The 57,671-nt window shown below is 36.3% G+C and carries 56 protein-coding genes, 5 tRNA genes, 3 rRNA genes and 1 riboswitch (2 of these 65 only partly in view); of the genes, 12 read left to right on the plus strand and 52 right to left on the minus strand.

Annotated elements, in window-relative coordinates:
• From def to UMR38_04025, 4 genes are all read left to right on the plus strand, one after another.
• A protein-coding gene (gene def / locus UMR38_04010; protein MEC9485025.1) for a peptide deformylase crosses the window boundary here: on the plus strand, window positions 1–380 show its 3' portion. It extends 226 nt beyond the left edge of the window; the window shows 380 of its 606 coding nt (coding positions 227–606); its start codon lies beyond the left edge, outside the window; its stop codon occupies window positions 378–380.
• On the plus strand, window positions 377–1,030 hold the full coding sequence (fsa, locus tag UMR38_04015) for a fructose-6-phosphate aldolase (GenBank protein ID MEC9485026.1): 654 nt from the start codon (window positions 377–379) through the stop codon (window positions 1,028–1,030). Before def ends, fsa begins: the two co-directional genes overlap by 4 nt.
• Before the next feature lie 130 nt (window positions 1,031–1,160).
• Complete coding sequence (locus UMR38_04020; GenBank protein ID MEC9485027.1) at window positions 1,161–1,808, plus strand: ECF transporter S component; 648 nt, start codon at window positions 1,161–1,163, stop codon at window positions 1,806–1,808.
• A gap of 147 nt (window positions 1,809–1,955) precedes the next feature.
• Window positions 1,956–3,569: an alpha-glucosidase gene (locus UMR38_04025; GenBank protein MEC9485028.1), complete on the plus strand. Its 1,614-nt coding sequence runs from the start codon at window positions 1,956–1,958 to the stop codon at window positions 3,567–3,569.
• 67 nt (window positions 3,570–3,636) lie between these two features.
• Here the strand turns inward: UMR38_04025 and UMR38_04030 are convergent, their stop codons facing one another.
• From UMR38_04030 to UMR38_04090, 13 genes are all read right to left on the minus strand, one after another.
• Window positions 3,637–6,291, minus strand: a complete 2,655-nt coding sequence (locus UMR38_04030; protein MEC9485029.1) for a calcium-translocating P-type ATPase, PMCA-type — start codon at window positions 6,289–6,291, stop codon at window positions 3,637–3,639.
• A gap of 126 nt (window positions 6,292–6,417) precedes the next feature.
• Complete coding sequence (locus UMR38_04035; GenBank protein ID MEC9485030.1) at window positions 6,418–7,137, minus strand: HAD family hydrolase; 720 nt, start codon at window positions 7,135–7,137, stop codon at window positions 6,418–6,420.
• Between the two features lie 82 nt (window positions 7,138–7,219).
• On the minus strand, window positions 7,220–8,233 hold the full coding sequence (locus UMR38_04040) for an endonuclease/exonuclease/phosphatase family protein (GenBank protein ID MEC9485031.1): 1,014 nt from the start codon (window positions 8,231–8,233) through the stop codon (window positions 7,220–7,222).
• Between the two features lie 90 nt (window positions 8,234–8,323).
• The gene (locus UMR38_04045) at window positions 8,324–8,641 is read right to left on the minus strand and encodes a nucleoside triphosphate pyrophosphohydrolase (GenBank protein MEC9485032.1); all 318 of its coding nucleotides are present in this window, start codon (window positions 8,639–8,641) and stop codon (window positions 8,324–8,326) included.
• Window positions 8,631–9,608, minus strand: coding sequence for a hypothetical protein (locus UMR38_04050; GenBank protein MEC9485033.1), 978 nt, complete (start codon window positions 9,606–9,608; stop codon window positions 8,631–8,633). Before UMR38_04050 ends, UMR38_04045 begins: the two co-directional genes overlap by 11 nt.
• A gap of 70 nt (window positions 9,609–9,678) precedes the next feature.
• The gene (locus UMR38_04055) at window positions 9,679–10,470 is read right to left on the minus strand and encodes a DUF4349 domain-containing protein (GenBank protein ID MEC9485034.1); all 792 of its coding nucleotides are present in this window, start codon (window positions 10,468–10,470) and stop codon (window positions 9,679–9,681) included.
• A complete protein-coding gene (locus UMR38_04060) occupies window positions 10,454–10,894 on the minus strand; it encodes a DUF4349 domain-containing protein (protein ID MEC9485035.1) in 441 nt (146 codons plus the stop codon). Before UMR38_04060 ends, UMR38_04055 begins: the two co-directional genes overlap by 17 nt.
• A gap of 106 nt (window positions 10,895–11,000) precedes the next feature.
• The gene (locus UMR38_04065) at window positions 11,001–12,185 is read right to left on the minus strand and encodes a glycine C-acetyltransferase (GenBank protein ID MEC9485036.1); all 1,185 of its coding nucleotides are present in this window, start codon (window positions 12,183–12,185) and stop codon (window positions 11,001–11,003) included.
• On the minus strand, window positions 12,185–13,246 hold the full coding sequence (gene tdh, locus UMR38_04070; GenBank protein ID MEC9485037.1) for an L-threonine 3-dehydrogenase: 1,062 nt from the start codon (window positions 13,244–13,246) through the stop codon (window positions 12,185–12,187). The genes UMR38_04065 and tdh overlap by 1 nt, the downstream gene beginning before the upstream one ends.
• A gap of 147 nt (window positions 13,247–13,393) precedes the next feature.
• On the minus strand, window positions 13,394–14,065 hold the full coding sequence (locus UMR38_04075) for a response regulator (protein ID MEC9485038.1): 672 nt from the start codon (window positions 14,063–14,065) through the stop codon (window positions 13,394–13,396).
• Window positions 14,062–15,633, minus strand: coding sequence for an ATP-binding protein (locus tag UMR38_04080; GenBank protein MEC9485039.1), 1,572 nt, complete (start codon window positions 15,631–15,633; stop codon window positions 14,062–14,064). The genes UMR38_04075 and UMR38_04080 overlap by 4 nt, the downstream gene beginning before the upstream one ends.
• Window positions 15,634–15,891: 258 nt before the next feature.
• Window positions 15,892–17,163, minus strand: coding sequence for a helix-turn-helix transcriptional regulator (locus UMR38_04085; protein MEC9485040.1), 1,272 nt, complete (start codon window positions 17,161–17,163; stop codon window positions 15,892–15,894).
• Window positions 17,164–17,228: 65 nt separating this feature from the next.
• A complete protein-coding gene (locus UMR38_04090) occupies window positions 17,229–18,395 on the minus strand; it encodes an amidohydrolase (GenBank protein MEC9485041.1) in 1,167 nt (388 codons plus the stop codon).
• A gap of 142 nt (window positions 18,396–18,537) precedes the next feature.
• Between UMR38_04090 and UMR38_04095 the strand changes: the two genes are divergently transcribed.
• On the plus strand, window positions 18,538–19,131 hold the full coding sequence (locus UMR38_04095) for an AAA family ATPase (GenBank protein MEC9485042.1): 594 nt from the start codon (window positions 18,538–18,540) through the stop codon (window positions 19,129–19,131).
• A gap of 48 nt (window positions 19,132–19,179) precedes the next feature.
• On the opposite strand, the gene UMR38_04100 is transcribed toward UMR38_04095, so the two are convergent.
• The 9 genes from UMR38_04100 to UMR38_04140 all read right to left on the minus strand — a co-directional run bounded on the left by UMR38_04100 (window position 19,180) and on the right by UMR38_04140 (window position 24,849).
• A complete protein-coding gene (locus UMR38_04100) occupies window positions 19,180–20,613 on the minus strand; it encodes a nicotinate phosphoribosyltransferase (protein MEC9485043.1) in 1,434 nt (477 codons plus the stop codon).
• Entirely contained in the window at window positions 20,610–21,137 is a 528-nt protein-coding gene (locus tag UMR38_04105; GenBank protein ID MEC9485044.1) for an isochorismatase family cysteine hydrolase, read from the minus strand. Before UMR38_04105 ends, UMR38_04100 begins: the two co-directional genes overlap by 4 nt.
• Window positions 21,138–21,207: 70 nt before the next feature.
• Entirely contained in the window at window positions 21,208–21,807 is a 600-nt protein-coding gene (locus UMR38_04110) for a superoxide dismutase (GenBank protein ID MEC9485045.1), read from the minus strand.
• A 119-nt stretch (window positions 21,808–21,926) separates the two neighbouring features.
• Window positions 21,927–22,490, minus strand: coding sequence for an NUDIX hydrolase (locus UMR38_04115; protein MEC9485046.1), 564 nt, complete (start codon window positions 22,488–22,490; stop codon window positions 21,927–21,929).
• Between the two features lie 85 nt (window positions 22,491–22,575).
• Window positions 22,576–22,652: transfer RNA gene (locus UMR38_04120), tRNA-Pro, on the minus strand.
• Between the two features lie 5 nt (window positions 22,653–22,657).
• A tRNA-Arg gene (locus tag UMR38_04125) sits at window positions 22,658–22,734 on the minus strand.
• Between the two features lie 6 nt (window positions 22,735–22,740).
• Window positions 22,741–22,816 (minus strand) — tRNA-Asp (locus tag UMR38_04130).
• 201 nt (window positions 22,817–23,017) lie between these two features.
• Window positions 23,018–24,355, minus strand: coding sequence for a solute carrier family 23 protein (locus UMR38_04135; GenBank protein MEC9485047.1), 1,338 nt, complete (start codon window positions 24,353–24,355; stop codon window positions 23,018–23,020).
• 209 nt (window positions 24,356–24,564) lie between these two features.
• The gene (locus tag UMR38_04140; protein MEC9485048.1) at window positions 24,565–24,849 is read right to left on the minus strand and encodes a desulfoferrodoxin family protein; all 285 of its coding nucleotides are present in this window, start codon (window positions 24,847–24,849) and stop codon (window positions 24,565–24,567) included.
• Between the two features lie 91 nt (window positions 24,850–24,940).
• Here UMR38_04140 and UMR38_04145 point away from each other — a divergent pair, with 91 nt between their 5' ends.
• Window positions 24,941–25,324, plus strand: a complete 384-nt coding sequence (locus tag UMR38_04145) for a RidA family protein (GenBank protein MEC9485049.1) — start codon at window positions 24,941–24,943, stop codon at window positions 25,322–25,324.
• A gap of 4 nt (window positions 25,325–25,328) precedes the next feature.
• On the opposite strand, the gene UMR38_04150 is transcribed toward UMR38_04145, so the two are convergent.
• On the minus strand, window positions 25,329–25,844 hold the full coding sequence (locus tag UMR38_04150; protein MEC9485050.1) for a hypothetical protein: 516 nt from the start codon (window positions 25,842–25,844) through the stop codon (window positions 25,329–25,331).
• 157 nt (window positions 25,845–26,001) lie between these two features.
• On the opposite strand from UMR38_04150, the gene UMR38_04155 reads away from it, so the two are divergent.
• From UMR38_04155 to UMR38_04180, 6 genes are read left to right on the plus strand one after another with little or no spacing between them, the layout of a single operon-like run.
• A complete protein-coding gene (locus UMR38_04155) occupies window positions 26,002–26,901 on the plus strand; it encodes an RnfABCDGE type electron transport complex subunit D (GenBank protein MEC9485051.1) in 900 nt (299 codons plus the stop codon).
• On the plus strand, window positions 26,898–27,476 hold the full coding sequence (locus tag UMR38_04160) for an FMN-binding protein (protein MEC9485052.1): 579 nt from the start codon (window positions 26,898–26,900) through the stop codon (window positions 27,474–27,476). The genes UMR38_04155 and UMR38_04160 overlap by 4 nt, the downstream gene beginning before the upstream one ends.
• A gap of 9 nt (window positions 27,477–27,485) precedes the next feature.
• Window positions 27,486–28,115, plus strand: coding sequence for an electron transport complex subunit RsxE (rsxE, locus tag UMR38_04165; protein MEC9485053.1), 630 nt, complete (start codon window positions 27,486–27,488; stop codon window positions 28,113–28,115).
• 15 nt (window positions 28,116–28,130) lie between these two features.
• Entirely contained in the window at window positions 28,131–28,712 is a 582-nt protein-coding gene (locus UMR38_04170; protein ID MEC9485054.1) for an Rnf-Nqr domain containing protein, read from the plus strand.
• A gap of 13 nt (window positions 28,713–28,725) precedes the next feature.
• Window positions 28,726–29,808: a 2Fe-2S iron-sulfur cluster binding domain-containing protein gene (locus UMR38_04175; protein ID MEC9485055.1), complete on the plus strand. Its 1,083-nt coding sequence runs from the start codon at window positions 28,726–28,728 to the stop codon at window positions 29,806–29,808.
• A 10-nt stretch (window positions 29,809–29,818) separates the two neighbouring features.
• Window positions 29,819–31,510: a M3 family oligoendopeptidase gene (locus UMR38_04180; protein MEC9485056.1), complete on the plus strand. Its 1,692-nt coding sequence runs from the start codon at window positions 29,819–29,821 to the stop codon at window positions 31,508–31,510.
• Window positions 31,511–31,525: 15 nt separating this feature from the next.
• On the opposite strand, the gene UMR38_04185 is transcribed toward UMR38_04180, so the two are convergent.
• The 29 genes from UMR38_04185 to UMR38_04325 all read right to left on the minus strand — a co-directional run.
• Window positions 31,526–32,182, minus strand: coding sequence for a ferric reductase-like transmembrane domain-containing protein (locus UMR38_04185; protein MEC9485057.1), 657 nt, complete (start codon window positions 32,180–32,182; stop codon window positions 31,526–31,528).
• Window positions 32,175–32,540 (minus strand): cytochrome b5 domain-containing protein, encoded by a 366-nt coding sequence (locus UMR38_04190; GenBank protein ID MEC9485058.1) that lies wholly within the window; start codon window positions 32,538–32,540, stop codon window positions 32,175–32,177. Before UMR38_04190 ends, UMR38_04185 begins: the two co-directional genes overlap by 8 nt.
• A 110-nt stretch (window positions 32,541–32,650) precedes the next feature.
• Window positions 32,651–32,727: transfer RNA gene (locus UMR38_04195), tRNA-Glu, on the minus strand.
• A 7-nt stretch (window positions 32,728–32,734) separates the two neighbouring features.
• Window positions 32,735–32,811: transfer RNA gene (locus UMR38_04200), tRNA-Asn, on the minus strand.
• A 15-nt stretch (window positions 32,812–32,826) separates the two neighbouring features.
• Window positions 32,827–32,934 (minus strand): 5S ribosomal RNA (rrf, locus tag UMR38_04205).
• A gap of 35 nt (window positions 32,935–32,969) precedes the next feature.
• Window positions 32,970–35,804 (minus strand): 23S ribosomal RNA (locus UMR38_04210).
• A 132-nt stretch (window positions 35,805–35,936) separates the two neighbouring features.
• Window positions 35,937–37,476, minus strand: a 16S ribosomal RNA gene (locus tag UMR38_04215).
• The 16S, 23S and 5S rRNA genes sit together here with 2 tRNA genes alongside, the layout of an rRNA operon.
• A gap of 584 nt (window positions 37,477–38,060) precedes the next feature.
• Window positions 38,061–39,317 (minus strand): proline--tRNA ligase, encoded by a 1,257-nt coding sequence (gene proS / locus UMR38_04220; GenBank protein ID MEC9485059.1) that lies wholly within the window; start codon window positions 39,315–39,317, stop codon window positions 38,061–38,063.
• Between the two features lie 14 nt (window positions 39,318–39,331).
• Window positions 39,332–40,894, minus strand: a complete 1,563-nt coding sequence (gene rseP, locus UMR38_04225) for an RIP metalloprotease RseP (protein ID MEC9485060.1) — start codon at window positions 40,892–40,894, stop codon at window positions 39,332–39,334.
• 11 nt (window positions 40,895–40,905) lie between these two features.
• Window positions 40,906–42,051: a 1-deoxy-D-xylulose-5-phosphate reductoisomerase gene (locus tag UMR38_04230; protein ID MEC9485061.1), complete on the minus strand. Its 1,146-nt coding sequence runs from the start codon at window positions 42,049–42,051 to the stop codon at window positions 40,906–40,908.
• Entirely contained in the window at window positions 42,051–42,854 is an 804-nt protein-coding gene (locus tag UMR38_04235; GenBank protein ID MEC9485062.1) for a phosphatidate cytidylyltransferase, read from the minus strand. Before UMR38_04235 ends, UMR38_04230 begins: the two co-directional genes overlap by 1 nt.
• Window position 42,855: 1 nt before the next feature.
• Entirely contained in the window at window positions 42,856–43,590 is a 735-nt protein-coding gene (locus tag UMR38_04240) for an isoprenyl transferase (protein MEC9485063.1), read from the minus strand.
• Between the two features lie 95 nt (window positions 43,591–43,685).
• Window positions 43,686–44,243 carry a ribosome recycling factor gene (frr, locus tag UMR38_04245; GenBank protein ID MEC9485064.1) on the minus strand — a complete coding sequence of 186 codons (558 nt, stop codon included), beginning with the start codon at window positions 44,241–44,243 and terminating at the stop codon, window positions 43,686–43,688.
• 10 nt (window positions 44,244–44,253) lie between these two features.
• A complete protein-coding gene (gene pyrH, locus UMR38_04250) occupies window positions 44,254–44,964 on the minus strand; it encodes a UMP kinase (GenBank protein ID MEC9485065.1) in 711 nt (236 codons plus the stop codon).
• A gap of 59 nt (window positions 44,965–45,023) precedes the next feature.
• Window positions 45,024–45,899 (minus strand): translation elongation factor Ts, encoded by an 876-nt coding sequence (gene tsf, locus UMR38_04255; protein ID MEC9485066.1) that lies wholly within the window; start codon window positions 45,897–45,899, stop codon window positions 45,024–45,026.
• Between the two features lie 109 nt (window positions 45,900–46,008).
• Complete coding sequence (rpsB, locus tag UMR38_04260; protein MEC9485067.1) at window positions 46,009–47,046, minus strand: 30S ribosomal protein S2; 1,038 nt, start codon at window positions 47,044–47,046, stop codon at window positions 46,009–46,011.
• A gap of 208 nt (window positions 47,047–47,254) precedes the next feature.
• Window positions 47,255–47,773 (minus strand): hypothetical protein, encoded by a 519-nt coding sequence (locus UMR38_04265; GenBank protein MEC9485068.1) that lies wholly within the window; start codon window positions 47,771–47,773, stop codon window positions 47,255–47,257.
• On the minus strand, window positions 47,773–48,195 hold the full coding sequence (locus UMR38_04270) for a hypothetical protein (GenBank protein ID MEC9485069.1): 423 nt from the start codon (window positions 48,193–48,195) through the stop codon (window positions 47,773–47,775). The genes UMR38_04265 and UMR38_04270 overlap by 1 nt, the downstream gene beginning before the upstream one ends.
• A 15-nt stretch (window positions 48,196–48,210) precedes the next feature.
• Window positions 48,211–49,548 (minus strand): hypothetical protein, encoded by a 1,338-nt coding sequence (locus UMR38_04275; protein MEC9485070.1) that lies wholly within the window; start codon window positions 49,546–49,548, stop codon window positions 48,211–48,213.
• Between the two features lie 108 nt (window positions 49,549–49,656).
• A riboswitch (cobalamin riboswitch) is annotated at window positions 49,657–49,836 on the minus strand.
• A gap of 82 nt (window positions 49,837–49,918) precedes the next feature.
• Window positions 49,919–50,362 (minus strand): dUTP diphosphatase, encoded by a 444-nt coding sequence (gene dut, locus UMR38_04280; protein ID MEC9485071.1) that lies wholly within the window; start codon window positions 50,360–50,362, stop codon window positions 49,919–49,921.
• Window positions 50,359–50,871 carry an NUDIX domain-containing protein gene (locus UMR38_04285; GenBank protein MEC9485072.1) on the minus strand — a complete coding sequence of 171 codons (513 nt, stop codon included), beginning with the start codon at window positions 50,869–50,871 and terminating at the stop codon, window positions 50,359–50,361. The genes dut and UMR38_04285 overlap by 4 nt, the downstream gene beginning before the upstream one ends.
• The gene (locus UMR38_04290) at window positions 50,868–51,584 is read right to left on the minus strand and encodes a class I SAM-dependent methyltransferase (protein MEC9485073.1); all 717 of its coding nucleotides are present in this window, start codon (window positions 51,582–51,584) and stop codon (window positions 50,868–50,870) included. The genes UMR38_04285 and UMR38_04290 overlap by 4 nt, the downstream gene beginning before the upstream one ends.
• Window positions 51,585–51,692: 108 nt before the next feature.
• Entirely contained in the window at window positions 51,693–52,121 is a 429-nt protein-coding gene (gene fabZ, locus UMR38_04295) for a 3-hydroxyacyl-ACP dehydratase FabZ (GenBank protein MEC9485074.1), read from the minus strand.
• A gap of 4 nt (window positions 52,122–52,125) precedes the next feature.
• Window positions 52,126–53,364 (minus strand): beta-ketoacyl-ACP synthase II, encoded by a 1,239-nt coding sequence (gene fabF, locus UMR38_04300; GenBank protein ID MEC9485075.1) that lies wholly within the window; start codon window positions 53,362–53,364, stop codon window positions 52,126–52,128.
• 2 nt (window positions 53,365–53,366) lie between these two features.
• Entirely contained in the window at window positions 53,367–54,455 is a 1,089-nt protein-coding gene (locus UMR38_04305) for a nitronate monooxygenase family protein (protein MEC9485076.1), read from the minus strand.
• Window positions 54,455–55,195, minus strand: coding sequence for a 3-oxoacyl-[acyl-carrier-protein] reductase (fabG, locus tag UMR38_04310; protein MEC9485077.1), 741 nt, complete (start codon window positions 55,193–55,195; stop codon window positions 54,455–54,457). Before fabG ends, UMR38_04305 begins: the two co-directional genes overlap by 1 nt.
• Window positions 55,185–56,093: an ACP S-malonyltransferase gene (locus UMR38_04315; protein MEC9485078.1), complete on the minus strand. Its 909-nt coding sequence runs from the start codon at window positions 56,091–56,093 to the stop codon at window positions 55,185–55,187. The genes fabG and UMR38_04315 overlap by 11 nt, the downstream gene beginning before the upstream one ends.
• Window positions 56,090–57,019, minus strand: a complete 930-nt coding sequence (locus UMR38_04320; protein ID MEC9485079.1) for a DUF561 domain-containing protein — start codon at window positions 57,017–57,019, stop codon at window positions 56,090–56,092. The genes UMR38_04315 and UMR38_04320 overlap by 4 nt, the downstream gene beginning before the upstream one ends.
• Window positions 57,020–57,028: 9 nt before the next feature.
• On the minus strand, window positions 57,029–57,671 hold the 3' portion of the coding sequence (locus UMR38_04325; protein ID MEC9485080.1) for a beta-ketoacyl-ACP synthase III. It continues 326 nt past the right edge of the window; the window shows 643 of its 969 coding nt (coding positions 327–969); the start codon falls outside the window, past its right edge; the stop codon is at window positions 57,029–57,031.

The raw sequence follows: 57,671 nt of genomic DNA on the forward strand, positions 1-57,671 counted from the left end.
TTACAACAGATGAAACAGGTGAGAAACTATATAAAATGATGTTGATTAACCCAAAAATCATTAGCCATTCTGTCAAAAAAACGTTCTTACCTGGTGGTGAAGGATGTTTGAGCATAGATCGCGAAGTTGAAGGGATTGTCCCTAGACATAAGAAAATACGCGTACGTGCCCATCAATATTTACCTGAGACAGACTCTGTTAGACAAATTGAATTTCGTGTCAGTGGGTATGTCGGTGTTGTAATACAACACGAAATTGATCATTTAGACGGTATCTTATTCCCATCTCGTACAACAGGTATGCAAACTGATTTAGAACCAATCGTGTTTCCTGAAACACAATCTGAAGATAGTAACGAAGAAAAAGAGGAGGAATTATGAAACTATTTATTGATTCAGCAAATGTAGAACACATTAAAGAATTAGCAGATTTAGGAATTATCGCAGGTGTCACAACAAACCCAACTTTAATTGCTAAAGAGGGGCGAGACTTTAATGAAGTGATTAAAGAAATTACATCAATTGTCGATGGACCAATTAGCGGTGAAGTGATTAGTGATGATGCCGAAGGTATGGTTGAAGAAGGAAAGAAAATTTCTAAGATTCATCCAAACATGGTTGTTAAAGTACCGCTCACAGAACAAGGGTTAAAAGCAACGAGAATGTTGACAGATTTAGGTATTAAAACGAATGTAACATTGGTGTTCAGTGCCAATCAAGCCTTAATGGCTGCTACTGCTGGTGCTACATATGTGTCACCGTTTGTTGGACGACTTACTGATACATTACATGACGGTATCGAAGTTGTAAGAGACATTAGAAACATTTTTGATATTTACGGATTTGACACACAGATCATTAGTGCCTCAATCAGAAACCCAAAACAACTTCAAGAAAGTGCTTTAGTCGGTGCACATATTGCAACTGTCCCATATGATACGCTTAAAAAATCAATTACACATCCTTTAACAGACAAAGGATTAGCAAGTTTTAAAGCAGATTGGGAAGCTGTATTTGGAGAAAAAGAATAATTAAAAAACATTAAGGTATGAAACATACAGTTTCATACCTTTTTAGTTGAATACCCTTAATAATGTGATATAATAAGAGTGTTTTCAAAATAACTTATGGGACCCTAAGTGGCCTAAAAAGGAGAAGATTATGCAAAACTTACGCGTTAAAGAAATTACTTTAACAGCTGTTTTAACAGCAATTATTATTGTACTCGGTGCTGTACCACAACTTGGCTTTATTCAAATAACGCCAATGGTTGGACTCACCATCATTCATATCCCTGTCTTCATTGGAGCCTATTTTGGTGGGCGCTACGTTGGAGGATTCTTGGGATTTGTCTTTGGCTTTACATCATTTTTAGTAGCATTAACACGCCCAAGTGCACCATTAGATCCTGTGTTTACGAATCCATTAGTGAGTATCTTGCCACGCTTTTTAGTTGGATTCTTCGCAATTGATGTCCTTCATTTCTTTCAAAAGCGATTCAAACAACAGTATCTTGCGGATGGGTTATACTTTGCCGTAATGACCATTCTACATTCAGTACTTGTGGTAACTCTATTATACATTGCGGGTGTTAACTATTGGTACTTAGATGTATACGGTATTGCTGAAGGGATTACAAGAGACTCAACTTTAGGTGCAATTGAGTTTGTCTCTAATTACTTCATCGGTGGTTCTATCTTCGGTTTCTTTGTAACAATCCTTATTGTTAACTCGTTACTTGAAATAGCCGCGTGTGTATTAGTAGGAACCCCAATTAGCAATCGCTTAAAAGTAGCTATTAAAGAATAAATAAATGAATCAAAAGTAGAACGTGTTTATAAAGCGTTCTACTTTTTTTCTTTCAGTGGATGGTACAAAGGATTTATTATTTACTTTACCTCTCTGCTAATATATAATAGTAATGAAAGGGTTTACACTGGTGACTGGGAGGTTATTATGGAAAAGCAATGGTGGCACAATAAAGTAGTATATCAAATATACCCTAAGAGTTTTAACGATACAACTGGAAATGGCATTGGTGATCTTGATGGAATTATTGAGAAACTAGAATATTTATGTTTTTTAGGAGTTGATATCCTATGGTTATCACCGGTTTACAAATCACCAATGAAGGACAATGGCTATGATATTTCACATTATCAAAAGATTGATCCTGTCTTTGGATCACTAGAAGATATGAAACGATTGATTAAAGAAGCCAAAAAGCATGATATTGATATTATTATGGATTTAGTGATTAATCATACTTCTGATCAACACCCATGGTTTTTAGATGCCAAAAAGGCTAAAAATAGTCAGTACCGAGATTATTATATTTGGCGAGATCACCCTACAGACATGGACAGTGTATTTGGCGGTAGTGCTTGGACATATGATGAAACAACTGATCAACATTATTTCCACTTATTCACAGAAGAGCAACCTGATTTAAATTGGGACAATAAAGCCATGCGTAAAGATATTTATAAGATGATTAATTGGTGGCTAGAAAAAGGAATTAAAGGCTTTCGCTTAGATGTGATTGAACTCATAGGTAAAGAGGTTGATAAAGGGATTACCAGCAATGGTCCTAAGCTCCATTCACGATTACAAAAATTAACTAAAAAAACCTTTGAACAGTACAATGCATTTACAGTTGGTGAAACATGGAGTGCATCGATTGACGATGCCTTATTATATACTGACCCGAAACGGCATGAACTATCAACCATATTTCAGTTTGAACATATTACATTGAATTGGGATAAGGCGTTTAACAAGTTCAAGACAACCCCACTTGATCGTAAAGCCTTAAAAGAGGTGCTTTATAAATGGCAAACATCCTTACCTGATAACGCTTGGAATAGTTTATTTTTTAATAATCACGACTTGGGTCGTGTAAACTCACGATGGGGCAATGATGGTATTTATAACGATAAATGCACTAAAGCGTTCGTAACAGTATTACATTTGATGAAAGGTATCCCATTCATCTATCAAGGAGAAGAAATTGGTATGACGAATGTTAAATACCAACATATAGATGACTATAATGATATTGAGATTCATAATCGTTATCATGAGTATGTCGTAGAACGCCAAGTCATGTCACAACATGATTTTATGTCTCAAGTATACTTAAACGGTCGTGATAACGCAAGAACACCAATGCAATGGAATAAATCAAATAACGGTGGTTTCTCTACTGGGACACCTTGGTTACGTCCTAACAGTAATTACTTGTTTATTAATGTAGATGATAATCTTAAAAATAAAGATAGTGTTTTTTACCATTATCAACACTTAATCAATTTACGTCATGGCAAATCTTACGGTAACACCATAGTGTATGGCGCCTTCATTCCACGTGACACCACCTATGATAACCTCTTCTTATTTGAACGTCACTATGAAGATAAACGCTTGTTAGTGGCTGTCAATTTAGGAGAATCATCTGTATCTTTTAAGTGGGATAAAAACGTTGATGATATTTTAATTAATACAGGCAAAATTGATTACTTTAAATCCGTTACATTAAATGCTTATGATTCACTCGTATTTAGTTACTAAACACCTTCTTAGAAGGTGTTTTTTTATATCAAAAAAACGACAACAAAAGTTGTCGTTTAATCGTTCACTATGAAGTTTTAAATACCTTCGCAATTTCGCCACCAAATAGTGGTAAGAATCCTAAACTAAAGGCTGTTAAGAATTGTTGCCACGATAATCCAACATCTGTATTGAATAAGTCATTGATACCAGGGATAAAAATAACTATTAACAATAACCCAAATCCAAATAGGGCTGAATAGTTAACATATTTATTATCAAATGGGTTCATACGGAAAATTGATACGCTTTCGCTTCGTGCTGAATAAGCACGGAATAGTTCTCCTGTAATAATTGTGATAAAGGCAAAGGTTTGACCCATGTAATCAGATCCACCAATAATATTATGCCCAATATAATATGAGATTAATACGGCAATCGTTAAGAAAACAGCTTGGAATCCAATCGCTACACCCATAATCTTATCAACGATAGATGCATTCGGATCAATAGGATCACGCTCCATAACACCAGGCTCTTCTTTTTCTAACCCTAAGGCAAAGGCTGGAAATGAGTCAGTAACTAAATTAATCCATAAAATTTGAATCGGCATTAATGGGCTTCCCCACCCAAGTAACATTGCGACTAAGATCAGTAAAACTTCTCCCACATTACAACTGACTAAGTACCCAACAAATTTACGTATATTGGTATAAATGATGCGTCCTTCTTTGACAGCATCAACAATGGTTGTAAAATTATCATCCATAAGAACCATATCTGATGCTTCTTTAGATACATCCGTTCCAGTAATTCCCATGGCAACACCGATATTGGCTTGTTTCAAAGCTGGTGCATCATTAACACCATCACCTGTCATACTTGAAATTTCACCTGCTTCTTGTAGTGCTTTTACAATCCGTACTTTATGATGTGGTGATACACGTGCAAAGACATTCGTGTCTTTTACTTTTTCAACTAGTGCTTCATCACTTAAATTATTAATTTCTGTACCATCTATAGCATGATTTTCATCTTCTATGATACCAAGTTCAATCCCAATTGCACTAGCCGTAATTTTATGATCACCTGTGATCATAACGACACGAATACCGGCTTTGTGACAAACAGCTATCGCATCTTTCACTTCTTCACGAGGTGGATCAATGATCCCGACTAATCCAACAAAAATAAGATTGTTCTCTTCATCTTTTAGATCATCATAAGTCTCTACTTCTTTGTAGGCAAATCCAAGAACGCGTAAAGCATTACGTGCCATCCCTTGATTTGCAAGTTTAACGACCTCTTTAAATTTATCATCGATTGGCTTTATGTCACCTTTATGATAATAGTGTGTACATACATCTAGCAACTCATCTGGGGCACCTTTGGTATATAACATTTGTTTATCATCAACTTGATGTAATGTCGACATGCGTTTACGATCACTATCAAATGGATACTCATCTAACCGTTTGTGTTGTTGTCTTAAATCTTTTGGTTTGTGTCCGCTTTTTCCTAACAAGGTAACTAATGCCAACTCCGTGGGATCCCCTATTAAGTTATCTTCTTCAATTTTGGCATCGTTACATAATCCACCAATTTCAATGAGTTTATCTAAGGCTTCACTCTCGCCGTTGATCTCTCCTTCAAATTCATATCCATTTCCTGTTACTTCATACATATTTTCATTATCAAATACACGTGTAACGACCATTTTATTTTGCGTAAGTGTACCCGTTTTATCACTCGAAATAACTGTGGTACTCCCAAGTGTTTCTACAGCATTAAGTTCTTTTACAATGGCATTCTTTTTCGCCATCTTACGCATACCTAAACTTAATACAACCGTTATGACTGTTGGGAGCCCTTCTGGTATAGCAGCAACAGCTAAGCTGACACTTACCATGAAGAGATCTAAAATTTCAAACTCGCTAAAGCCAATCGCGTTATAAATGATTCCGAGTAAGAAAATAATCACAACCACAATGATTGAAACAGTCCCAAGTAGTTTTCCAAGACGGTCAATTTTCTTCTGTAAAGGCGTCATTTCATCCTTTACTTCATTTAACAGGGTAGCTATTTTACCAATTTCAGTTTCCATTCCAATTGATGTAATAATACCGGTTGCGCGACCATAGGTAACAATTGTACTCATATATCCCATATTTTCACGATCGCCAATACCAGCATCATCATTACCAACAAACTCGCTATCTTTATTAACAGGAACACTTTCGCCTGTTAAGGCACTCTCATCCACTTTTAAGTTTGTTGTTTCAATAAATCTTATATCGGCGGGCATATAATCTCCTGCTTCAACCATGATGATATCGCCTACTGTTAACTCAGTAGAGGCGACTTCTTGTACTTGGCCATTTCGTAATACTTTTGCTTTTGGGGCACTCATATTTTTGAGTGCTTCAACAGCGTTATTCGCTTTTCTTTCTTGAAAAACACTTAATCCTGTATTTAAAATAACAATGGCGATTATAAAGAGTCCATCGGTTAAATGACCCCCTGCTATAATACTAACAATCGCCGCGGCAATTAAGAGTAAATTTAAAAAGTTCGTCAACTCTCCAATAATCATATGAAGTAAACTTTCTGATTGTTCTTCGATTAGTGAATTTTCTCCATACTGCTCTTTATTGTGTATAACTTGTGCATCAGACAACCCTTGTTCTGGGTTCACATCAAGTGTTTTTAAAATCTCATTTGCTTTTTTTGTATATGCTCTCATTATCTATCACCTATTCTCTATTATACCAGCACTGTTTTGGTGAAACAACTGTTTAAAACCATAATCTAATTTTTCACTAAGATTACGTTAAAAGCAAGCATTGAGATACTCACTTTTAGCTTAATATTATTGTGTAATCTTCGGTAAAGCTTTGACATAGGTTAAAAAGTCTTTATCCGATGTGTCAAAGTCTGCCTGATATTGTTTAATATCATCATTTAATGTGCATCCTTTTACAATATAGGTCTCAATCCCACACTCACTAGCGGCTAAGTCTTCTACATAATCATTACCAACCATAAGTACATCACTTGCTTCAAGTGATAAAGTATCTAATAGTTCTTGGTAAAAAAGTGGACTAGGTTTGCATTTAGTATTGCCTTCTAATGAGGTAATTAATGTAAAATCATCTTTGTTCAACCCGGCCCATTCAATTCGCTCTAAATTTGCTTGCATAGGAAATAAGGGATTCGTCGCTATAACAATCTCATACCCTTTATCTTTTAATATATTTATTGCCTCTTGCATAACAGCACTTTGTGTTGTTGCTTCTTTCACCGCTTTAAACTGTTCAGACACATAAAAGGTATTAAATCGCTCTTGATATGGCCCTATGTCACCATCAATAAACTGCCTAAAATAAGTCATAAAAACGTCTTCATTTGTTCTTTCAGAGTGATCTTTTACCATTGCCTCAGTTCCACCCATAACGGCTTTCTGAAGTGTTGTTGGGTCCATTAAATCATAAAAGTGTTTTGCTAATCCAGCAAAATACTTTTTCATGAACTGATTAAAATCCATTGGCAATAGTGTACCATCTAAATCGAAAAATATTGTTGTTTTCATCTTTTCCCCCTAGTTTCTACAAACTAAATTATATCAAATTTAAGGGTATATGTGAACAAAAAAATAATTCACGTATAGTGAATTATTTTTTGACTTTGCAGTATAAGGTTACTGGTTGATGATTGGAATGTTTAAATTCATAATCATGTGTTTTTATAGTCACATTGTAAAGATTTTTTGAGACGATAAACCCATCTGTAGTAAATTCTTCACTTACTCCTCTAATATATGGTTGTGTCATACTTCTTTTAGAGGGTCTTGTCTCATCATAATGAAGTGAGAATCCCTCAGGAATAATTGCTGTATTGAAGTCATTACCATCTGAATCTGTATCAGAATTGAGATCATAATAGAAATCCCCAGCAATAATAACGTAGTTTTTAAGTGAATCATATATCTCATCTGCATAGTCCAAAATGGATTGTAATTGTTGTCGTCTTAAATGATCATTTTGTGTGTAAGGCATTAAATGGACATTAATAATGATAAGGTCATGAGATAGTCCTTTAATACGATTAACTAACATCGCCTCTTTAGGATGTAATAAGCGCCTTGTTAACTTTACTTCGGTTTGTAATTGAATACGTTTAGAATCATCGATTTTATATTTACTCAATAATGCCAACCCACTATTAACATTTCCCATCGGATGCATCAATGGTAGTTGTACCCACTTAGCGACATAATTATAAGCAAAGAAGATATTATGCGAATTCAACTCTGACGCCATATGTTCAATTTGATTAATGTCAGATGTTCGTGTGCCGTGGCTATCTATTTCTTGTAAACAGAAAATATCTGAATCGATATCTTTTAAGATTGAGGTGATTGATATGAGATTGTCAAAGCGCTCTTCTCGCGTCCTTGCACCAGCAGTATGTCCACCATCAGTATAAAATTCTTGTGTGCGGTCACGTCCGCAAAAACCAACATTCAATGTTGTGATTGATAACGTATTTTCAACATCCTTTTTACGATTGTTTCTATACTTTCTTGCGTCTTCTTCAGATTCAGGTTTGTATTCTATTAAATACAAATATAATGGAATAATACTGATTAGCAAAAGTAAAATACCAATTCCATAAACAACTACCATACTCCCACCTCATCATCTTCTTATATCTATATTATACGGAATGATGCTAGGGTAAATATGAATAACTTATGAAAAATAGGGATTGCATCCCTATTTTACTTCTTTTAATAATATTCTATCTTCGAAAGCACCTTTATCAATGTTTTTTTGAATGCGCTTTTTATCTACCATTCGTTTATCGATGGCTTCTTGCATAAGGATTGTTTCAAGCACCTCATAAATATCGGCGAGTTCTTCAATCATTTCATCATGATTAGTTGCTTCTTTTAGCTCTTGAGTTTCTTCAATCAGTTTATCTTTTAAAGCTTCTTTATAAGCATCAAGTGATAAGATTTCAGATTCACATTCACGATGATCTTTACGAATAATCTGTGGTATTTTATCACGAACAAGTTTGTTATAGATCATAATATTCACCTACTAAATCATTATAATACCGTTCAAGCAAATCAAATGTGATAACATCCTCTAATTCAATTTTAGCTTGTAGTCGTGTATCCTTAAGTAAATCAAATAATTTTAGATTACGTTCTTTTAGTTTATCTATAATTTTGCGACTTGGCTTTTTATTTTCATATTGTTTGGCTTGTTTCTTCGTTGTTAGCACAATATTCCATAAAGGACAATCATATAAAAACCGATAGGGCAACACTGATAATGTATGTATTTCAGAAACTTGCATCATTTCTCCTGTGAAGAAGTCTTTGGCGCCTTCTAAATGATAGTATCTAAGTAATGTGTTACGCTCTTTATTTAAATTCCAATTATAAAGTTTATCATGCATAGAAGCTTCACATTTTTTTACAATGTTAGGTACTTTATTGTGTTTTTCAAGTACTGATACCCAACGATAATGGATGGTGTTGAGAAGGGTTTCTATATATCGTTTAATAATCTCTATTTGATTCCGTTCAAAAATAATAACTTTACGCCTTGTATCTAATTGATACAAGTCAACTTTATGTCGTTTCACACGTAAAAATTGATAAGCAAATCCTTTATTAGAAATCGTCATAAACTGCTTAATTAATTGTTCATAATCATGTGGATATTGTTTTAAATAGGAATCTACTTTATCATACCAAACCATATCGCTCTTTTGTCTATTATCATAATACTTTTCTTTAACCGCATCTACGCGGCGTGTGATTTTTTTGGGTACAAAATGATTCAACCTAAAATACATGTGTAAATTCCAGTAGTATTTCATCATTTTTTTTACAATATCATATTCATACAAAACAACGAGATTGTTTTGTATCTCATAACTTTCTTCCTTAACACATTCTATAATTGCTCTACCCCACGCTGCTTTATATGTGCTATCATCATCAATCTGATTCAAAACTTGTAACCAGTTTCCTAAATAACTCATATGTATCACACCCTTACTTTCATTATACATAATAATTACAATAAAAAAAGGCAATTGAATGCCTTTTTATCTATTTTTGGTTATTTTTATGTTGTTCGCGCTGGTCTTTAACTTTTTGTCTTATGTCTTCTCGTATGGCTTTTGTTTTTATACGATGGGGTTTAATCACAAATATATAGAGAGGGATAAAGACAACTCCGCCAATAACTGCATAAGGTAACAGCGCGGTTGCGACTAAGATTAATCCCTTTCCTAGGGTAATCATACTGTCTAATGAGGCATTAAATGTATTACGAACACGGGATCCAAATGTTGGTAATGTTTCTTCAATAATAATGTGTTCTTCTGACCTAACACTCTCTATTTCTAACGCACTCACTTCTAAACGGTACTCAGTCCCACTGGCCAAATCACCAATAACAAAACGTTCTGTACTTTCACCTAACGCATCGCGTTCATATTGTTGAATGATTTCACCGTTATCAATGACATTTAAATAAAGTGTTGTATCTCGTTCATTTTGATTATAAATATCTAGAACGATAGTATCTGTCGTTGAATTAACTACATTGATGTCTGGTCGCTCAGATTTTGGTAATAAAGACGCTAAGTTATAAATATAATCAATACTTAAGTTGATCGTTGAGTAATCTACAAGGGAATCATATGTTGCTAAGGTTTGGCCAATATCATTCAACTCAGCTTCAATATCAACTAGCTGTGCTTCTAGTGTTAAAATATCATCTAAGTCTGTCGCTTGTGCCATGAGTGCGACTAAACGATCATGTTGTGTTTCTAACGCTTCTTTTCTAGCTTCAAATGTTGAATAAGCATTTGTAATATCTTCACTGGTTTTTTTGATAACTTAATAGCTCACCACTTGTTTTCAAATCATTTACTAAGTCATCGAACTCAATTGATAATACGCGGATTACAACATCGACTTGTTTGTCTGTGATATTTTCCGCTTCAATATATGCGGTGTAGTCTGTCAATGTTGAAGTTACAGTCTCATAACTCGTCATTAAATCTTCTGTTAAAAGACTTATGTCTGCTTCATAAATTATTTTCCGATTTGGTAGAGTAGGCGTATCGGCCTGTAAGATTTCGCCGCCATTAGATAAATCAACATCTCCTTGATCATAGTCTGGTGTTTCTTGAGCTCCTTCATCATCAGCATTATAATAATCATCCGGAAGATAATTAGCTTCATCAGCACTTGAACAGGAACTTAAAGTTAATGCCGTTATGAAGATAAATATAATAGTTAGAAATCGTTTCATCATCCCATCTCCTTTTATTTATTATACCTTATAATTAGGGGTAAAACAAAAAAAATGTCAGTAACCTTGTTGTCATAATGGGTTACTAACATCTTTGTTTTAGATTATTTTATATTATTCCTAGTTCTTTTCCAACTTTTTCAAATTGTTTAACTGCAAAATCTAAGTTGGCTACTGTATGTGCCGCACTGATCATACAACGTAGCCGCCCTGTTCCTTTAGGAACTGTTGGAAAGACTATGCCTGATACATAAACACCAGCATCTAATAACGCTTTACTAAATGCCATAGTCTTAGCTTCATCACCGATGATAACAGGTGTGATAGGTGTTTCACTATGACCAGTATCAAACCCAAGTGTTGATAATTTATCTTTGAAGTAGCGTGCGTTATCCCATAATTTTGTAGTAAATTCATCACTTTCCATAAGCATTGAGACACTTTCTAGTGCAGCTGCGGTTGCGGCAGGAGGTAACGCTGTTGAAAACAATAGCGGTCTTGCCCGATGGCTTAACCATGTTTTCGTCTCTTTCTTACTTGCTACATAACCACCAACGACCCCAATCGCTTTTGATAAGGTACCAATAATAAAGTCAACACGTCCATGTAAGTCAAAATGATCTACAGTTCCCCGACCATTTTCACCTAAAACACCACTCCCATGTGCATCATCAACATAAGTTAATGCATCATATTTTTCAGCCAATGCGACTATCTCAGGTAATTTTGCTAAGTCGCCATCCATTGAAAAGACACCGTCTGTAATTATTAATACATGATTATAATCATCACGTTTTTCTTTTAAGATGCGTTCTAAGTCAGCCATATCACTATGTTTATAAATCGCTTTATCAGCTCGAGATAATCTAACACCATCAATAATAGACGCATGGTTAAGCTCGTCACTAATGATTAAGTCACCTTTGTTAACAATCGCTTGGATAACACCAATATTACAGTTTAATCCAGATTGAAAACACATTACTGCTTCTTCGTGTTTAAACGCTGCTAACTTTTTCTCTAATTCACCAATTAAATCATAGTTTCCCACAATGGTACGGACAGCCCCCGCACCTGCGCCATAAGCATTTACCGCATCAATTGCCGCTTGTTTTACGCGTGGATGATTCGCTAATCCAAGATAATTATTACTCGATAGATTGACAACTTTTTCACCATTTAAATTAATAACGTTATCACATGGTCCATAATTGATGGGCAGTTCTCGATAAACACCCTCATCTTTTAGCTCTTGGATTTTTTCTTTTAAGTATGTTAATTCATGATTTTTCATTAATGATTACCTACTTTCAATACAATTTTTCCACTATTACCACTTCCCATAATATCCATTGCTTTATGGATATCTTCTAGGTTCATTGTGTGCGTAATAATTTTATCTAAATCAAGTTTGTCTTGATCGATTAATTCTTTAACTTGATACCATGTCTCATAAATTTTGCGTCCTACAACCCCATAAATTTGAATACCTTTAAAGACAATATCTGTCGCAACATCAACATCAATATCTTTTGATGGGATTCCTAAAAGACTTAGTCCTCCGCCTGGTTTAAGGTATTTAAAGGCTTGTTCAATGGCTGATTTATTACCGCTAAATTCTCCAATCACATCTGCGCCATGACCACCCGTTTCTTCTAATACACGTTCGATAACATCTTCTTCTAGCGGATTAATAATCACATCTGCGCCAACTTCTTTTGCGAGATTAAGACGATAATTATTGACTTCAATCGCAATAATTTTACGTGCCTTTAATGCTTTAGCTACATTGACTCCCATAAGTCCAATTGGACCACATCCAACGACGACAACGTCTTTGCCTTCAATCGGAAAATGCGTCATTGTATGTACCGCATTCCCTAAAGGTTCTTGAACACTTAAGTGTAATGGATTAGCATCTTTACTATTCACAAAACAGTTCATTGCTGGGATACGAACATATTCTGCAAATGCGCCATCTGTGTCAACACCGATAATTTGTGTATTTTCACAAATATGGCCGTCACCGTTTTGACAAAACTCACACTGCCCACAAATGATATGCGTTTCTGCACTAACGATATCACCCACTTGAACACGCGTTACATCATGCCCAACTTTCACAATTTCACCAGAGAACTCATGTCCGGCTGTAAATGGTAATTGTAGTCTTTTTTTAGCCCAATCGTCATAATCATATATATGATAATCTGTACCACAGATACTTGCATAGTGAACTTTAATTAATACCTCATCAGGTTTCAAGTCACTTGGTACCGGTTTTTTTGTAATCGTTAATCCTGTTTCAGGGGTTTCTTTGACAACACAGGTCATTTCCTTTTTTATATCTGTCATGATATCGCTCCTCATCTAAATTTAAAAACGCTTACATCCAGTATCATTATAACATAATTTTTTTTTATGTATAGGTTATTATAGGGTTTTTTTACTTTTTTATCCTATCAAAAAAAAGTAACGAAAATCGTTACTTTTTAATCACTATTATTTGACAAGATATTTATATTTAGGACGACCTACTGTGCCGTAATCAATCCGTTTTTCAATGGCACTGTTTTCAGCTAAATAATCGAGATATTTCCGTAACGAAACTTTACTGAGATTCGTCGCATCACTAATGGTTTCAACATCAACGACTTGATTTTTAAACGCTTTTAGTGATTGCACAATATGGCTCAAGGTCTTTTCTTGCAGTCCTTTTGGCAATTCAGAATTGGTCGTAATGTTTAACATCTGATCGAGTTGCTTTTGAGATAACTCATTATTAGACTCAAACATTTTGTATTTAAGTTCACATTTTAAAACAGCTTGATTAAATCGTTCTTGTGTAAATGGTTTAACAAGATAATCAACAATTCCAAGATTTAAGAACTCACTAATTGTCTTATTATCATTAATCGCAGTAATAGGAATGACAGAGACATTACAGCCTTCTTCTCGTAACAATTTAAGCATTTCTAAACCACTAAGTTTCGGCATGTGCACATCTAATATCACGAGATCAATCTTATCTTCATTGAGTTTAATAAACTCAAAGGCATCAAGCCCATTATCAATAATTTTAATGATCTCAAAGTTTTTGAGTTCATCTAAATAATGTTTATGAATATGAGCCACCATTGGATCATCTTCAACAATTAAGATATTCATTTTCATAATTTCACCTTCATTAGTTTGACTTCCATTTTGGTTTCATCATCGGTACTTTCAACAGTCTTTTCACCATCGTGCAAGCGAATGACTTCTTGTACCAATGCGAGACCAGTACCTCTAGAATCGCCTTTTTTCGACGTAACACCTCGTTCAAAGATACGGTCTTTCAGTATTGGATCGATGCCTCCAGCTTGATCAATGACAGATATGAGTAGCTGTTCTTCGTCTTCGATGATATCCACTACTATCCGCTTACCAACTTTATTAGAATTTTGATAGGCATCGTAGGAATTATCAATTAAGTTTCCTAAAACAAGAATTATATCATCTGATGTAATAGGTGTGTGTTCTTTACCTAAAAATGAATCACTTGTTAGTAATAATTGAACATTATCTTCTGTACACTGAATTTCTTTACCGATAAATAAAGCAAGAACACGGTCATCTTTAATTCGAGAGGAATAATAATCACTTGCTAGGTTGGTTTTATACACATTTTCTGTAATATAGTTTTGCGCTTTATCGTAGTCCTGCATTTTGATTAAGCCTAAAATAACATGTAATTTATTTTGAAACTCATGTTTTTGACTTCGCAAAGCACTAGCTATTTGACGGTATCCCTTAATTTGGTTGATCATCGTATCGACTTCTAAATAAGACCGAAAAATTACAGTTGCGCCAATAACCTGGGAGCCTTGAAATAGGGTATACACATTCATGATTAATTTGTGTTGCTGAATCTTAATGTACTCATCTTCAACATGTGAGCGATTCAGAATAATGTCTTTTAAATGGACATACGGAAATACCTCTTTAATATCTTTTCCAATATCGTCCTTACATAATGAAAACATATGCATAGCCATTGGGTTGATTGTGGTAATGTGACAGTTCTTATCAACGGTTATAACAGCCTGTTCAAGTTGATCAATCAATGATTTATTTTCAGAATATAGTAAGGCGATTTCATTTGGTTGGTATCCGAGCAATCGTCCTTGGTATTTTTTTGAAAAATACCACAATCCACTCCAAGTAACTAATAGTCCAATAACAAATATAATTAAAATACGTTCTACCTGGTTGACTTTCTGATTCCAAAGATCATCCGCGCTGACCCCTATACTCATAATTCCAACAATTGTATCATTATTATAAATCGGGACAAAGGATTGCAAGTCACCTTTTACAAATAAAGGACTCTCGCATAATACAATGTCACCACCATAAGCGTTAACGGCATCGTCACATTCTAACATTTTACCGATTTGAGAAGAATCTGAGTGACCAACAATTTTTTGATTATTGTTGTAAATTGAAAAGTAAGACAGTTGATTTGATACTTGAAACAACGGATAAAGATACTGTTCTAAGTCCATCTCATTGTTAATTAAACCATCGATTACATCATCATCTTTTGCATAAATTTTCGCAACAGTTTCAACATGACTTTCAGTGCTATCATGGACATACTGAAATTCTGTTGCAATAAAGACAAATGCAATGATTGTATAGACACCGGACAAAACAAGTCCGATAAACAACAATAATTTTGATGTTTGATTCAGTTTCATAACGGTCACCTACTTCTTATTACAATTTTAATCGTTCGTAATAAGAAAAGCAAGTAATCAAAAAAATAACAGGAATATTCCTGTTATTTCCTTGGATTAGTTTGGGCCCTAACCCTAAGCTATTAACTTTCCTTATATCCCATCTCTAATCCGCCCTTATCATACACAATTATATCTTACTAGAAATTTCTAAATAAGACAAGCAAAAAATGTCAGTTTACATCTATTCTAATATCTGTTTTAAGTGCATATTTTACGCTATTCGGAAAGTATGCCAATGCCATATCTTCGAATTTTATAAGCTTTTTCGCAGTAGATAAAGGCATTTTTATATTGTCTTTTTTCACTATAATATTGAATTAAAAGTTCACTTACAAGCTCGATTGTTTCTTGTTGTTCACCTTTAATAGCAATATTTAAGAGTTCTTCTAACTGTTTTGCATATTCTTTACTAGTTTGATCGCCTTTTATAAACATCCGATACATGATCGATGTAATTAAGCGGGTTCTATATGAATGCTTATAGTCTGGATGTTTTTGTATTTCTTGATATAAGGTTTTAACCTTTTCCTTTTCACCTAATTTACCATAAATATGAAAGGCGGAATAATAATAATATAGTCCTCTTTTATCTATTTGTTCAATAAAAAAACGCGCTGACTCTAAATCATTACTTCGATGGTACATCTCTGCGGTATATAAATTACATTTACTCAATAGCCCGGGGACATCAAATTGGCTACAAAACTTTCTAACTTGGTCATATATTGCTTTTGCTTTATTAAAACGACGGACTAAACTAAAGGCCTTACCTTGGGTTAATCTTACTTCCATAGCCCACTTATAGTTCATATCCTTTTCTAATTGTAGTATGGTTTTTCTGCCAATTTCTATTGCGTCCATATACATATATCTATGAACATAAGTATAGGTTAAAAATGCATTAATGAATGGGGTAATTTTGTGGTCGCCTAGTTTACGAGCTTTCAATAGGTATTCAGTAGCTTGCTTGAAACGCCGAGTATTGATATAGTTCATTCCCTTAATGAACTGCCACATTTGTTTTTGTTCGTTTGTTAAATACTCATAAATCGTTTCTAAGGTTTTTAGTTGTGCATCATAATTAATCGTAGGGTTACTAGGCAAGACTAAATATAAGTATTTAACAAGGATATAGTCAATTAATAATGGAGAGTTTTCATATTTGTTTTCATGTTTGAATAATACATTAGCTATGTTTTCAGCTTCATCGAACTCGTAATTAAACAAGTGGTTTTTCAGTTTGTTGCTTAACTGATAAAAATCATCTTCTAATACATCACTATCGTAAAAGTCGATATTGAGTACATCAAAAATATCTCTTAAGGTATCTTTGTTGGGTATGACTTTACCTGTCTCAATTGTTGATATGAGTGTATGTGACATATTAGACAACTTTGCTAGTTGCCGGAGTGACAAACCTTTTTGATTACGATTATAGCGAATGAGTACACCTAACAACTTTAACCCATTGGTTGTGTTATGAGCCATGAAAATCACCTCGTTTACAGTATATCATACTTTTATATAAAAATCATATCTGATATCTTTGTAAACTATGATAATGTATGTACTACCTCACCGTTGATAATGACTGTTTGGGCTCTAGTCATAATGTCAAATAATGGTCCATTCCATATAACGATATCCGCATCTTTACCTTCTTCAAGCGATCCTACTCGGTCATCAATTCCATTGACTTTAGCAGCAGTGATTGTGAGAGCTTTTAGTGCTTGATCTTCTGATAATCCCTCTTTTATAAATAAGGCTGCTTGTACAAGGGTTGTATCTAATGTAATCACTGGATGATCTGTCATGATCGCAAATGGTATATCATGATCTTCTAAAACTTTAGCAGATGTGAATGATTTGTTTACCAACTCATATTTAGAGGCCATACCAAGTGTTGGTCCAATAATTAATGGGACACCCGATTCTTTTACTTGTTCTGGAATCAAATAGGCTTCTGTCGCATGATCAATTGTTGCATTTAAGTTAAATTCTTTTATGATTCTTATTGCTGTCATGATATCGTCTGCTCTATGGGCATGGATTTTGACTAACATTCCATCAAAAAGACGCATAAGTGAATGTAATTTCATATCAAATGCTGGTTTATCTGCACCGTCTTCACCGGCTTCATAGGCTTTTATCTTATCATAGTATTCTTTAGCTTTAAAAAGCCATTCACGCATCAATGCAGCGCTTGCCATACGTGTGGATGGATTCTTTTTATCACTACCATAAACACGTTTTGGATTTTCACCAAGTGCCATTTTCATGCACGTTTCTTCTTTGATAATCATTTCATCTACCGTTTCACCATATGTTTTAATCGCCGCAAAAGTTCCACCAATGATATTTGCACTTCCCGGCCCAGTATTAACGGTTGTAATACCTGATTTATAGGTGTAATTAAAAGCCATATCCTTCACATATACACTATCAATACCTCGTAATTCAGGATAAATTGGTCCGCTGATTTCATTTGTATCGTTTCCTTCAAAACGAATACCTTCTTCCATAATCCCAATGTGACAATGCGGATCAACAAGTCCAGCAGTGACGAATTTCCCTTTCGCGTCGATTATCTTTGCATTTGGATAATCATTGGGATCTAGTTTACCAACTTTTTTAATTTTATCGTCCTCTACCAAGATAGATCCATTATGGATATCATTCCCAACAACACGTTTAATGTGTGCATTTGTAACTAATAACATTATATCTCTCCTTTTAATATGTATTATCTTCATTATAACATTACTTTTTGATTCATGCACTCCTATTTTTATTATTCGTTTTCTTGGCTATACATTTTACTCGAATTACTGTATAATGTGACTATATGTTTGAGGTGATTACATGTTGATACTAATAGGAGCAAGTGCTAGTGGAAAAAGCAACATTGCCAAATTACTAATTAAAGATTATCATTTTGAAAAAGTTGTCACAACAACAACAAGAAACAAGCGACCGGGTGAAATTAATCATATTGATTATCACTTCACGACAAAAAAGCGTTTCTTAAAAAAGAAAGCCAAGGGTCAGTTCTTAGAGACTGTCACATATGACCAAGAGTATTATGGCACACCTAAAGATGAAGCGGGTCTTAACAAAGTATTAATAGTAGACCCTGCGGGCGCTAATAGTATCTATTATCACCATATTGAACATGTTGTATTTTTCTTTTTAACCGCACGTGAAGAAGTCCGTAAGGAACGGATGTTAGATCGGGGCGATACCCTAATACAAATCATTGATCGCTTAGAAAAAGATCACGCCCATTTTAAAAAAGATCATTTGGTGCATATCGACTATATTGTTGATACAAGTGATGATAGTTTAGAAGAACTGACGTATAAAATAGCTATGCTTTATCATAATCATATACATAACGATAATCAAATGAGTATTTACGATGTATTTCGTAACGATGAAAGAGATAAAATAAAATAAAACAAAGCGAAGAGGAGTAATCTTTGCTTTGTTTTTTTTATAGACAAATTATCCTTTTTTCTTTAATAACTCGTCTTTAATTTTCCATAACTTCAACGATAAATCAACATAGTATTTATGTGGATATTCGAATCGTTTTACTTCATCCCATAAAGTGTCTTTCTCTTTATTGGCATGCGCTTTAACGGTTTCTATATCGGGGATATCATAGACGAGTTCACCATCTTTAAATATTGTTTCATGCATAGATTTAATCGTATAATCTTCAAACGTTTTTTGTTTCCAAGTATAGTTTGGATCAAAGATTGTTAATGTTCCTTCATTAGTCAGTATTTCGTCGTGCAATGTTAATAAATCTGCTTCAGCTTTACCATCTTTTGAATAAATGCGGTAAACTTTTTTAAAGTCTGGTGTTGTGATTTTCTCAACATTATCACTCACTTTAATTTTGGGTGTGATATACCCATCTTCACAAACCCCAGCAAGTTTATAGACAGAGCCTAATACTGGATCTGTTTTGGCTGTGATTAAACGTTCACCAACACCAAACAAATCTATCGGAGCGCCCTGACTTAATAGTTCTTTTATGGTAAATTCATCAAGTGAATTACTGACAACAATTTGGCAAGCATTTAAACCAGCATCATCTAGCATTTGTCTTGCTTGTTTAGCAAGATAGGTTAAATCACCAGAGTCAATCCTAATCGCATATTTTTTAATTCCTTTAGGAACAAGCACTTCTTTAATAACTTTGATCGCATTAGGAATCCCTTTTTTAAGGGTATCATATGTATCAATAAGTAAGGTACAATCATGAGGATATGTATTGGCATATACTTTCATTGCTTCGTATTCTGAGTCAAACATCTGAATCCATGAATGTGCCATTGTTCCTAATGCTTTAATCTTGAATTTTTGATCTGCGACAACATTGCTTGTCGCATCAATCCCACCAATATATGCACTACGCGTTCCATACAAAGAACTACTAACCCCATGAGCTCGTCTAGCTCCCATTTCTAACACCTTGCGTTCTTTTGCCGCATACTTTATTCTCGCAGCTTTCGTTGCGATTAAAGATTGATGATTGACAACTAAAAGCAAAAATGTCTCAATCAACTGTGCTTCAATAATGGGTGCTTTTATCGTTAATAATGGTTCATTGGGAAAAACAACACTTCCTTCATTAAATGCATAGATATCTCCAGTAAAACGAAGATTTTTTAAATACTCGATAAAGTCCGCATCAAAGAGACCCCGTGATTCAAAATAGGCGATATCTTCGTCATTAAAATGAAAATCTTTGATATACTGTATAATCGAGTGAAGACCTGCGAAAATGGCGTAGCCTCCACGATCTGGAATTTTCCTGAAAAATAAGTCGAAAATAACCTCCTGATCTTTTTTTCCTGCCTTAAAATATCCATAAGCCATTGTTACTTCATAAAAGTCAATAACCATTGCTTCATTTAAGGAATTCATCGGTTAATCACTTCAACATGGATCCCTTCTAATACATCAAGGGCTTTCTCGTGTAATGATGAATCAAATGAAGCTGTTGCTAAAGCATCAACCACAATGTGTGCATTGGGTAATGCACTTTTCGCGATAACCGCATTGCTTAAAACGCATATATTAGAGACTAATCCACACAGTTCAATATGAGTATAGTTTTTATCTTTTAAATAATTACCCAGTTCTAATGATGGAAATGTGTATTTGATAAAAGCGAGATCCTCTTCCTTTTTAACAGATTTTACATCCGCTTGAATATCGTGGCCGTGGGTTCCTTTTACACAGTGCATAACAGGCAAGTTTTTACCCTCTTCCTTGTCTAGGTAATCGTCTTCATGTGTATCTTGAGTGAAAATAACATCTTGGTTTTCTTTATGATGATTCTTTATTTTTTTCACAATCGCATCTTTAATATCAATCGCACCATCAAAGCCTAGTGCACCGTCAATAAAATCATTTTGATAATCTACAACAATTAATAGTTTTTTCACAATGCTCACCTCACAACTATTATATCAAATTCTAAAAAAAACACCACTATTTGTGGTGTTTAATTAGGGTTTATGCGTTTTTAAAGTTGTCTGAAACTTTTTCCCAGTTAATTACTTTGAAAAAGTTAGCGACATAATCAGGACGACGATTTTGATAATTTAAATAATAAGCGTGCTCCCACACATCAATTCCTAAAATTGGGGTTCCCAAATCAAGTGGGGTATCTTGATTAGCAGTTGATGTCACAACTAGTTTACCTTCTGGTGTTTTTACTAACCATGCCCATCCACTACCAAAACGCGTTTTTGCGGCAGTTGTGAATGCTTCTTTAAAGTTGTCAAATGAGTTGAAATCACGTTTAATTGCTGATTCTAGTTCAGCTGACATGCTTGTTTCTTCTGGTGATAAAATTTCCCAGAATAGACGATGATTGTAATATCCACCACCACTATTAATCACTGCTTGGCGTTTATTTTCTGGGACTTGTTCAATATCACTAAGAACGTCTTTTACATCTTTATCTAATAAATCTGAACCTTCTAATGCATTAACATATTTATTGATGTATCCTTGATGATGTTTTGTATGGTGTATACGCATCGTTCTTTCATCAATAATGGGTTCTAGTGCATCGTAATCATATGGTAATTCTGGCAATTTGTGTTCCACTAAATATCTCTCCCTTTTTATTTATATTATTTCTAAATTTGTTATAATTATATTATGAGGGATATTTAGATTTTTTTCAATTATATTGCTTACATTTTTAAACAAAAAACACCCCAGTTTTACTGTGATGTTTTAAGTGATTTAATCTTTTGAAATGCCTTTGTATAGATAGGAATCATTCGTGGTTCATCGACTATTTTTAAGACGCTATTTATATCGAACCATTTTACCCCACTATTCTCATCAGCTTTAATTATAAGTGGATTATTCTCATCGGCTATCAATAGGTAGGTGATATTTAGATGTAAATGATCTGGCACATATTCCCCATGTTTAATATGATTTTCAACATAGATGACATCTAACATGAAAATATCTTCTGAATAAGGATAGATATCGGTCACACCCGTTTCTTCTTTAGCTTCTTTTATCGCTACATTCAAGAAATCTGCATCACCATCATTATGACCACCTACCCATCCCCACGCGTTATAGATATTATGATGGATAAACAATACTTTTGTCATCGATTCATTCACAACAATTGCGCTTGAAGTTAAATGGGCGGCTAAATCATGGCGATGCAATACGTTAGGATTATGTTTAATGTACTCTAAAATAAGTTGTTTGTCTTTTATTTCCTGTTCATTATAAGGTGTATAGTTCTTTATTAAATCAATCATAAGGTCCCTCCAATTAATAGGTTACTTCTATTGTAACATATGATAATAAAAAAACGATGATTTCTCATCGTTTAAAAGCTTTAAATGGTCGGGAAGACAGGATTTGAACCTGCGACCTCTTGGTCCCAAACCAAGCGCTCTACCAAGCTAAGCTACTTCCCGTTATGTGGCGCGCCCAAGAGGAGTCGAACCCCTAACCTCTTGATCCGTAGTCAAACGCTCTATCCAGTTGAGCTATGGGCGCAATTAATGGCGGTCCGGACGAGATTTGAACTCGCGATCTCCAGTGTGACAGACTGGCATGTTAACCACTACACTACCGGACCATTAAACAGTAATGAAATTATATCACACCTGATGTTTGAATTCAATCTTTTTCAGGGCCGATATATATATTACCAAATTATTAGGTGATACGCAAGTAATTTATGCTTATTTTTTAAAATAATTTGCTCCTTTAAAACAATAAAGAAAACACCCCTTAATAAAGGACTTATTAGGGATGTTTTCATCTATATATTGGATGTTTAAGCTAATTCGGTATGTGCATCACTTTCTAAGAAACTTAATCCATAACTAACCGCGATTCCAACGATAGCAGCTAATGCCATGCCTTCAACAGCAACGATATCATTTAGTGCGATTGATATGACTGGGAACCATGGTAAGAAGTTTGCGATGATTGGTGATAATCCAACAAATAATGTTACAACGACAACCGTAATGGCTTGCCAGTTCCAAATCACTTTTGATCGTAATACTTTATAACCGTTATAAGAGATTAAACTGAATAAGATTATTGAAATACCGCCCATAACAGCTAATGGTATGCTATTTAGAAAATCTGCGATAACACCAATAAACCCTAACAAGAATGCGAAGATAGCAGCTGTCCCAGTTACATAGACAGAACCAACTTTCGTCAAGGCAACAACGCCTGTATTTTCGCCATAGGTGGTATTAGCTGGTCCACCGATCAATCCTGATACGGCTGTTGCGACACCATCACCTAATAATGTATTGTCTAATCCTGGTTCTAATAAGAAGTCTTCTTCACATATTTGCCCAAGGACGGTATGATCACCAATATGTTCTGCTATTGTAACAAGGGCAAGTGGTGCAAAAATAATAGCACCTTGGAAATCAAATCCTAAATTCCAGAAAAATTTAAAATCTGGGAAAACGAAGAATGATCCAAAGTTAACATCTCCGATATTATATAATCCACCCATTTGAGCCGCAAGAACACCGATTACAATTCCTAAAATAATTGGAATAACTTTAACAAATCCCGACCCAAACTTATTAATAACAACGACGCTCGATAATGTAATAAATCCAATTAATAAGGCTAAGTTATCATTCCAACTATTAAATACTGTTGTTGTTCCGTAATCGCCATCCAAAAATCCTCCTACAAGATTAACGTATTCCATCGCAACAGGTAACAATGTTAATCCTATAATCATGATAAGGGGTCCAATAACACGGGCTGGTAATAATACTTTAATCCACTCTTTACTCGTGTACTTAATAATCAAAGCAAACGTAACATAGATTGCTCCAACTAACACTAGTCCAGTCATTACCGCATCAAATCCATATTGTGAGGACGTAACGATAATTGCGCCAATGTAAGCGAAACTACTTCCTAAATACACCGGTACTTTTCCTCGTGTAAATCCAATGTAAATCAATGTCCCAATTCCACTAGCTACAAGTGCTACACCAACAGGTAGGCCTGTTAATACTGGGACCAATACAGTCGCACCGAACATCGCAAATACATGTTGAAGTGATAAGATGATCCATTTCCAAATACTACTTGGTTTTTCTTGAATACCAATTACTAAGTTCTTTTCCATTTTCTTTCTCCTTTTCGTTTTTTTCCAATAAAAAAATTCTAAGTCGAAAGACATAGAAAGAAATTTGTTTAAATATAGAGCACGCAGCTCATGTAAATTCCTTACTAGTCTCTCTGGACTACCTTAAAGGTTTCTAGAAGAATATTATCATAAAAAAATACATAGCGCAAGGATAATTTTAAAGAGACTCAAAAAAGAGTCTCTTCAGTTTATTCTAATTCTCCTTGCCAAAGCCCGTGCACATTACATAACTCGCGTGCATAAACATGTTTTCCCTTATCAACGTTAAATTCAGCTACTGGCTCATCACCTGGTTCAAATTCTTTTTTTGCAACCATTTCATCATCAACATACAATTCGACATACTCAATATAATGCATATCTTTCATAGGATGAATCGCTGGTTTCCCCATGGTAACCCGGTAACCGTTATCTAGTTCTTCTATAAAAGGGACGTGTTTCTCTTCGTTCACATTACCTGTTTGAATTTTCATAAAATCTCCTCCTTTATACTTTTATTATAAGATAAAAAGAGTTTGACTTCAAACAAAACTTAACGATATACTATAGATAGGAGTTGATGACATGAAATTCGTTCACACAAACAACGCACCTGAAGCTGTTGGACCCTATAGTCAAGCGATATTTAAAAATAATACATTATATATTTCAGGGCAAATTCCTTTTGACCCTAAAACAAACATGTGTGTTATAGGTGGGATAGCTGCCCAAACTAAACAGTCTTTATCTAATATATTAAGTATTGTCAAAGAAGCCGGTTTGTCAAAAGAAGATATTGTAAAATGTGGCGTCTTTATGAAAGATTTATCAATGTTCACCGATATGAACACAGCTTATAGTGACTTTTTTAAAGATCATAAACCCGCACGGTTTGCGGTTGAAGTCTCGCGACTACCAAAAGATGTTTTGATAGAAATTGATGCGGTTGCTGTAAAAGAAAAAAACTGAGTGGTTACTCAGTTTTTTGTACTGTTTCTTCTTTTTCTTCATCAAATTGATAATCACCAGCAAACATCTTATATTCATCCACACCTCGTCGTATAAATCGAAATATATACGGTCTAAAAACATAAATGGCATATATTAAATACGTTGGGACAAATAAAATAGTTGCAGGACCAAACAAAATAAGTGATGTCCAAACCCATTTAGCATAGCCTTTACGGTTACAATAATCAAACACAAGGACAAAGATGATGGCATACCATAACATAAGTCCTAATACACCTAAAATAACATACAACCATTTGGTGTTGTCAATTGCAATGATACGGATGACAAACGTCGGTGTTGATGGCAAGTTCGTTGACATCCATCCATTTTGAATAAATTTAAATAAATTAAACCACCAGTAAGCCATTTGTTGGAATAACATCACAGCAAAAATAATAAAGGCTGCTGTTTCGTATGGTCTTTTACCATTCTTTAATGCGTTTCGTTCCATTTTAAATTGCTCTTTTAAATTCATCAAACCACCTCTCTTTGATTTTAATATAGCATAGTAAGGACCTTAAGTAAATAATAATTTATTTAACTAACTTATAAATCTTATCATATCCCTTTATATCAGGTATATAATAAGATATAATATTTATAAATAAAATGAAATTTTGACAGAGGAAAGGATGACAGACGTGAAACAATTATTTGTGCCGCTAGAGCGGCAAAAAGTAACATTTTTTATTGGGACACTGATTATGTTAATCGCTGGCGCTACTATTTTTGGCGCACGTGTTTATTTGATGGCACTCGTTGCGATTATTATTGCTGGAGTGACCGATTTAATTTTTGCATTAATTAGAGGTTATAAATTAACACTTAGTATTGTTATTATGCCGATTGTGTTAGTCTTATTATTACCGCCAACAATGCCATTATACATGGTAGGTGTCGGTGCCTTTTTTACATCGTTTTTTGCAAAAGGCGTTTTTGGTGGAGATGATAAATATATTTTCCATCCTGCAACTGCTGGTGTATTATTTTTAATGATTACTTTCTTAGCTTATTTTACGACGATGTGGTTAGATCCCATCACTGGTACTGTATCAGCAGCTACACCATTAGGGTCTCTTGCTAGTGGTAATTTAGATGCTTCCCTTTGGCAATTACTTATTGGGACTGTTCCAGGTTATACAGGTGGGACCTTCCGGATTGGTATTATACTGATTGGCGTTATATTTAGTGTTCTTAAGGTTATTGATTACCGGATACCTCTTTATTATATTGGTTCATTCTTAATCTTCACCCTCATCTTTAACCTTCTAGCACCTGATACAAGTCGAGATGTGGTGATGAGTTTATTTACTGGAAACATTCTATTTGTTAGTGTGTTTGTCGCAGCTGATCCACCAACAACCCCTGATTATGATAAGAGTATTCTCTATTATGGACTAGGTCTCGGATTGATTACAGTTGTTATTAGACATTTTGCGGCGTATCCTGAAGGAACCATATTTGCTGTCATTATAATGAACAGCGTTGCGCCATTAATTGATAGTTTCTTTGAAACGGAGAAATCATCATGAATCGGAGTGTAAGAATGCTCGTGTTTGTTGCTCTGTTAGGAACATTTACATCCATCTTATTACTTGGTATGAATCAATTAACGGATGCACGTATTGAAGCAAATGAAGAGGCATTATTGCGTTCTCAAGTGCTTGATGGATTTGATATTGATTATACTGATACCAATATCAATACGGTATTTAATAAGAACGTTACAATACAGACCATTGATGAGTATACTTTTTACTTATATGAAGAAACAGGTGAACTCACTTTTCGCTTTGAAGGTGGTGGCGTTTGGGGACCAATTATTGGATTATTAACGCTGGAGCCTGATCTTGAAACGATTGAATATATTACAATTTTAGAACAAGAGGAGACACCTGGACTTGGTGGCGTTGTTGCAGAACGTCCGTATCTATCCAAGTTTGTCGATAAAGTTATGACAATCGATATTACAAAGAGTGCTGATATGTCAACAAATAGTGAAGTTGATGCGATTACAGGTGCCACTAGAACATCAGATGCCTTTGAAACAATTTTAAATTCAACCTATGAGACCGTCATCCCATTATGGGAAGACACACAAGAATAGAGGGATACAATGAAACTTATTCGCTTAACCTATACGAAATGGTATAACATATTACGTAATGGGCTCTCTCAAGAAAATCCAATAGCGATTGCAGTACTTGGTATTTGTTCGGCTTTAGCTGTATCAAATAAAGTTGAAAATGCATTAGCAATGGGACTGGGAGTGACGTTTGTTATCATGGCAAGTTCTTTAACTGTTTCTATGCTTCGAAAATTTATTCCCCAACGCGTAAGAATGATTACTTATATGGTGATTATTTCTACCTTTGTTATTTTAGTACAACAGTTTTTACAAGCTTACTTTCCTAGTATTGCGGCGGCTCTTGGCGCATATGTTGGACTCATTATTACCAACTGTATTGTTATGGGACGCAGTGAAGCATTTGCGGTTAAAAACCCTGTAAAATACTCCTTATTAGATGGATTTGCTAATGGCTTAGGGTATACATATGTCTTAGTTGTTGTCGCAGTTATTCGTGAAATTCTTGCCTTTGGAACAATCTTAAATATCCAAGTACTTCCTGATTCGTTTGAACGCTGGACATCGATGGCGATGGCCCCAGGCGGATTCTTCATTTTAGGCATTCTAATCTGGATTATTCGTGAGTTAACACGTAATTATGAAATGCAGGAAGGGTAATGAAAGGATGACATTATGGGAAACTTATTAGAAATTTTTACCGCATCAATATTAAATCATAATATTGCACTAACCTATATATTAGGAATGTGCCCATTAATCGCGATTTCAACAAATATCAAAAACGCAAAAGGGATGGGATTAGCTGTTATTTTTGTAGTAACCATAACAGCGATTATTAATTATCCAATATATCTCTTATTACAATATACTGATGCAACAGAAATACGCTTGTTAATCTTTATCATCACAATCGCTGCAACAGTACAGTTTTTGGAAACATTTTTAGAGAAATTTATCCCTAGTTTATATAATGCCTTTGGTATCTATCTACCATTAATTACAGTTAACTGTGTAGTCCTTGCTGTCAGTTTATTCTTTGTAAATCGTGACTATAATTTTGTAGAGACTGTATCATTCTCATTCGGTAGTGCAGTCGGATGGCTCGTCGCAATTGTCTTACTCGCAGCCATTAGAGAAAAAATTGAACGACAAAGTAATATTCCAAAAGGGCTTGCTGGTAAAGCAATTACCTTCATTATTTTAGGTATTTTATCACTTGCTTTTATCGGATTTACTGGACTAGCAAGCATTTAAGAGGAGGTCAATCATGAACTTATTTATACCACTCATCATACTCGGTGTATTATTACTGATCACCGGTATATTAATCTTACTTGACCAATTACTCGGTTCAAATAAAGAGAAAATACTGACCATTAATAATGATACAGAGATTAAAATTACACAAACTGATACCTTATTAAACACTTTAGCTAAAGAAGAAATTTTCATTCCAAGTGCATGCGGAGGAAAGGCAACATGTGGCTTATGTAAATGTAAAGTGACATCAGGCGCAGGAGATACGCTACCTACTGAAGAACCTTTCTTAAGTGAGGCTGAAAAAGAAGCCGGTGTTCGACTGAGTTGTCAGGTCAAAGTACGTGATGATATGCATATTGAGTTACCATTGGATCAATTAAACGCACAAGAATATAAAGCTAAAGTGACAGCTGTAGAAGATTTAACATATGACATCGTTCTCCTTCGTGTTAAACTTATTGAACCAGACACAATGGACTTTAAACCCGGACAATATGCACAGATTGAAGTCCCTGGATTAGAAGTCATTCGCGCGTATTCAATTGCGAGTAACCCAAAACATAAAGACATGTTAGAATTTATTATACGATATGTACCTAAAGGGAAAGCAACCACGTATATTCATAAAGCTGTCATCGTTGGTGATACCATTTCATTAACAGGGCCATATGGTGACTTCTACTTGCAAGAAGAGTCTGATAAAGAGATGATATGTATTGCTGGTGGGTCAGGTAAAGCACCAATCCGTTCAATCCTCTCTTACTTAAAAGACCAAGGGATGCCACGTAAAGTAACCTATTTCTTTGGTGCTAAAAGTAAAAAAGATTTATATTATACGGAAGAATTTAGAGACCTTGAGAAAGAATTCGATAATTTTAAATATGTCCCTGCCTTAAGTGACCCAGACCCAGATGATAACTGGGAAGGTGAAACCGGATTAATCACAGAAGTCGTCGATCGAATGACAGGTGATTTATCGGATAAAGAAGCTTACTTATGTGGTTCACCTGGAATGATTGACGCATGTAACAAAGTATTAGAGGATCATAACTTACCAGACCAACAATGTTTTTACGATAAATTTAGTTAAGGAGATAATAATGACATTTAATGATTTTAAGTATGAACGTCCCGATGTGGACGCATTAAAAAAACGCTTAGAAACACTCATCAACCGATTAGGTGATGAGACATCATTTGAACAAGAAAAAGATGCTATTAATCAATTGTTAAAAGAAAAAGATCATTATGAAACAATGGATACGTTAGCATCAATTCGGAATTCGGTCAACACCAAAGATGCATTCTATGAAGCAGAAAAAGCGTTCTTCGATAACGTCAATCCTGAGTTGCAAGCTTATGATCATAAATTTAAAAAAGCCTTGTTAGAATCTAAGCATATCGATAAGTTGAAAGCGGTTTTTGGTGATTTAATGTTTGATCAGGCTGAACGCGAACTAAAAACTTTTGATGAAAGTATTATTCCCCTTTTACAAGAGGAAAATAGTTTATCAACACAATATCAAAAATTACTTGCCTCAGCTGAAATTGAGTTTGAAGGAGAAATCAGAAACCTCAGTCAAATGTCACCCTTCTTACAACATAAAGATCGAACCATTCGCCATGATGCACAACTTGCAGTGTCAAGTTTTTTAGAACAAAACGAAACTGAAATTGATGCCATTTATGATAAGATGGTCAGTCTTCGTCATAAAATTGCTAAAGCACTAGGATATGATAATTTTATCCAACTGGGATATGATCGTTTGGGTCGTTTAGATTACGGTCCTAAAGATGTTGAAACATATCGCAAACAAATCTTAGAAGATGTTGTGCCACTCGTTGCCGAGTTAACAAAACGTCAAGCTGATCGCATCGGTATTGAAGAATTAAAATCTTGGGATTTAGGATTCAAATTTAAGTCTGGTAATCCGACACCAAAAGGTGACCGGGCTTGGCAAGTTGCTCAGGCAAAAGATATGTATAATCAAATGAGTGACGAAACTAGTGAATTTTTCAACTTCATGTTAGATAATGAACTACTTGAACTAGATAGTAAACCTGGTAAAGCAGGGGGAGGTTATTGCACCTTTATATCAGACTATAAAGCCCCTTATATCTTCGCAAACTTTAACGGGACTAGCCATGACGTTGATGTCTTAACCCATGAAGCAGGTCATGCTTTCCAAATCTTCCAAAGTCGTGACTTGATCAGTCCTTATCGTTGGCCAACGTTTGAAGCCGCTGAAATTCATTCAATGAGTATGGAATTTCTCGCATGGCCTTGGATAGATAAATTCTTTGTAGATGATACTGAAAAATATAAATTTCAACACTTAGCTGGTGCTGTTTCTTTCTTGCCATATGGTGCGTTAGTTGATCATTTCCAACATGAAGTCTATACAAATCCTGAGATGACACCTGATGAGCGAAAAGATACATGGCGTAAACTAGAAAAACAATACTTATCTTATAAAGATTATGGTGATGATGACTTCTTAGAAAAAGGTACGTATTGGTTCCGTCAAGGACATATTTTCGGTATGCCTTTCTATTACATCGATTATACATTAGCTCAAGTTCTTGCGTTCCAGTACTTTAATTTATCACGTGATAATCATGATAATGCGTTTAAGAATTACTTAGCATTATGTCAACTTGGTGGGTCTAAGAGTTTTGTTGAGTTAATTCACTCTGCAAACTTGAAAAACCCATTTAAAGAAGGCACTATTAAAAAGGTTATTAAACCAATTAAAAACTACTTAAATGGTATTGATGATACGAAATTATAATAAAAAAATCCGCTATTAGGCGGATTTTATTTTGGGATAAATACGATTTTTACTTTTCATAAATAGATATACCAAAAAGGCAATATGATATAGTAAACTATCTTCGGCATATGACACTTGTAGACCATTGAAGGCAATTAATGTAAATCCTAAATGAATATAAATCATAAGATAAACGATATATGCCATCTTGTGAACCTGTAACCAACGTTGTCTTGATAATTGTTTACGAATTAATGGATAAGATGTAATCACTAACGGCACCATAATGATAAACGCAATTAGACCGGTAAAATTATACCCGTTTAATGCTAAGTTAAGCCGCGTACTTGCATGTGGAATCAAAAATATAAACCCGATTAATGCCATCTCTCTTCTCACTTGCATAAATATGATATAGGGTTTACTTCCTCGATTAAATGCCCCGGTTAACATCACCAAATAAAACAAAGCAAACGACATCCCACCACTAGTAATCGATAAAAAGACTTCTTGACGGATTACATCATACCTAGCATTAAGTAGTATACAACCAACAAACCCTAAAGCAACTAAATAAACTGTATTTTCATGTCTATGAATAGGTTTGCGCCAAGCAATTACAAGAAGTGTTATAGGTATAGTTAAGAGTAACCCGCTCGCATTGCCAATTAAATCTAATACACTACTCAACCAGTTCACCGACGATATCTAGATTGTCTAATACACTCGTTCCATGAGGACTCAAGTTGTTAATCTCTTCAGTTAAATCTTGCCCAGCTTGTAAGCCGTTATGACTTCCCTCACTCCATTGTGATACATTCGTCACATCATATATGATACCATCAACTGCGATATAAGCATTATTACCATCCTGACCATCAAATTCGCTTAGTTCAGCCAAAGTCAACTGTAATAGATCACTACTATCATCACTATTATCATCAACAACCTTATCTTTTCCATCTTCTGTTGTGACATTTTCATTTGTACACCCGATTAATCCAAGAGATAAAGTGACTATCCCTATTATTACAAATAATCGTCTCATCAAAACCATCTCCTTTTTTTAATTATAAATGTTTTTTGTATTTTTTCCAAATAATACGGAATAAAACATAAAAAAAGTACTCATCTTGCGATAAGTACTGAATTCTCAATTGGTGACCCGTACGGGATTCGAACCCATGAATGCATGCGTGAAAGGCATGTGAGTTAAGCCGCTTCTCCAACGGGCCAAAAAAATGGCGCCCAATCTAGGACTCGAACCTAGGACCCCATGATTAACAGTCATGTGCTCTAACCAACTGAGCTAATTAGGCATATTATAGAAAGAAGCCTGGCAACGTCCTACTCTCGCACGATGTACTACCATCGGCGCTAAAGTGCTTAACTTCTGTGTTCGGAATGGGAACAGGTGTATCCACTTCGCTATAGTCACCAGACTATTCTTTCAAAACTGAATAATACTGCATTAATTAAAGTTAAGTCCTCGATCTATTAGTACCAGTCAGCTCCATGTGTCACCACACTTCCACACCTGGCCTATCTACCTCGTAGTCTACAAGGGATCTTACTTCTTACGAATGGGGAATCTAATCTTGAGGTGAGTTTCACGCTTAGATGCTTTCAGCGTTTATCTCATCCGCACTTAGCTACCCAGCTATGGGCCTGGCAGCCCAACTGGTGCACCAGAGGTGCGTCCAACCCGGTCCTCTCGTACTAAGGTTAGCTCCTCTCAAATTCCCAACGCCCACGACGGATAGGGACCGAACTGTCTCACGACGTTCTGAACCCAGCTCGCGTACCACTTTAATGGGCGAACAGCCCAACCCTTGGAACATGCTCCTGCTCCAGGATGTGATGAGCCGACATCGAGGTGCCAAACTCCTCCGTCGATGTGGACTCTTGGGAGGAATCAGCCTGTTATCCCCGGGGTAACTTTTATCCGTTGATTGGCAGCCTTTCCATTCAGCACTGCCAGTTCACTAAGACCTACTTTCGTACCTGTTCGACATGTATGTCTCACAGTCAAGCTCCCTTTTACCTTTACGCTCTTCGAATGATTTCCAACCATTCTGAGGGAACCATTGTGCGCCTCCGTTACTCTTTGGGAGGCGACCGCCCCAGTCAAACTGTCTGCCAGACACTGTCCCCCTGGTTACACACCAGCGGGTTAGATAATCAATGAACAGAGGGTGGTATTCAAAGGATGACTCCACCGAAACTAGCGTCCCGGCTTCAAAGTCTCCCACCTATCCTGTACAACGTTCATCAATTACCAATATCAAGCTACAGTAAAGCTCCACGGGGTCTTTCCGTCCTGTCGCGGGTAACCTGCATCTTCACAGGTACTAAGATTTCATCGAGTCTCTTGTTGAGACAGTGCCCAAATCGTTGCGCCTTTCGTGCGGGTCGGAACTTACCCGACAAGGAATTTCGCTACCTTAGGACCGTTATAGTTACGGCCGCCGTTCACTGGGGCTTCAATTCACACCTTTGCCGAAGCTAAGTGCTCCTTTTAACCTTCCAGCACTGGGCAGGCGTCACCCCCTATACATCATCTTACGATTTAGCAGAGAGCTGTGTTTTTGGTAAACAGTCGCTTGGGCCTATTCTCTGCGGCTCTACAATGTAGAGCTCCCCTTATCCCGAAGTTACGGGGTCATTTTGCCGAGTTCCTTAACAAGAGTTGTCTCGCGCGTCTTTAGATTCTCTCCTCGTCTACCTGTGTCGGTTTGCGGTACTGGTACCTTTTAAATTAATCCTAGAAGTTTTTCTTGGAAGCGTGAATTCACACGAATTACTAGATCACATCTCAATCTTAAATGTTGCGGATTTGCCTACAACAAAACCTCAATGCTTCAACCACAATCCATTAAGTGGCTCATGTTATCCTTCTCCGTCACTCCATCAGTTTAAAAGGTAGTATAGGAATATCAACCTATTATCCATCGGCTACGCTCTTCAGCCTCACCTTAGGTCCAGACTAACCCAGAGCGGACGAACCTTGCTCTGGAAACCTTAGACTTTTGACGGTAGGGATTCTCACCCTACTTTTCATTACTCACACCGGCATTCTCACTTCATATCGCTCCACCTGTCCTCACGATCAGACTTCTCCGCAATATGAACGCTCACCTACCAACCATACGGTTCCGCAGTTTCGGTATCATGTTTAGCCCCGGTACATCTTCGGCGCAGAATCATTCGACTAGTGAGCTATTACGCACTCTTTAAAGGGTGGCTGCTTCTAAGCCAACCTCCTAGTTGTTTAAACAACTCCACATCCTTTCCCACTTAACATGAATTTAGGGACCTTAACTGGCGGTCTGGGCTGTTTCCCTCTCGACCACGGACCTTATCACCCGTAGTCTGACTGCTGTGCATGTTAGTATGACATTCGAAGTTTGATTGATATCAGTATCCCTAGATGGGACCATCAATCATTCAGTGCTCTACCTTCATACCACTTTAATCACAACGCTAGCCCGAAAGCTATTTCGGTGAGAACCAGCTATCTCTGGGTTCGATTGGAATTTCACCTCTAACCACAAGTCATCCAAACACTTTTCAACGTATCCTGGTTCGGTCCTCCATTGGGTCTTACCCCAACTTCAACCTGCTCATGGCTAGATCACCCAGTTTCGGGTCTACAAAGACATACTTTGGCCGGTTAAGACTCGCTTTCGCTACGGCTCCACCCCTAAAGGTTTAACCTTGCATGTCATTGTAACTCGCCGGTTCATTCTACAAAAGGCACGCCATCACCCATTAACGGGCTCTGACTTCTTGTAAGCACAAGGTTTCAAGATCTTTTCACTCCGTTCCCACGGTTCTTTTCACCTTTCCCTCACGGTACTGGTTCACTATCGGTCAATTGGTAGTATTTAGCCTTACGAGATGGTCCTCGCATGTTCCGACAGGATTTCACGTGTCCCGTCGTACTCTTTGTCTAACGGAGATCTCACAATTTCGAATACAGGACTATCACCTTCTATGGTTTGCTTTTCCACACAATTCTTCTATCATGAGATTTTGTAACTCCAAAGTTAGACTTGGGCTGGTCCCCGTTCGCTCGCCGCTACTAGGAGAATCGAGTTTTCTTTCTTTTCCTGCAGGTACTAAGATGTTTCAGTTCTCTGCGTGTTCCCTCCAATAATGGATACTAGCTCTTCAAGCTAGTGGGTTTCCCCATTCGGAAATCTTCGGATCTCTGCGTACTTACTGCTCCCCGAAGCATATCGCTGTTCGTCGCGTCCTTCATCGGCTCCAATTGCCAAGGCATTCACCTTGCGCTCTTTATTTCTTAACTTTATTACAGTATTATTCACTTTTCAAAGACCTTCTAAATAAATGAAGATTAGAGAGCACTTAAGTCTCTCAAAACAGAATAGAACTTATCAATCGTTGTTTAGGTAATGTTTCAAATTGTCTTTCTCCCTAGAAAGGAGGTGATCCATCCCCACGTTCCCGTAGGGATACCTTGTTACGACTTTACCCCAATCATCCAACCCACCTTAGGATGCTCCTTCTGGTAAACCAGTTAGGCCACATACTTCGGGTGTTTCAGACTCTCATGGTATGACGGGCGGTGTGTACAATCTCCGAGAACGTATTCACCGTGGTATTCTGACCCACGATTACTAGCGATTCCAACTTCATGGAGTCGAATTGCAGACTCCAATCCGAACTGAGACCGGTTTTATAGGATTAGCTCCATCTTGCGATTTGGCGACCCGTTGTACCGGCCATTGTAGCACGTTTGTAGCCCAGGACATAAGGGGCATGATGATTTGACGTCATCCCCACCTTCCTCCAGTTTATCACTGGCAGTCTCGATAGAGTCCTCAACTTAATGTTAGCAACTATCAATAGGGGTTGCGCTCGTTGCGGGACTTAACCCAACATCTCACGACACGAGCTGACGACAACCATGCACCACCTGTCACCGGTGTCCCGAAGGAAAACTTTATCTCTAAAGCGATCACCGGGATGTCAAGCCCTGGTAAGGTTCTTCGCGTATCATCGAATTAAACAACATGCTCCACCGCTTGTGCGGAGACCCGTCAATTTCTTTGAGTTTCAACCTTGCGGTCGTAATCCCCAGGCGGAGAACTTAATGCGTTAACTTCAGCACTGGGTAACCCCAACACTTAGTTCTCATCGTTTACGGCGTGGACTACCAGGGTATCTAATCCTGTTTGCTACCCACGCTTTCGTGCATCAGCGTCAGTTCCGGTCCAGTTAGCCGCCTTCGCCACTGGTGTTCCTCAATATATCTACGCATTCCACCGCTACACATTGAATTCCACTAACCTCTGCCGTACTCAAGTTCGCCAGTTTCAAATCGCCCTCCACAGTTAAGCTGTGGGCTTTCAGATTTGACTTAACGAACCGCCTACGCACGCTTTACGCCCAATAATTCCGGATAACGCTTGCTCCCTACGTATTACCGCGGCTGCTGGCACGTAGTTAGCCGGAGCTTTCTGATCAGGTACCGTCATGCTGGTGTCATTTCCTAAACCAACTATTCTTCCCTGATAACAGAACTTTACGATCCGAAGACCTTCATCATTCACGCGGCATTGCTCGGTCAGACTTGCGCCCATTGCCGAAAATTCCCTACTGCTGCCTCCCGTAGGAGTCTGGGCCGTGTCTCAGTCCCAGTGTGGCTGTTCATCCTCTCAGACCAGCTATGCATCGTCGCCTTGGTAAGCCGTTACCTTACCAACTAGCTAATGCAGCGCAAGACCATCCCATAGCGACGCAAACGCGTCTTTAAATATTAGATCATGTGATCATATATCCTATTCAGTATTAGCCATCGTTTCCAATGGTTATCCTCAACTTTGGGGCAGGTTTCTTACGTGTTACTCACCCGTTCGCCACTCAGTCATATGGCCCGAAGGCCGACTGCGTTCGACTTGCATGTATTAGGCATGCCGCCAGCGTTAATCCTGAGCCAGAATCAAACTCTCCATAAATTATATGAATTGTTTTTAATAATCTTAGATTACTTTTCCTAAACTCAAATTGACTTGTTCTATTCAGTTTTCAAAGACCTAAATTACTGCACACTATTTTCTAGCGTGCGTTTAATATTCTACTACATGTAGGATATTATGTCAATACTTTCACGAAACTTTTTTCCGGTTTCTCAGTATCGTTACGCGCTTTTTTTCAAGCCCGCAATAAAGAGTATATTATTTTTCAGAGAACTTGTCAACACTTTTTCAAAACTTTTTTTGAAGTCGTGTTATCCGTGCTGATCGGTCAAAATCTTTCCGGATTTTCTCATAATTTTTGGCGTTAATTTTTCTTAACGCCGCAATAAAAAGTATACTCTTTTTCACCAGAATTGTCAACACTTATTCAAAACTTTTTTTAAGTTTGTGTTTTTCAATTTTTATAGTGAAAGCCGTCTTTTTAGACGTGCAATAACAAGTATACACAACACACTTAAATATGTCAATACATTTGACTATCTTTTTTCATCTTTTTTTACATCTAATAAAAAAGAGAAATCTAGGTAGATTTCTCTTTCATATATATATATATATAGTATTTACTATTGGTCATTTGAAGTTAATTTTGCACGGACTTCCTCAATGGTCATTACAGATTTCTTACCTGTTAGTCGATCAGCATATTCGATCTTACCCTCTTTTGCATCACGACCGATAATTATTCGATGAGGGATTCCAATTAAGTCTGCATCCTTAAATTTGCTCCCTGCACGCTCTTTACGATCATCAATGAGTACTTCGATGCCTTGTTCTTTGAAAAAGTCATAAAGATCAAATGCGACGCGGTGTTGGTTTTCATTGTTTAAGTTGATTGGAATCAAATGCACAGTGAAGGGTGCAATCTCTTCTGGCCATATAATTCCATCATCTTTAGAATGTTGTTCAACGCTCGCCATGAGCGTTCTAGATATACCAATACCATAACATCCCATTAGTGGATAGACATGCTTTCCTTCTTGGTTGATCACTGAACAATTCATGCTTTTGGTATATTTATCGCCAAGTTTAAAGATGTTTCCAACCTCAATTCCTTTTGCGATTAAAATAGAGCCTTCTTGACAGCTTGGACATGTGTCACCTTCGTTTAGGTGGCTGTGTTCTTGATTAGCCGCATAATCGCAAGTGTTACAATAAGTAATATTATCTTCTCCGACTTCACTAATAACCATAAACTCATCGGCTTCATTACCACCAATTTGTCCAACATCACTAGCAACCACTTTGGTCTCTAATCCACAACGCGCAAAGATACGTGTATAGGCATCCGCAAAGCGATCATACCATTCATTGAGTTCATCTTCTGTTTCTGTAAATGTATAGGCATCTTTCATAATAAACTCTCTCCCACGCATTAAACCAAAACGTGGTCGCATTTCATCACGGAATTTCGTTTGAATTTGATATAAGCTAAGCGGCATTTTTTTGTAGGAGTTTAAGTAATCTCTTACAACTTGTGTAATCACTTCTTCATGAGTTGGTCCAAGACAAAAGTCACGTTCTTTACGGTCTTTTAACCGCATAAGTTCTGGACCATATTTATCCCAGCGGCCTGATTCTTCCCATAAATCACGTGGTTGTAGGGCTGGCATTAATAATTCACTTGAATCAATTGCGTCTAGTTCTTCACGTATGATCTGTTCAATCTTCTTAATGACGCGATACCCAAGTGGTAAATAGGTATAAATTCCCGAGGCAAGCATTTTAATTATTCCTGCTCGACTCATTAACTTATGGCTCTTAACTTCAGCATCTTTTGGTGCATCTTTGCTCGTTGGTACAAATAAATAACTTTGTTTCATACTTTCACCCTTTACTATCTAATGTTAAATAATCGTAATATGTCGTTAAATGTGACATAGATAAATAGCCCCATTAAGGCTAAATACATCACGTAATGTAGTGTGTTTTCAACTTTTTTATTTGGTTTTCGTTTGGTCACGCCCTCATATCCTAAGAAGACTAGGCGTCCGCCATCTAAAGCAGGAATTGGTAATAAGTTAATGATACCTAAGTTTACACTAAGGAGACCAATCCAGTTTAATAAGGAAATGACACCTTGTTCTAAAGCGCGAGAAGTAATTTCAAAGATACCCACTGGTCCAGCTAATTCACCAACACCAATGCCAGCCCCTGCGCCATCGGAATCAAACAATAACCCAATAGTTGTAAAAATAATCATAGTAGAAGATTTCAATTGAGAAAATCCATTTTGCACAGATTTCACAAAATTGAAGTTATACACGGGGCCAATCCCGATATAGGAATCAACAACCGGTAGATTTTGTGTTTCCAAAAAGGCTTTACTGTAAGGATCACTTACGGTTAAGGTTTCCTCTTCTCCATCTCTTGAGACAACAAAATCAACATTCACTGGATTATCATCAGTTGGAATATTTAAGCTAATAGCTTCTATTTTATTTACAACATCAGTCCACGTGTTCATTGGTGTGCCATCTATAGAAACAATCACATCGCCAGCTTGGAAGCCAGCACTCTCTGCCTTTGTTCCTTCGGCTACCTCACCAATTTCTAAGGCATCACCTGTCTCTTTAGCACTGTGAAAGCCGATCGAATAGAAATATAATGTCGGTATTATTTGTTTTGAATTGACTTGGCCATCTCGATTGTAGGTAATGGTAATACTACGATCACCAACTAAACCATTCAATTCAGTCGTTATATCTGTCCAGGAATCAGTCGGTTCTCCTTCAATTGAGATAATCTCATCACCAGCTTCTAAAACAGTATCCGCAGGATAGTTTGGCGAAACACTTCCTAACGTATTATTGTCAAGATCTGGTACACCAACATAGAGATTGACCGCTAAGAAAACGAGTAACGCTAACACAAAATTCATAAACGGCCCCGCAAAAATAGCTAAAAACCGTTCAATAATTGTTTTTGATTCAAAACTTCGATTATGCGGCGCTATTTGAATCTCACGTTTTGGCATAATCATCATCGCATCACGATTGACCCTATACGCATTAATATAAAGTTCTGAATCGTCGATGCCTTTTAAATCAACACGCTCAACAAGGACTTCTTCTAGATGATTGTAGTCTTCATTCTCAGGGTCAATAACAATTTTTTCAACATGATTTTTATCATCAAACTGTAATCTAACCTCCATACCGACTTTAACCATCTCGTCATCCATCTCTTCACCAGCCATCATCACATATCCCCCAATAGGAATAGCTCTAATGGCATACACCGTTTCTCCTTTTTTGGTTGACCAGAGTAACGGACCCATCCCTATGCTGAATTCATGACATAGGATACCGGCACGTTTTGCCATAAGGAAGTGTCCTAACTCATGAATCATAATAACAGTACTTAAACTAATTAAAAATACTAAAATACTCACTAACATACTATCACGTCCTAACTATATTGCTGTAAAACAGTTTCTTTCACCTGTTCATCAAGCGATAAAATATATTCTATTGATAATGGCTTATCTTGTTTAAACTTATTTAAACATTCTACCACAATTTGTTCAATTTGTAAAAATGTGATTTTCCCATTTAAAAAGAGTTGAACGGCTGCTTCATTGGCCGCATTCAATACAACTGGTTTAATCCCACCAGCTTTACCCGCATTCAAGGCTTGTTCAAACAACGGATACCTATCTATTGATACTTTTTCAAAATGTAGTGTACCAACCTTTGTTAAATCCAATCGCTTTGCTTGAAACGGCATGCGTTTTGGATAAAATAAAGCAATATTAATCGGTACATGCATATCGGGTTCCCCCAAATGAGCTAACTGACTGCCATCATTAAACTCAACAAGTCCATGAACAATACTTTCTTGATGCAATAATGCCGTAATACGATCATAAGGCTGATCGAATAAATGATGTGCTTCAATCACTTCAAAACCTTTGTTCATCATAGTTGCTGAATCGACTGTGATTTTAGCACCCATCGACCAATTGGGATGATTTAATGCATCTTTCACAGTAACATTTTTCAACTCACTGCGTTTACGATTACGAAAACTTCCGCCAGATGCTGTGATATACAGATGCTTAATACTTTCTTTGTCACTGCCTTCTAAACACATCATTAGTGCGCTATGCTCACTATCTACAGGAATTAAGTTGACGCCTTCTTGTTTCACTAGAGGAACAATGATTTCGCCACCAATCACAAGTGTTTCTTTATTGGCCAAAGCAATATCTCTTTGACACTTAATTGCTTCATATGTGGGCTTTAATCCAGCGCTCCCCACAACTGCATTTACCAATAAGCCCCCATTATCCCCATATGTTGCGGCACGTACTAATCCCACTTCGCCAACACCAATTTCTAAATTGGGATAGGTTTGTTTAAGTTCATTCTTCGCTTCTTCTGAACCAACACTCACGAACTCTGGTGTAAATGTATCAATAATCTCTTTTAATGCTTGAATATTTGAATACGCTGTTGCAGTCATGAGTCTAAACTCATGAGGATATGCTTTTAAAATATCACATACTTGTTTGCCGATACTTCCTGTTGCGCCTAGTAAATAAATATCTTTCATTAGACAATCACTTCACTTAATAAGAACAGAATTACGCCAACAAATAAGACACTGTCAAAACGGTCCATTACGCCCCCGTGCCCAGGAAAAAGCTGTGAAAAATCTTTCACTGCATGATCGCGTTTCATCTTCGATGCGACTAAATCTCCCGCTTGTGCAAAAATACTTATAATCGCTGCAAATACAATCATTAATGGCAATGATAGTTCAATACTTAAGACCTGATTCAACCCAGTTAACCAAATATATACCAAGCTAAAGATAACAGTAAAAACTAATCCACCAATACTCCCTTCAATACTCTTTTTAGGACTAATTGTAGGAGCTAATTTATGTTTACCAAAATTAATTCCCACAAAATAAGCAAAGACATCAGTGACAACCGTAATTAAAAATAAATATCCGATATCTACTAACCCAGATTCTCGGAACGCAAATAATGCCGCAAACCCGATGCTCGGGTAAAGAGCTGCAATTAAAAACATCTTCATTGAATCATCAAGTGCAACATAATAATAGACTGATACGAGTAATATAAGACCAATCATTGTGTAAGCATAATACAATGATATGCCATTTTTAATATACAAGATTAAAAATGTGTACAATAACGCACTTGATACTAATTCAGTGGCATATAAATAACGATTGCGATCATTTGCATCGTCTTGTAAATGGGTTATTTCATATGTAGCGACAAGTGTTAACACACCAAATAAGCCGACTAAAAGCCAACTTCCAATTAGAATAATAGGAATAATGACAATGGCCATTAAAGCGCCAGTATAAATACGGGTTTCCACATTATTCCTCCTTCAATCCACCAAAACGTCGTGTCCGTTTTTGAAATTGCTTAATTGCTTTATATAATTTCTTTTTATTAAATGCTGGCCAATAAGTTTTCGTAAAGATAAACTCAGAATATGCTATTTGCCATAATAAAAAATTGCTCAATCGCTCTTCTCCACTTGTTCTGATTAATAAATCAAGTTCAGGTAACCCACTTGTATAAAGATGGTTTTCAATCACAGTTGGATTAATATCTTCTATATCATATTTCCCTTGTTTAACTTCTTTAGCAATCATTTTCGTTGCTTCTGTTAATTCATCATGGCTTCCATAATCAAAACAAATATTTAAAGTCATCCCTTGACGATCTTTTGTTTTTTCTTCTACACGTCTAATTAGTGACAACACATTTTCATTGAATCGATCACGACGACCTGAAAATATAACACGAATGTCATGCTCTTCAAATTGTCCTTTAAATGATTCCTCAAACTCGCTCGGGAGTTTCATTAAATAGTCTATTTCAGCTTTCGGTCGATTCCAATTTTCAGTGCTAAAGGCATAGACGCTCAACGCTTCAACACCTAGATCGTTGCATGCAATTGCCATATCTTTTAAGTTTTCACTACCTTTTTTATGTCCATACGTTCTTGGCATACGACGTTTTTTTGCCCAACGTCCATTACCATCCATAATAATCGCAATATGTTTAGGGATATACCCTTTTATAATTTGTTCTTTTAGTCCCATTTTTCCACCTCTTTTGCTTTTATCATTATACAACAAAATCCTAGCTATTACCATCAAATCATATTAAAAATGCACCCCTTAAGGGTGCATTTGTCTTAAAGAGTCATAATATCTTTTTCTTTTTGTTCAACTAATTGATCTGCTTTTTCTACGTATTTATCAGTTAATTCTTGGATATCATCAAAATAATTATGCATTTCATCTTCTGAGATATCACCATTTTTCTCTAATTTCTTAATCGCATCGCGTCCATCATGACGGGCACTACGAATAGAGACTTTACATTCTTCACCGAGTTTATGAATATCTTTTTTCAGTTGTTCACGACGTTCTTTTGTTAATGCCGGCAAGACAATACGTAATTGTTCACCTTCATTGTTTGGATTAATACCGAGGTTTGCGGCATTAATAGCCTTCTCAACATCTTTAACCATACTTTTATCATATGGTTTTACAAGTAATTGATTTGCTTCTGGGACAGAGATTTTTCCAACTTGCGACAATGGGGTTTGCACACCATAATAATCGACATGAACTTGCTCCAATAATGCCGGATTAGCGCGGCCTGTACGAACTTTAGCTAGTTCGTGTTTTAACATGTCGATACGATTCGTCATTTTTTCTTCTGTTTCTAATAAAATCATATCTGGCATAGTTTTCCTCCTAATATATCCTTGTTCCTATTTGTTCACCACTAGCAGCACGTCTAATATTACCTTCTTTATTCATATCGAAGACGACAATTTCAATATTATTATCTTTACATAGGGCTGCAGCAGTTGAATCCATAACGCCAAGATTTTTTTCTAATACCTCGTGATGTGATAACTCAGTAAACTTTTTCGCGTCTTTATGCACTCGAGGGTCTTTATCATATACACCATCGGTGCCATTTTTCGCCATTAAGATAACTTCTGCGTTTAGTTCTGCAGCACGTAAGGCACTGGTCGTATCAGTTGAGAAAAACGGGTTCCCAGTTCCTCCACCGAAGATCACAATGCGGTCTTTACTTAAATTACTTAAGGCTTTTCGGCGAATATAAGGCTCAGCAACTTGAGGAATGTTTAAGCTTGTCATGGTTCTTGTTTCCACTCCAAGTTCTTCAATAGCATTTTGTAGTGCTAATGCATTAAAGATTGTTGCAAGCATTCCCATATAATCAGCATGGCTTCGTTCCATCCCCATCTCAGCTGCAATTTTTCCTCGCCATATGTTGCCACCACCGACAATAATGCCAATCTCAAGATTACCCAAATCATATGCATTCTTGATTTCTTTGGCAATCTGTTTTACTTTAATGGGGTCTAACGCTAAGCGTTGATTACTAGATAATGCCTCACCACTTAACTTAATTATAACACGTTTTTTCTTCACAATAAACCTCCCATTACAAAGATAGGACACAAAAATTGCGTCCTATATATTTTATGAATTTATTTTTTAACTTGTGACATAACTTCTTCAGCAAAGTCATCTTGTCGTTTCTCAATACCTTCTCCAACTTCGAGACGTAAGAAAGAAACTACTTCACTGTCATTTTGTTTAACATATTGTTCAACAGTTAAGTCAGGATTTTTAACAAATGGTTGGTTAACTAAACAAATTTCTTTTAAGTATTTATTTAAGCGACCAGCAACCATTTTTTCAACGATTTTAGCAGGTTTACCTTCATTTAATGCTTCATTTGTTAATACTTCTTTTTCATGAGCAATGACTTCATCGCTGATATCATCTTGCGTTAAATACTTAGGATTGATAGCGGCAACATGCATTGCAACATCACGAGCAACATCTTCATCATCACCATTTAAAACAACTAATGAGACAATTTTTCCACCCATATGTTTATAAGGACCGAATACTTGCTCATCTGTTTTTGTTGTTCTAGACACACGACGTAATGAGATTTTTTCACCAATTTTAGCAGTTGCACTAACAAGGGCAGCCTCTAATGTTTCACCATCAAAGTCAACTTTTAATGCTTCTTCTAAGTTATTTGCATCACTTTTTAAGATAGCTTGACCAACTTTTTCTAATAAATCAGCAAAGTTTTCATTTTTAGCAACAAAGTCTGTCTCACTATTTAACTCATAAACAACAGCTTCATTTCCATCAACTAAAACGTTACATAATCCTTCGGCTGCGATACGTGTTTGTTTTTTCGCTGCTTTAGCGATTCCTTTTTCACGTAACCAATCAACAGCTTTATCTAAATTACCATCTGTTGCAGTTAATGCTTTTTTACAATCCATCATTCCTGCACCAGTTTTATCTCTTAATTCTTTTACTAATTTTGCACTAATAGCCATAGATTATTCCTCCAATCTTTATCATTCATACTATATCATATATCACGTATGATATCAATTATAATTATTCCAAATACTTTTCAAAAAAGAGCCCGAAAGCTCTTTTTTATTACTTTAATGTTTCGATTAATTCAGCTTTGCGTAATTTTGAGTATCCAGAAATTCCACGTTCTTTACATAACGCTTTTAACTCTTTAACTGTCATATCTTCTAATTCAGATTCAGTTAATGTATTAGTTTCTGGAGTTTCTTCTTTTTTAGGAGCTTTTGTTTTCGCTTCAGCTTTAGGTTTAGGAGCAGGTTTGCTTTCCTTTTTCGGCGCTGGCTTAATTTCTTTCTTAGGCTCTGGCTTATTTTCTTTTTTCGGCTGAGGTTTAGTTGATTTTTTTGGCGATGGTTTGGTTGATTTTTTAGGGGTTGGTTTTTTGCTTTGTTGTTTTGGCTTCTCTTGTGTTGCTTCACCAGCACCACCAGAAGCATTTAACATTGCATCAGCAAATTTGTTAACGATAAGTTTGATTGCACGGATCGCATCATCATTACCAGGGATAATAAAGTCTACTAAGTCTGGATCACAGTTTGTATCTACGATAGCAAATACTGGGATCCCTAACTTTTTAGCTTCTAATACAGCATTTTTATCTTGGATAATATCCACAACAATTACTGCATCTGGTAATGTTCTCATGTCTTTGATTCCGCCTAAGAACGATTCTAAACGTTCCATTTCACGACGTGCTTCTAAGACCTCTTTCTTAGGTAAACGATCAAACGTACCATCTTTCTCTTGACGATTTAAGTTATGTAATTTACGGATTGATTTACGGATCGTTTTAAAATTTGTTAACGTTCCACCTAACCAACGCTTCGTTACATAAAATTGACCAGAACGAATAGCTGCCTGTTTAACAACATCTTTCGCTTGTTTTTTTGTACCAACAAATAAAATCTTTCCACCATTTTGACCTATCTCTAAAACTTGTTGATAGGCATCTTCCATCATTTTCACCGTTTGTTGTAAATCCACGATATGGATTCCACCACGAGATGTGTAAATGTATTGATCCATTTTCGGATTCCATCTACGCGTTTGGTGACCAAAATGAACTCCTGATTCTAACAATTCTTTCATTGTTACAACGCTCATTTTTATTCCTCCTTTTGATTTTGCCTCCACTACCTTCAACGTAACTAGCGACTTTTTCAAGCTCACCACGAGTTACTCCAGTGTGTGTGTATTCATTACGGCTTAATTATTGTATCAAATAACCTCTATTTGTGCAAGTAATTTTGTTTATTTTTCATATATTATATAAAGGATAACTAAAAAGATGGCGTTTTAGCCATCTTTCATATTATTTTACATGTACTGGATAGGGTGAGTTAAATGAGATTCTTAACACTTTAACCAGTGGCTCATACCCCCACAATACAGTTAAAAATCCTGTGGTTGCCATAATTATTTCATAGGGCAGATCAGCGAGTAGATATGGCCAAAATTGATTTATACCTGTTTGCAACATGTGAAATGGAATGAACATCCATCCATAAACAAAGCCAAAAGCAAATGCTAGAATCGCTTTCAAGTATAGATTATCACTATCTTTAAACAATGCATGATAAATATAGGCAATCATTAGCCAGTTTATCATCAATGGCACCATATAGAATAGATTAAATCCTCCCATATATAAACTATCAATGAGAACATACCCAATGATATATATAGTCATTTCTTTGAGCGAGAAAACACTGGCAAACACAAATACTAATAAGACGGTAAATTGAATGTTTGGTAAAAAAACAAGTACTTGTTCCTGCGTAAAGGTAATCGCAATCGCAAATGCTATCATTAACAATTGTCGTGTTTGCATCAGTCATCAGCTCCAATCATAATTTCTTCAAAGGTAATGGTGTCGCCATCTTTTAATGCGATGCCATCGACTCCGACATTACTATATGTGTCATTAATATAGATACCAATATAATGGTTTCGCCAATCTGTGATAACCTCATCAACGCCGAGTACTATCCGACCATTAGCAAAGTGTGTTTCACACCGTGTGGTTGGTTTGTATGATGTATTTGCACAAACAACGGTATAATGTTCTTGCAGCAAACTCACTAGGTCGTCTTCTTCAGTAAATGATAAGGTATCATCAATAACAACCGTATCGTTGCGATCAATGAGCACAAATTGAATCTCACCTAGGTCATCATTTTCTAAACGAGTGAGCATAAATACAGCAATCACTGTCACAATAACAACGGCTATTGATAGTATAACTTTTTTCATACTCACCCTCCTAATTTATTCTGCATCAAATGGATGAACCGCAGTTCCTTCATTTGATATTTTTTGGTACATAACAAGCGCTAAGAAAGCTTGTGGTGTACTAAATAATAAATCTTCATTAGTATCGTCTGTTAATACCCAATCAAAACTTCCTGTGTCAGTTTGAAATAATAATAAGGCATCAATCAAGGTATTATCATTTGTCGTATATTCTGCGCTTCTTGGGTTAACTCCATTAGCCATCATACCCATAAGCACTTGAGAAATACTTGCAGCATTTAGGGTGGATCCCCATCCCATATCACGCGTCATGATACCACCATTATCCAGTTGATCTGTTTTAACCCAATTTAGATAATCATTAATTAATGTATCAACACCTGTTTCATCTGTATATTTAGATAATGCCATCAAATCGACACCACCTGTGTCTAATCCGGCATCATATGGGGTATTATTGGTAAAATAGCTTAGTGCATTCGACTCAAAGGTTGTAAAATCAACATCTGTATCAACACTATTTAACGCCATTAATGTATATGCGGTCTGTCCATATGGCCCAGTTTGTGCAATATTAGCCAAATCACTAATATAGGTCGTTGCATCGTTGTTCGAAGCATTTAACAGTGCAATGGCTTTAAAATAGTCACTATACGTCTCCAATGTTAAGCCTTCAACATACGTTTCAATGGCTTCATTCGTTGTGTACTCTTCTAGGATACCTAAAAGGTTTAATGCTGAAACAACATGATAATTGTAAGTTGTTTCATTGACATAATCATTGACATGGTTGATTAAGAATAATTGAATAGCGTCATCTACCTGTTGCTCAAAGGCATCCCAATATTCAACAGTAAAGCCAAAAACATCCCCGTTTTCAAAACTAGTTGCTTCAACGCCAGTCATGGACATTTCACCATTTTTATAAAAAGCAATGTAAGCGCCATTAAGTGGTGTTAAATGTTCAAAAGATGTGATCATTTTACCATAGTCAGTATCGTCAGCATCAATCGAAAACTCCGTTTCTAAGAGTTCAAATAAATTTCCCTCGTAATCATCATTGTACCCAACTGATGTACTACGGTAATCACCATAGTAATCTTCATATGTGACTGTAATAATGTTGTCATAAATTTGAGATTGTAACGCGGCAATTTGTGCCTCTAAATTATCAATCTCAGATTCATATTCAGCAATAAGATTATCCTTATCACCTAAGTTGTCCTGTAGTGTTTCTACTTCTTGTTGCAAGGTTTCAATTTCACTTAGTTTTTCATTAAGCTCTGTATTATTACATGCTGTTAATGAAAAAATTAGCATTATCATTAAAACCATAGAGAATAGTTTTTTCATTGTGTCCTCCTTTTTAGTATTTTGTAAAATAAAAAAACCATCCTCCTGGATGATTTACCGTTTTTATAAAATACCTTAAAAACGACATACTCATTACCCAGGAGTATTTGTGTTTCTCAGATCCTAGGTAGGTCTACCGGCTGATGTTCATCCTACTATGCGTCCTTCCCGCTAAAAAGCAGTGGACAAGCGCATTTCGTCCGAATCACGGTTGCTGGGACAGCTTGAGATTTTCACTCAATTCCCTGTTATGTCTTGTTAAAAGACACCTAACATCTAGTTTTATTGTATGATATGAATACGGTCATGTCAATGAAAGTTTATGAAAGTTTTTCTTGATTATAAATACGTTACTATTTTAAATTAAACGTTATTTACCTGTACTGCCAAACCCGCCATTGCGCGACGTTTTTACTGGTGGTTCATCTGGACTAATCAAGTATTTTTGAAATATCCCTTGCGCGACGCGTTCCCCTTTTTTAATGGTGACTGGTGTCTTACCAAAATTATATAAAGATACAAAAATAGCGCCATCATTGTCTGGATTAGAATAGTAATCCTTATCAATAATGCCAACGTTATTAGGGATAGTTAAACGGTATCGTTTTGGTAAACTACTACGGGGATATAACTTTAAAACTTCATCATCTTTCATATAAGCTTTGATGCCTGTCACCCCTAAGGCGATCTTTCCTGGGGGTATCGTTAGGTCTTCAATAAGCGCAATGTCATAGCCTGCGCTGTGCATAGTTGAGCGTTTAGGAAGCGGAAACGCTAAGTGATTATATTGTTTGGCTTTTTCAAAACCTCTCATGCCATCATCTCCTTAAGTAATTCTAGTATGTATATTTCACGTTCTGTCCATAAATGGTGTGTATCTTTTGCCATTACTTTCTTATTAGCAGCTAATGCATCATCAATACTAACCCACATTGGTTCAAAACGTAAATTTTGTTCATATAAATTAAGATTTTGTTTAAGTATCTCGTCAGTTACTTCGCAAAAATAGTAATAGCTCCGTAAGTAAAAATATTTTCGATCATCATAAATATCATTATAGAGTTGATCAGTATACCCAAGTGATTCATTGACACTATTGACTTTTCGACCAACTTCTTCTAAGACTTCCCGACGTAACGCTTCTTCACGGATTTCATCTTGTTCAATACCCCCGCCAGGAAATTTGTATTCGTTGGTAGACCGTGCATGAACCATTAATAATTGCCCATGTTTAAAAATAATTGCCCGTACACTATTTCTGTATACAATTGGCAAGTATCCCTGTTTACGGTCTCGGCGATCGAAAATATGAAGTAACTTCATCGTTTTAACACCATCACTTTCGTTGGACATGTATCAAATCCATGCCGTTCGATATATGTTTTAATTGATTCTGCTTCTTTAATCAAAGCATCCGTCTCTTCAGTCTCATGAGGTATTTTTTGTAGTAACCGATCAATTGTTTTTAGTAACCATCCTATCTCTTCATCTGAATTTGATTTCTTCCTGCTATAGCGTAAAATCCAATCATCTACTAAAGTAAACTTAGGATAGGATAACACCATGTCTTTAATTTCTTTTCGTGTATAAGTCTCTTCATGGATAATGTGACATAATCGATCTATTTTTGCTGCAAAATGGTGTAACTGTTTATGACTCTTTTGTGCATCAGTTAATCGGTCACTAACCATTTCAGCTACAATAAAATACCCTCTTGGATTTAGTACGGTATGTACCTGATTAAAGATTTTATAGATATCACTCACATGATGTAAGGAATTACTAAAACACACAATATCAAATGTATTAGGCGAAAATTCTAAGTGATCTCCATGCATTTGCTTAAAGTGAATACGGTTATCATCGAAATTTTGTCTTGCCATATCAATAGCGCTTTTTTCTTTATCAATACCAATAATCTCAGTATAATCATCAGTTAATGTGGTCAATAGTGTGATAAAGTTTCCAGCACCTGTTGCAATATCAAGAATCTTAGGTTGATCAATCTTGGCTATATAAGACGATAGTTTTTTCATCATACCACCTACTTTGAATAATTTATTATAACATATCAAAAATATTCATGAAAGGGCTTTTGCTTTTTCCAAAGAAAAACAGGTATTAAATCAATACCTGTTCGTTTTTCATTGTTCAATCGCAAATTTTAATATTGCTTTTACTGCAACTTTACCATTTACACGTGCAACAGCCTCTCCCACGCCTATTGGTCCTTTTTGTTTAAGAATGTCAACACTAAGTTCTAATTGATCACCAGGAATAACTTTATGCTTAAACTTACATTTATCAATCCCCGCAAAATAGGCTATTTTGCCTTTATTTTCCTCTAAAGATAAAATAGCCACAGCGCCTGTTTGAGCCAACGCTTCAACCATTAAAACGCCGGGCATTACATGTTCCTTTGGAAAATGTCCCATGAACTGCATTTCATTTGCTGTAACATTTTTAATGGCCTTTGCTGATTTGCCCGGTTCTAGTTCTATGACTTGGTCTATCATCAAAAATGGATAGCGGTGAGGAATTATATCTTGTATTTGATTACTGTTTAATAGCATCTAATCATTCCTTTATTTTTTTAACTAAGATTGTCGCGTTATGTCCCCCAAATCCAAGACTATTGGATATCGCAACATGTACTGGTTTTTTGACAGCTTTACCTAAAGTATACTCTAAATCACATTCTTCGTCTAGTTCCTTGGTATTAATTGTTGGTAAGATAATGTCTTCTTGAGTAGATAGCACAGAGAAAATTGCTTCAATAGCTCCACTTGCGCCAAGAAGATGTCCTGTCATACTCTTAGTTGATGACACATGTAATTGATAACTGTGATTCTTAAACACAGATTTGATCGCTTTTGTTTCAGTACTATCGTTTAATGGAGTTGATGTTCCGTGTGCATTAATGTAATCTACATCTTCAGGTGTTAATCTCGCATCCTTTATCGCCATTGCCATACAGTCTGCAGCACCTTCTCCGTCGGGACTAGGTGATGTAATATGATGGGCATCACAGGTTGCACCGTAACCTGATATTTCAGCGTAAACCTTAGCCCCTCTGGCTTTTGCGTGTTCATAACTTTCAAGAACTAATGTACCCGCACCTTCACCCATAACAAACCCACTTCTGTTCTTATCAAATGGGATAGATGCATTCTGTGGATCATTGCTTTTGTTTAAAGCTTTCATAACATTAAAACCACCAATACCTAGTGGAATTAAGGACCCTTCACTACCCCCTGTTACAGCAACATCTAAATAGCCATCGCGAATTGCGCGGAATGCTTCTCCAATACTATTTGTTGCGCTTGCACAAGCTGTGACACTCGATGTCGCAATACCTTTTAAGCCATACTTAATAGCAATGTTCCCAGCGGCAATATTGATGATTGCAGACGGAATAAAGAATGGGCTGATACGATTAAATCCCTTCTTTTTTGCACGATCTTCTTGATCTGCAATGGTTTCAAGACCACCGATACCACTACCATAATATACCCCAATACGTTTGACATCCTCATTCTCTAAATCTAAATTGGCATCTGCCATTGCTTCATCGGTTGCGACCATAGCGTATTGAACAAATCTATCCATCCGCTTCAATTCTTTTTTTCCGAAATAGGCTTCAAAGTCAAAGTCTTTAATTTCTCCACCAATCTTAACGTCATTTTGGGAGACATCAATCCCCTTAAGAAAGTCAATGCCATTGGTTCCTCTTTTAGCATTTTCCCACATCGTTTTTACTGAGTTACCTATTGGCGAGAGTGCGCCTAACCCTGTCACAACAACTCGTCGTTTCATTGTTACATTCCTCCTTGCTTCTGTAGTTCTAACTTACAGCCACTAATGAGTGACTGTACAACCTCTTCAACTGTTTCTATTTTATCGATTAAATAGGCTTTTGCACCTGTAAATAATAATCCATCTGTATCTCCATCAGCTGACTTACCGAGTTGTTCGGTTATACAAAATGGGATATCTTTTTTAGCACACGATTTTAAACAATCTACACAGTAAGATACTCTCATATTTTGCCGTTTTAAAAAATTTGTTAAGTGATTTTTTATTGCTCTTCCTGGTAGACCTGCTGGACTATCTACACGGACAATATCATCTTCTTTAGCATTAACAATTTCTGTTTTATAGGCATGATTCACATCACATTCTTCAGTAGCAATAAATCGGGTAGCTACTTGTACACCATCAGATCCTGATGATAAAGCTTTTGCCATATCGATACCATCATGAATACCACCTGCTGCAATGACTGGAATGGTTACATCATACTTCTGTTCAAACTGTGTTACAACCTCTTTTGTCTCTTTAACAATGGTATGTAATGATGGCACTTTACCGGCATCAAAATCAGCCTTTGAGAATCCTAAATGTCCACCTGCTAATGGTCCTTCACAGACAATAAATGCAGGCATAAACTGATAATTGCGGTCCCATTTTTTTAACATGATTTTAGCGGCTCGAGCTGATGAAATGATAAATGCACCCTTGACTTTAGAGTTCTTAATGTATTCTGGTAAATCTGTTGGTAGTCCTGCACCACTGATAATAAAGTCAATATCTTGTGTACTTAAAAATTTACAGTATGCATCATAATGATTTATTGCATGCATTACGTTAACGCCAAGAATCCCATCTGGATTGGTTGCTCTAATAGCATCAATTTCTTCTTTTAAAGCCTCTTTATTGATTTGTAATGGGTTATCCTTAAACCCTTTTTTTAGCTGGCCAATTTGCGCTGAGCTAATGGTCGCAATAATACCACTATCCATACAAGCTCGAGCAAGTTTTTTTAAACTTATACGAATCCCCATACCCCCTTGAATGATAGGGTATTTTACAGTCTTATTATTAATCGTCAAACTTGGAAGTTTCATTAAATCATGCCACCATTAACACTGAGCACTTGGCCTGTAATATAGCAGGCTTCTTCACTTGCTAAGAAGCTGACAGCATTGGCGACATCAACTGGTTTACCGAATTGTTGTAAAGGTATTTGTTTCATATAATTATCCCTAACATCTTTACTTAATTCATCTGTCATTTTTGTTTCAATGAATCCAGGGGCAACAGCATTTACCCGTACCCCTCTGATTCCTAACTCTTTGCTTAATGACTTTGTCAATCCAATTAGACCTGCTTTAGATGCAACATAGTTGCTTTGACCAGCGTTACCGATAATCCCCACAACACTTGAAATATTAACAATATTCCCACTGCGTTGTTTCATCATCACACGAGCTGCACTTTTGGCCATATTCCAAGCGCCTTTCAAGTTAACATTAATAACCTGATCAAACTCTTCTTCTTGCATTCTAATAATAAGATTATCCCGTGTAATACCACTATTATTAACGAGTACATCTAATTGACCATATGTCTTTTTAACGGTTGTGACCATCGCTTTACATGATTCTAAATCTGTCACATCAGCATGATAAATCATACCATCACCACCGAGCGTTCGGATCTCATCAAGAACATCTTTAGCCGCACCTTCATTCACTATATAATTAACAACAACAGTAGCTCCTTGTTGTCCAAATAAAAGTGCTATCTCTTTACCAATCCCTGAATTTGCCCCAGTGATTAATACAACTTTTTCCTTAAATTTCATTTTCTAACGCCTCCAATACGTCATGTAGTGATGTCTCATCATACACCGCATAAGTAGTTAATTTACGGTTAATACGTTTTACCATATTACAAAGTACACGTTTTGGTCCAATCTCAATTAAGACATCAAGATTGTCATTTTTTTCAACTATTTGATAAAATTTTACTGGTGATGTCATTTGTCGAATCATGTTATCTTTAATATTACCTTCAAATAAATCACCTGTTACATTCACATAAAGTGATTTTGTTGGTTCTTTGAGTGTTAGTTGATTTAGATATTCTGTTAGTTCTTCAGCTGCATCTTTCATTAAAAATGAATGAAATGCACCAGTTGTCGGTAACATAACAGCACGCTTAGCACCTGCTTCTTTCGCTAGGTCAGCCGCATGTTTTACAGCGGCTAAATCACCACTGATAACAAGTTGTTTTGGTGTATTATAATTCGCAATAACCACCTCTTCTAGTGAATTGACAAGGGTTTCTATCTTAGAGGCTTCTAATCCGATTAATGCACACATTGCGCCTGGATGATTATTAGCTGATTTTTGCATTAACTCTCCCCGTTTTTGCAATAACGCTAACCCTGTTTTGAAGTCAAACACAGAAGCATCATACATCGCCGCATATTCGCCTAATGATAGACCGAAGGTAACATCTGAATGTATCCCTTTTTCAGCTAATAGTTTGATTAAACTGACTTGAAGTAAAAAGGTTAAGGGTTGAATTTTTTGTGTGTCTTCAAATGTTTTTGGATCATTGAGAGCACTTTCTGGATTATACTCTAATATTGCTTCTGCTTCATTAAATAATGTTTTTACACTGTCATATTGTAATAAAGAAGTCCCCATCCCAACACGTTCACTACCTTGACCTGTAAACATAAATCCTAGTTTCATAGTACCCCTCGTTTCACGAAGTCACTTTGGTCATAAATATTTGATAAGATCTCTTTAATCGGAAGGATCTTTTTAACCATCCCTGCACTTTGTCCAGCCATGATGCTTCCTTCATTCATATCTCCATCAAAGACAGCTTTACGTAAGCTTCCTAATGTTAATTGTTCTAACTCTTCTAACGTCACATTTTTATCTTGAGTTAGCTTTAGATACTGTTTTGCCATTTTATTTTTGATGACACGAACTGGTGCACCTGTATTACGTCCAGTGACAACAGTATCAGTATCTTTCGCTTTTACAATACGTTGCTTATAATTAATATGAATCGGACACTCTTCACTTGCCAATAAAACAGTTCCAATTTGAATACCACTTGCACCTAAACTTATGGCGGCATCAAATCCACGATGATCAGCAATACCTCCAGCCGCAATGACAGGTATATCAACCGCATCAACAACCTGTGGTACGAGGGTAAATGTTGTGGTCTCACCAATATGACCACCTGCTTCTGTGCCTTCTACAATTAACGCGTCAACACCTTTTCTTGCTAACCGTTTTGCAAAAGCAACTGACGGTACAACGGGAATCACTTTAATGCCGGCATCTTGCCATTTTTTCAGATAAATGCCAGGATTGCCTGCCCCAGTTGTGACAACTTTAATACCTTCTTCGATAACCAAATCACTAATTGCTTCAGCATGGGGACTCATTAACATAATGTTAACTCCGAATGGCTGATTCGTTAGTTCTTTGACTCTATGGATTTCTGACTTAACTTTATCAACATCCCAGCCACCACAACCAATTAACCCAAATCCGCCTGCATTACTCACAGCTGCACATAATTCCGCAGTAGCGATATTAGCCATTCCCCCTTGAATAATGGGGTATTTTGATTCTAAAATTTCTGTTAAAGATTTCATTATTCCCCCCTAAAGTTTAATAAGAGCGCCACCATAGGTGAAGCCACCGCCAAAAGCGACTGTGACAAAGGTGTCTCCAGAATTTAATTTACCTTTACGAATAGCTTCATCAATTGCAATCGGAACACTTGCGGCTGATGTGTTTCCATATTCCTCAATATTAACATACATCTTATCCATTGGAATACCGACATCCTTACTCGCTTTTTCTATGATCCGTTTATTTGCTTGATGCGCAACAACATAATCAATGTCTTCTTTTTTAAGTTGATTACGTTCTAATAATGTATTAATCGTACTTGGCATCACGCGCGTGGCAAACTTGAACACTTCGCGACCATTCATATGAATATGGTCTTGTGTTGAGATATTGTTGATGACAGGATCTTTTAATGCCGGACTGTCACAGATTAAATGTCCTTCTGTATCACTTCGACTGCCAATAATAACATCTTGAATACCTGGTTCATCGCTCACTGAAATAACCATAGCCCCAGCTCCATCTCCAAATAACACACATGTGTTTCGGTCAGACCAGTCGGTTAGTCTCGTTAATGTTTCTGCGCCAACGATTAATATATGGTTATATGCATCACTCTTAATTAATTTATCTGCTAAGTTTAACGCATAGACAAATCCGCTACAAGCAGCA

The sequence above is a fragment of the Candidatus Izemoplasma sp. genome (assembly GCA_036172455.1).
Taxonomy (GTDB): Bacteria; Bacillota_I; Bacilli_A; order Izemoplasmatales; family Izemoplasmataceae; genus JAIPGF01.

Coding starts and splice junctions, on each gene's coding strand:
- rseP (MEC9485060.1), bottom strand. CDS start 40,894: ATGTTAGTGAGTATTTTAGTATTTTTAATTAGTTTAAGTACTGTTATT.
- UMR38_04030 (MEC9485029.1), bottom strand. CDS start 6,291: ATGAGAGCATATACAAAAAAAGCAAATGAGATTTTAAAAACACTTGAT.
- UMR38_04145 (MEC9485049.1), top strand. CDS start 24,941: ATGAAATTCGTTCACACAAACAACGCACCTGAAGCTGTTGGACCCTAT.
- UMR38_04270 (MEC9485069.1), bottom strand. CDS start 48,195: ATGAAAAAAGTTATACTATCAATAGCCGTTGTTATTGTGACAGTGATT.
- UMR38_04115 (MEC9485046.1), bottom strand. CDS start 22,490: ATGATTGATTTAATAAAGAACTATACACCTTATAATGAACAGGAAATA.
- UMR38_04020 (MEC9485027.1), top strand. CDS start 1,161: ATGCAAAACTTACGCGTTAAAGAAATTACTTTAACAGCTGTTTTAACA.
- UMR38_04150 (MEC9485050.1), bottom strand. CDS start 25,844: ATGAATTTAAAAGAGCAATTTAAAATGGAACGAAACGCATTAAAGAAT.
- UMR38_04095 (MEC9485042.1), top strand. CDS start 18,538: ATGTTGATACTAATAGGAGCAAGTGCTAGTGGAAAAAGCAACATTGCC.
- UMR38_04060 (MEC9485035.1), bottom strand. CDS start 10,894: ATGATGAAACGATTTCTAACTATTATATTTATCTTCATAACGGCATTA.
- UMR38_04155 (MEC9485051.1), top strand. CDS start 26,002: ATGACAGACGTGAAACAATTATTTGTGCCGCTAGAGCGGCAAAAAGTA.
- UMR38_04045 (MEC9485032.1), bottom strand. CDS start 8,641: ATGATCTATAACAAACTTGTTCGTGATAAAATACCACAGATTATTCGT.
- UMR38_04190 (MEC9485058.1), bottom strand. CDS start 32,540: ATGAGACGATTATTTGTAATAATAGGGATAGTCACTTTATCTCTTGGA.
- tsf (MEC9485066.1), bottom strand. CDS start 45,899: ATGGCTATTAGTGCAAAATTAGTAAAAGAATTAAGAGATAAAACTGGT.
- UMR38_04135 (MEC9485047.1), bottom strand. CDS start 24,355: ATGGAAAAGAACTTAGTAATTGGTATTCAAGAAAAACCAAGTAGTATT.
- UMR38_04140 (MEC9485048.1), bottom strand. CDS start 24,849: ATGAAAATTCAAACAGGTAATGTGAACGAAGAGAAACACGTCCCTTTT.
- UMR38_04275 (MEC9485070.1), bottom strand. CDS start 49,548: ATGAAAAAACTATTCTCTATGGTTTTAATGATAATGCTAATTTTTTCA.
- proS (MEC9485059.1), bottom strand. CDS start 39,317: ATGAAACAAAGTTATTTATTTGTACCAACGAGCAAAGATGCACCAAAA.
- frr (MEC9485064.1), bottom strand. CDS start 44,243: ATGCCAGATATGATTTTATTAGAAACAGAAGAAAAAATGACGAATCGT.
- fabG (MEC9485077.1), bottom strand. CDS start 55,195: ATGAAATTTAAGGAAAAAGTTGTATTAATCACTGGGGCAAATTCAGGG.
- UMR38_04075 (MEC9485038.1), bottom strand. CDS start 14,065: ATGAAAATGAATATCTTAATTGTTGAAGATGATCCAATGGTGGCTCAT.
- UMR38_04050 (MEC9485033.1), bottom strand. CDS start 9,608: ATGAGTTATTTAGGAAACTGGTTACAAGTTTTGAATCAGATTGATGAT.
- UMR38_04080 (MEC9485039.1), bottom strand. CDS start 15,633: ATGAAACTGAATCAAACATCAAAATTATTGTTGTTTATCGGACTTGTT.
- fsa (MEC9485026.1), top strand. CDS start 377: ATGAAACTATTTATTGATTCAGCAAATGTAGAACACATTAAAGAATTA.
- rpsB (MEC9485067.1), bottom strand. CDS start 47,046: ATGAGCGTTGTAACAATGAAAGAATTGTTAGAATCAGGAGTTCATTTT.
- rsxE (MEC9485053.1), top strand. CDS start 27,486: ATGAAACTTATTCGCTTAACCTATACGAAATGGTATAACATATTACGT.
- UMR38_04035 (MEC9485030.1), bottom strand. CDS start 7,137: ATGAAAACAACAATATTTTTCGATTTAGATGGTACACTATTGCCAATG.
- UMR38_04160 (MEC9485052.1), top strand. CDS start 26,898: ATGAATCGGAGTGTAAGAATGCTCGTGTTTGTTGCTCTGTTAGGAACA.
- fabF (MEC9485075.1), bottom strand. CDS start 53,364: ATGAAACGACGAGTTGTTGTGACAGGGTTAGGCGCACTCTCGCCAATA.
- UMR38_04305 (MEC9485076.1), bottom strand. CDS start 54,455: ATGAAACTTCCAAGTTTGACGATTAATAATAAGACTGTAAAATACCCT.
- fabZ (MEC9485074.1), bottom strand. CDS start 52,121: ATGCTATTAAACAGTAATCAAATACAAGATATAATTCCTCACCGCTAT.
- UMR38_04230 (MEC9485061.1), bottom strand. CDS start 42,051: ATGAAAGATATTTATTTACTAGGCGCAACAGGAAGTATCGGCAAACAA.
- tdh (MEC9485037.1), bottom strand. CDS start 13,246: ATGACAGATATAAAAAAGGAAATGACCTGTGTTGTCAAAGAAACCCCT.
- UMR38_04090 (MEC9485041.1), bottom strand. CDS start 18,395: ATGTTATTAGTTACAAATGCACACATTAAACGTGTTGTTGGGAATGAT.
- UMR38_04315 (MEC9485078.1), bottom strand. CDS start 56,093: ATGAAACTAGGATTTATGTTTACAGGTCAAGGTAGTGAACGTGTTGGG.
- UMR38_04065 (MEC9485036.1), bottom strand. CDS start 12,185: ATGAAAAATCATGAATTAACATACTTAAAAGAAAAAATCCAAGAGCTA.
- dut (MEC9485071.1), bottom strand. CDS start 50,362: ATGAGAGGTTTTGAAAAAGCCAAACAATATAATCACTTAGCGTTTCCG.
- UMR38_04320 (MEC9485079.1), bottom strand. CDS start 57,019: ATGAAATCTTTAACAGAAATTTTAGAATCAAAATACCCCATTATTCAA.
- UMR38_04180 (MEC9485056.1), top strand. CDS start 29,819: ATGACATTTAATGATTTTAAGTATGAACGTCCCGATGTGGACGCATTA.
- UMR38_04170 (MEC9485054.1), top strand. CDS start 28,131: ATGGGAAACTTATTAGAAATTTTTACCGCATCAATATTAAATCATAAT.
- UMR38_04085 (MEC9485040.1), bottom strand. CDS start 17,163: ATGGCTCATAACACAACCAATGGGTTAAAGTTGTTAGGTGTACTCATT.
- UMR38_04040 (MEC9485031.1), bottom strand. CDS start 8,233: ATGGTAGTTGTTTATGGAATTGGTATTTTACTTTTGCTAATCAGTATT.
- UMR38_04285 (MEC9485072.1), bottom strand. CDS start 50,871: ATGAAGTTACTTCATATTTTCGATCGCCGAGACCGTAAACAGGGATAC.
- UMR38_04240 (MEC9485063.1), bottom strand. CDS start 43,590: ATGGGACTAAAAGAACAAATTATAAAAGGGTATATCCCTAAACATATT.
- UMR38_04290 (MEC9485073.1), bottom strand. CDS start 51,584: ATGAAAAAACTATCGTCTTATATAGCCAAGATTGATCAACCTAAGATT.
- UMR38_04100 (MEC9485043.1), bottom strand. CDS start 20,613: ATGAATTCCTTAAATGAAGCAATGGTTATTGACTTTTATGAAGTAACA.
- UMR38_04265 (MEC9485068.1), bottom strand. CDS start 47,773: ATGCAAACACGACAATTGTTAATGATAGCATTTGCGATTGCGATTACC.
- UMR38_04175 (MEC9485055.1), top strand. CDS start 28,726: ATGAACTTATTTATACCACTCATCATACTCGGTGTATTATTACTGATC.
- UMR38_04025 (MEC9485028.1), top strand. CDS start 1,956: ATGGAAAAGCAATGGTGGCACAATAAAGTAGTATATCAAATATACCCT.